Genomic DNA, 57,671 nt, shown 5'->3' with positions numbered 1-57,671 from the left:
TCCCGGGCGTTCAGAAAGATGCCCACACTGTAAACCTTGCCAAGATAGGAAGGTCAAGCACGCAGCCGCGCCAGCGCCGATCGGGGTTCTCCGGATCTCAACGAAGCTGCGGCCCGGGTGGCCCCTGCCTGCCCGGGCCGCAAGCCCTCGGCACGCTCAGTTTCGAATCGCCTCGAGCGAAACGGTGATCGTCACCTCGTCCCCTACGTTGGGTGCGTACTTGCCGGCGTTGAACTCGCTGCGCTTGATCACGGCGCTGGCGTTGGCGCCGATGGCGTCCTTCTTCAGCATCGGGTGCGGCATGGTGGCGAAGTGGTTCACGGTCAGTGTCACGGGCCGGGTCACCCCCTTGATGGTCAGTTCACCATCGATCGTGACTGGCTTGTCACCATCGAAAGTGACCTGGGTCGACTTGAAGGTGGCGGTCGGATGCTTGGCAGTATCGAGGAAGTCCTCGCCCTGGATGTGCTCGTTGAAGGTCGCGTAGCCCGTGTTCACCGAGGTCATGTCGATGGTGATGTCGACCGCGCCGGTCTTGGCCGCCTTGTCCAGGGTGACGGTGCCGGAGGTCTTGTCGAACTTCGACACCTGGGTGGACATACCGAAGTGGCTGTAGGAGAAACTCGGGAACGTGTGCGTGGAATCGATGGTGTAGGTTTCGGGCGCCGCCAGTACCGGCGAAGCGGCAGCGACGGAGACGATCAGGGCAGCGGAAAATCGGGCGAAACGGTTCATGGTTCTATCCTCTCTGGGTTGGTTTGGGGTTGGGGTTGGGGTTGGGGTTCGCGTTGCTCTGCGCACGCAATGGACACGCGGTTCACTGGGTCGCCGCAACGATGCGGAACCGGATCACGACCTCGTTGGCGACCACGTCGAAGGCCCTCCAGGCGCCCTCGCCGATCGAGAAGTCACCGCGCTGGATAGTGAGGCTGCCTTCGAACACGCCGGTCTCGCCCTGAGGCGTGAAGCGTGCGGGAACGACCACGTCCCGGGTCGTCCCCTTGATCGTCAGCTTGCCCGCAACCTCGTACTGGTCCGCGCCGAGCGCCCTGACTGCGGTGGATTCGAAACGGGCGGACGGAAAGTCCTGGGTGTTGAACCAGGTCTTGCGTGCGGCCTCCTCATCGCCTTCTTCGCTGCCGGTGTCGATGCTGGCGAGCGCGACTTCGATCAAGGCGCTCGATGCCTCCGGCGCCGCAGGATCGAAGCGCAACTGGCTCGAGAACTGTCTGAAAGCGCCCTCCATCGACACGCCCATCTGCTGGTAGCCAAAGCCGATCTGGCTCTTTTCGGCCTGCACCTGGTTGTACTCCACCGCATGAGCCCCCGAGGTAGCGATGGCGAGGGTCGAAAACAGGGCAAGTGCGATGCGTTTCATGATGTCAGTCCTTTGATGATCGTTTGGAGGGGACAGCCGTCCAGCTCAGTCCGCGCGCTGGCGCAACATTCGGGTCAGCACGTCGTCCTTGTCGATGAAGTGGTGCTTGAGCGAAGCACCGACATGCGCAAGCAGCGTCGCGATCAACAACAGGTTCAGGCTTGCATGCACCGACTGCAGCAGATCGCCGAGCGCCTTGTCCCTGGACAGCAGATCGGGCAGCGGCAGCACCCCGAACCAGACGGTCTGGAAGCCCTTGGCCGAGCTCATCAGCCAGCCGGTCAGCGGGATCGCGAACATCAACACGTACAACAGGAAGTGGCCCGCATGCGCAGCGAAGCGTTCGAGCGGCCCCATGTGCAAGGGAAGTGGCGGCGGGTGGTGGCTTACACGCCAGGCCACGCGCAACAAGACGAGCAGGAACACGCTGACACCCACCCACTTGTGCCACGAATACAACTGCAGCTTGGCCGGGGAGAGATCCAGCCCGGTCATGTAAAAGCCCAGCCCGAGCATGCCGAAGATCAGCACGGCCAGCAGCCAGTGCAGCGTCTTCGCGGTGGTGGTGTAGTGCGTGTTCATGAGCAGGGTTCCTCGATCGATCCGCGGGGTCTCATCCCCGCGCTATCCATGCATGAACTCTAGTCACTCATGGCGACGGGAAAAAGGCGGTTTTCGACAAAGGTTTATCCCGATCAATGCAACAATCAGTATTTTCTGATGCCATTGATCACATAAACTCGACCAAAACCTGCCCTGGCAGCGCCCTCGATCAACGATCCACGCGCGTGGCGCCTCCCCGCCCCAACCCCCACTGCTTCGCCAGCGCATACAGCACCGGGATCACCACCAGGGTCAGCACGGTGGAGGACACCATGCCACCGACCATCGGCGCCGCGATGCGGCTCATGACCTCGCTGCCCGTGCCGGTGCCGTAGAGCACCGGCAGCAGGCCGAGAATGACAGTGATCACGGTCATCATCTTGGGCCGCACACGCTCGACGGCGCCCTCCATCACCGCGGCGTAGAGGTCCGCCACGCCCGGCGTCTCGCCCTGCGCGGCACGCTCGGCGCGGATGCGCGCCCAGGCCTGGTCCAGGTAGATCAGCATGATCACGCCGGTCTCGGCAGCCACGCCGGCGAGCGCAATGAAGCCCACCGCCACCGCCACGCTCATCTGGTAGCCCATCCACCACATCAGCCACACCCCGCCGATGAGCGCGAAGGGCACCGACAGCATCACGATGAAGGTCTCGGTGAGGCGGCGGAAGTTGAGGTAGAGCAGCAAGAAGATCAGCGCCAGCGTCAGTGGCACGACGATGGCGAGCTTTTCCTTGGCGCGCTCCATGTACTCGAACTGCCCGCTCCACACCGCGTAGTAACCGGGCGGGAAGCGCACCTGCTCGGCCACCGCACGCTGGGCGCGCTCGACGAAGCGGCCGATGTCGGCTTCACGCGTATCCACATAGACGTAGGCGACGAGCGCGGCGTTCTCGGTGCGGATCGCCGGGGCGCCGCGGGTCAGCTTCACCTCGGCGAGCTGGCCAAGGGGCACCGGGCCGAGCCGGGTCGGCACCAGCACCTGGGCGGCGATGCGCTCGGGGTTCTCACGCAGCGCACGCGGGTAGCGCACGCTGACGTTGTAGCGCTCCAGGCCCTCGACGGTGGTGGTCACCGCCTCGCCGCCGAGCGCGGTGGCAACCGTCATCTGCAGGGCATCGATGGTGAGGCCGTGGCGCGCAAGCTGCTCGCGGCGCGGCTCGATATCGACGTAGTAGCCGCCGGCCACGCGCTCGGCGTAGGCGCTGGAGGCGCCCGGCACGTCGCGCACCGCGGCCTCGACCGCCTTCGCCAGTTGCTCCAGGGTGTCGAGGTCCTGGCCGAACACCTTCACCCCCACCGGCGTGCGGATGCCGGTGCTGAGCATGTCGATGCGCGCCTTGATCGGCATGGTCCACGAGTTGGCCAGACCGGGAAACTTCACCGCGGCGTCCATCTCGGTGATCAGCGCGTCCACCGTCATCCCGGGACGCCACTGGTCCTGGGGCTTGAGGTTGATGACGGTCTCGAACATTTCCAGCGGCGCGGGGTCGGTGGCGGTGTTGGCGCGGCCGGCCTTGCCATACACCGACTCCACCTCGGGGAAGGTCTTCAGGATGCGGTTGGTGGTGGCGAGCAGGCGCCCGGCCTCGGTCACCGACATGCCGGGCAGCCCCGCCGGCATGTAGAAGATCGCGCCCTCGTTGAGCGTGGGCATGAACTCGCTGCCGAGCTGGCGCGCCGGAATCAGCGTCACCCCCATCGCCACCAGCGCGAGCAGCACGGTGGTGAGCTTGAAGCGCATCACCAGCGCGATCACCGGGCGGTAGAGCCAGATCAGCACGCGGTTGAGCGGGTTGCGATGCTCGGGGACGATCCGGCCGCGCACGAAGAACAGCATCAGCACCGGCACCAGCGTCACCGAAAGGAAGGCGGCGCCCGCCATGGCGAGCGTCTTGGTCCACGCCAGCGGCGAGAACAGCCGGCCCTCCTGCCCTTCGAGCGTGAACACCGTCAGGAAGGACACAGTGATGATCAGCAGCGAGAAGAACAGCGCCGGCCCGACCTCGCGACAGGCGTGGATCAGCACTGCGGCGCGCTCGGCCGCGCTGGCGTCCGCGCGCAGGGTCTCGAGCCGCTTGTGGGCGTTCTCGATCATCACGATCGCGGCGTCCACCATCGCCCCGATCGCGATCGCGATGCCGCCCAGGCTCATGATGTTCGAGCCGATGCCCAGCGCCTGCATGCCGATGAAGGCCACCAGGATGCCCAGCGGCAGGGTCACGATCGCCACCAGCGCGCTGCGCACATGGAGCAGGAAGACGATGCACACCGCGGCGACGATCAGGCTTTCCTCGAAGAGCGTCCATTTGAGGTTCTCGATCGCGCGCTCGATCAGCGTCGAGCGGTCATAGACCGGCACGATCTCCGCGCCCTCCGGCAAGCCGGGGGCAATCTCGGCGATGCGCGCCTTGACGTTGGCGATCACCTCGAGCGCGTTCTCGCCGAAGCGCGCCATGACGATGCCCGAGGCCACCTCGCCCTCACCGTTGAGCTCGGCGATGCCGCGGCGTTCGGCCGGCACGAGCTCGACACGGCCGATGTCGGCCACCCGCACCGGGGTGCCGGTGCCGCTGGCATCCAGCTTGAGCACGATGTCCTCGATGTCGGCCACGCTGCGCAGGTAGCCGCGGCCGCGCACCATGTACTCGCGCTCGGCAAGCTCGATGACGCGGCCGCCGACGTCGCGGTTGGACTCGCGGATCGCCCGCCCGACCTCGTCGAGCGCGATGCCGTAGCCGGCCAGCCGGTAGGGGTCGACGGTGACCTGGTACTCGCGCACGAAGCCGCCCACGCTCGCCACTTCGGCCACGCCCTCGGCCTGGGTCAGCGGGTAGCGCAGGTACCAGTCCTGGATGCTGCGCGTGTCGGCGAGCGACAGGTCCTTGCCGGCGATGGCGTACTGGTACACCCAGCCCACGCCGGTAGCGTCGGGCCCGATCTGCGGCGCCACGCCGGCGGGCAGGCGCGCGGCGGCGGTGCTGAGGTATTCGAGCACGCGCGAGCGCGCCCAGTAGAGGTCGGTGCCGTCCTCGAAGATCACGTACACGTAGGACGCGCCGAACATCGAGAAGCCGCGCACCACCCGCGCCTTGGGCACCGCCAGCATCGCGGTCGTGAGCGGATAGGTGACCTGGTCCTCGACCACCTGCGGCGCCTGGCCGGGGTAGTCGGTGTAGACGATCACCTGCACGTCGGACAGGTCGGGCAGCGCGTCGAGCGGGGTGTGCTTGATCGCGTAGAGGCCGCCGCCGATCAGGAAGGCGGTGGCCAGCAGCACCAGGAAGGCGTTGCGCGCCGACCAGTCGATGAGGCGATCGAGCCAGCCGGCGTCGGGCGCAGCACCGCCCGCCTGCCCTGCCCGCGACCCGACCAGGGCGTCGTCTGCGCGCTCAGTGCCCGGCATGGTCGTGTCCGCCGGCGTTGGTGTCGGCGCCTGCGTTGGCGTTGGCGTTGGCGTTGGCGTTGGCCGGCGCTGCAGCGCCTGCGCCCGATCCGGGCGGGTGCGCAAGGCGCTCGATGCGCGTCACCACGTACTCACCCGGCCCGCGGTCCTCGAAGCGGAAGCGGATCGGTGCGCCCGCTTCCAGGCCCTCGACCAGCGCCGGGTCGGCGAGGCCGAAATCCATGGTCATTTCCGGCCAGCCGAGCGTGGGGATCGGCTCGTGCGACAGGCTGATCCCGTCCGCGAAGGCCTCCTCGAACACGCCTTCGACCTCGTATGCGGGGTAATCCTGCGGCGCATCACTCAACCCGGCGAGCGCGGCACGGAGCTGGCTCTCGGAGTCGATCAGGAAGTTGGCCGACACCACCACGCGGTCGCCCGCCGCCACGCCGTCGAGCACCTCGACGAACGTGCGTCCGCGCTCGCCCAGGCGCACCGCCACCGGCTCGAAGTGCCCTTCGCCGAGCGCGCGCAGCACGACGCGGCGCTCGCCATCGTCGATCACCGCCGATGCCGGCAGCAGCAGGCCCTCGCGGCTGGCGCCGGGGGCGAAATCGAGCTGGGCGAACATGCCCGGGCGCAGCAGGCCCTCCGGGTTGTCGAGCTCGACGCGTACCGGCGTGCTGCGCGTCCCGGCATTCAGGGTCGGATACACGTAACCCACCCGGCCGGCAAAGCTGCGCCCGGGGACGGCGTCCACCTTCACCTCTACCGCATCGCCCGGCTGCACACGGGCGAGGTCGCGCTCATACACCTCGGCGATCACCCACACCCGCGACAGATCGGCGATGCGGAACAGCGCCTCACCCGCCATGAAACGTGCGCCCTGGGTGGCCAGGCGTTCGAGCACGATGCCGTCGGCAGGCGCGTGCACGGTCTGGCGCGCACCGGTCTGGCCGGCGACCTGCAGGTTGGCGAGCCGTGCGCGGGCAGCGTCGGCCAGCCGCGACGCGGCGGCGCGGGCCTCGGTGTCAGCGGCGCTGTCCTGCAGCAGGCGTTCGGCGATGCGCACCTCCTCGCCGGCCGTCTGCAGCGCCGGGCTCCACGCGGTGGCCATCGGCTGACCGCGGCGCACGACGTCGCCCACGGCGTTGACATGCAGGCGCTCGATCCAGCCCTCGAAACGCGGCGCCACCACCACCTGCGCGCGCTCGTCGATCTCGATGCGGCCCGCGGCGCGCAGCACGCCGTCGAGCGCGCCGCGCATGACCTCGGCGGTGCGCACGCCCAGGGTCTGCATGCGCGCCGGGCTCACCCGCACCACGCCGGCGTCGTCCTGCGCTTCGTCGGCATAGACCGGGATGTAATCCATGCCCATCGAATCCTTCTTCGGCACCGGCGAGGTGTCGGGCAGGCCCATGGGGTTGCGGTAGTACAGGATCTGGCGCTCACCGGGCTGCCCGGCAACTGGCGCTGCAGCCGACTCCGAACCTGCCTGGACACCCACAGCGGACGCATCCGGTTCGAGCGCAGACGGCAGTACGCCGTCGGCCAGGCCGCTGCTCCCCGCCCAGTAGGCCAGCACAGCAACGCCCGACAGTGAAAGTAGCAGCGCCAGCATGGCGACGACGCTGAAACCGCCCGTCTGCCGACGGATGCCGCACGTTTCGCACATGTCGCACATGTCGCACATGTCACGACTCGCGGCGCCAGGGCACTTCGACGCGAATCGCATCTCACGGGCAAGGCCCGAGTCGGAACAGCGCTGCGGGCCGACTGCAGCGTCTGCGTCCACGGCCATATGGTCTGGAATCACTCGATTTCTCCGGAGAGTCGGCCGATCTCGACCACCGCCAGGCGCGCCTCGGCTTCGGCCTGCAGCAACGCGAACTCGGTGTCGAGCACCTGTCGCTCGGTCATCAGCACGGCTTCGAAAACATCGGTCGAAGACGGCGCACCGGCAGCGAGCGCCGCACGGGCAGCGTCACGCCCGGCGCGGGCCTGTGGCAGCAGGCTGGTGCGCACCAGGCGCAGACGGTCCGTGGCGGATTGCCAGGCAGACCACGCTGTGCCGAGTTCGCCCGCGAGGCGGGTTTCGGTCGCCAACCGGCGCGCGTCGGCGGCCAGACTCAGGGCCGCAGTCTCACGCTCACGCGCGTCGCGAACACCTTGCTGCAGCGGGATCATCACCTCGAACATCAGATCCCAGCTCTCCTGCCCTCCGCGCGGGCGGTTGTAGGTGAGGCCCACGGCGTAGTCGGGCTGGCGCTCGCGGCGGGTGCGTTCGCGCTCGATGCGCGCGGCTTCGACGCCCACGGCCTCGGCCCTTGCCTCGGGATGCGCCTGCCGCACGCGTTCGACGAGACTTGGAAAGTCGAGCTTCGCAGGCAGGGGCGGCGGGTCGTCCGGGAGGGCAAGCGGCGCATCCGGCGTCCGCCCGAGCAGGGCGTTGAGGGCTGCCGCTGCGCCCTCCCTGCGCTGCGCGATGGAGAGCGCGGCAAGGCGTTCGGCAGCGTGGGCACGCTGCGCCTGCAGCACCGCCTGCTGGCTGCCGATGCCATTGCGGTAGCGCGCCAGCGCGCTCTCTTCCACGCTTTTCAGCAGGCGCTGCTGAGCGCCGTTCAGCCTGGCCTCGCGATCAGCCTGCCAGTACCGCAGCCAGACGGCACGCACCTGCGCTTCGAGTGTGCGCCAGGCGGCATCCTGCCCCGCCTCCGCCCGTGCGGCCGCCGTCCGCGCAGCATCGCGCTCCAGGGCACGCTTGCCCCAGCCGGGCAAGGGCTGCACCACGCGATAGCGGGTCTCGCCGACCTCGCCGGGCAGCAGCGCGGTGTTGCCGCCGCGCATGGTATTGGTGACATCCATCAGTTCCACCTGGAAGCGCGGATCGGGCAGCGCACCGGCGGCGCCGACGCGCTCGCGCACGGCCTGGGTCTGGTGGCGCTCGGCCGCGAACGCCGGGTTCGCCGTGCGGGCGAGCGCAACCAGCCCTTCCGCGCTCGCACCGGGCGAATCCTGCGCAGCGGCGAGCGGGGACGCGCCCAGGGACACCCCCAGCGACAACAACGCCGCGACACAAACCCGGCGCCACGCGGCACGTGTTGGCCGCCGCGTGGCGCACGCGGTCATGCCTGAAACCGGCAGGATCCCCGCCCCGCATCGCCGCTCCGTCCAGGCCGCGAAAGAAGTGTCCATCCCGAGACCCCGTCAGTCCTGTACGCGGATCTCGCTCGCCGTATAACGGCGCCCGTCCTTGCCGGCGATGAAGCGGACACGATCACCGACCTTCAGGGCCTCGAGCTGGGCCGACTCATCCACCTCGAAGGCCATGGTCATCGGCGGCATGCCGAGGTTCTCCAGCGGGCCATGCGCGATGGTCACGCGCTTGCGCGCAACGTCGAGGCGCTTGACCTCCCCCTCGGAGGGCGCGAACTTCGCCCCGTCCTCGGCCTCCACGATCGCCGGGGTTCCGTGGCCGTGATGGGCATCGTGCCCCTGTGCCGCCCCGGCGCGCGTCGTGGCAAGCGATGCGGCGAGCGCAACCCCGCAGGTGAGCATCACCCACAGCGCAGCCACCGGTCGATGCGCGGCCGCATGCTGAACCGCTGCGTCACGGGAAGGTGCAGATCGCGCACCTGCGTTGAAAACCCGCGCATGGCGCGCTGCGCCGGCCGGAGGGATGTCGTGATGCATGTGCCTTCTCCTGTTCTCTTCGGTGGGGTTCGGACGGTGGATTCAGGGCCATCGATTCCGCCAATACGAACCGAGTATGGAGAGCGGCGGTCGACCGCCTGCTGACGCGCGCATTACATTCCTGTCAGTTTCGTCCGCCGCGGCCGCAGCGAGGCAGAATCACGGCCATGAAGATCCTGATCGTCGAAGATGAACCGAAGACCGGCGACTACCTGCGCCAGGGCCTGATCGAGGCCGGCTTCGTGGTCGACCTCGCGCGCGACGGCGCAGACGGCCTGCATCTGGCACTCACGGGCAGTTACGACCTCATCGTGCTCGACGTGATGCTGCCGACCCTGGACGGCTGGGGCGTGCTGCAGGTGCTGCGCCGCAGCGGCCAGGACGTGCCGGTGCTGTTCCTCACCGCGCGCGATCAGGTCGAGGACCGGGTACGCGGGCTGGAGCTCGGTGCCGACGACTACCTGGTCAAGCCCTTCGCATTCTCCGAACTGCTCGCCCGCGTGCGCACCCTGCTGCGCCGCTCGCGCACGAAGGAGCCCGAGCAGTTGCGCGCCGCCGACCTCGAGCTCGACCTGCTGCGCCGCCGCGTGAGCCGCGCCGGTCAGCGCATCGAGCTCACCGCCAAGGAATTCGCCCTGCTCGAGTTGCTGCTTCGCCGCCAGGGCGAAGTGTTGCCACGCGCATTGATCGCCTCGCAGGTGTGGGACATGAACTTCGACAGCGACACCAACGTGATCGAGGTTGCGGTGCGGCGGCTGCGCGCCAAGGTGGACGATGCCTTCGAGCCGAAGCTGATCCGCACCGTGCGCGGCATGGGATACGTGCTCGAGGCGCCGCCGGAGCATGCGCGCACGATGCGGCCGGAGGGCGCATGAGCTTGCCGCGCAGCCTGTCGCTGACCGCCCGCCTCGCGCTGCTGTTCGCGGCGATGACGGCGAGCCTGCTGATCGTGGTCGGGGTGGTGATCGGGCGCGCGGTGGAGCACCACTTCCACGAACTCGACGATCACGAGCTCGCCGGCAAGCTGACCCTGGTCGGCAACCTGCTGCAGGGCGCGGACCCGGCGCACCCGCTGGACGAACGCCTGCTGCAACTGGACGACGCCTTCGCCGGCCAGGACACGGTGGCGGTGCTGCTGCGCGATGGCGACAGCCGCGTGCTGCATGCGATCCAGCCCCACTTCTTCACCCGCGCCCAGCGCGAGGGCGGCGAGTTGCCTGCGGCGAGCACGCCCTGGTCGCAGGACGGCCATGAGGTCATCGGCCGGGCGGCGCGCATCACGCTGCCTGAAGGGGCGGCGGAAGGCGGCGCCGTGCTTGCCCTGGTTGCCCTCGACGTTTCTCACCACATCCACTTTCTCGACACCTTGCGCCGCGGCCTGTGGCTGGGCATCTCGGCCGCGGCGATCGCCGCCGCGCTGCTCGGCTGGCTCGCCGCACATCGCGGCCTGGCACCACTGCGCCGGGTCACCGCCACCGCCGGCCAGCTCTCGGCCGAGCGCCTGGGCGAGCGCCTCGCCGAGGACGACGCGCCGGCCGAGGTGCGCGAGCTGGTGGAAGCCTTCAACGGCATGCTGGCACGACTGGAGGGCTCGTTCCGCCGCCTGTCGGAGTTCTCGGCCGACATCGCGCACGAGTTGCGCACACCGATCTCCAACCTGATGACCCACACCCAGGTGGCGCTTGCGCAGACCCGCAGCAACGAGGAGTACCGCGACGTGCTGGCATCGAACATGGAAGAGTTCGAACGCATCGCGCGCATGGTGGGCGACATGCTGTTTCTAGCGCGCGCCGAGGACGGGCGCCTGCCGCGCGGCGACGAGGCCGTCGCGCTGGAGGCCGAAGCGCACGCCCTGGCCGAGTTCTACGATGCGCTGGCCGAGGCGCAGCAGGTCAGCCTCACCGTACGGGGCGCCGCCGAAGTGCGCGGCGACCGCCTGATGCTGCGCCGTGCACTGTCCAACCTGGTGTCGAACGCGCTGCGCCACACCCCCGCTGGCGGTAGCGTGCGGATTCGCCTGCGCACAACCAACCGCCGCGGCACGCAGGCCGCAGCCGGCACCGACAGCGCCGCTCAGGAACCCGGCTGCGCCGCGCCGGCGGTCGCCGAGATCGAAATCGAGAACGACGGCGAGCCGATCCCGCCCGAACAGCTCGAGCGCATCTTCGACCGTTTCCATCGCGCCAGCGCCAACCGCCGCAGCCATGGCGAAGGTGCGGGGCTCGGCCTGGCGATCACACGCTCGATCGTGCACGCCCACGGCGGACACATCCACGCGCAGTCCGCAGCCGGCACCACGACCTTCAGCATTTCTCTTCCTGCCGAGGCCTCATCCTCGGCGCAGTCCCCGAACCCACAACGAAGCACACAGGAGCCCACCTCATGAGCACCAGCCATTACGACAGGCGCCCCCTGCCGCGCACCCCACTGCGCAGCTTCTTCGCTGCCGCCGTCCTCGGCCTCGCCACCCTCTCTCCGGCCCTCGCCGCCGATGAGGAGGTCGTCATGTACAAGGACCCCAACTGCGGCTGCTGCGGCAAATGGGCCGAGCACATGCGTGCGCAAGGTTTCACGGTGAAGGAAGTCGCCAGCACGCAGATGAGCCTTGTCAAGGAGGAGGCCGGCGTGCCGCAGGCGCTGGGCTCCTGCCACACCGCCCGGGTCGGCGGCTATGTCGTCGAGGGCCACGTCCCCGCCGCCGACGTGCGCCGCATGCTCGACGAAAGGCTGGCCATCACCGGCCTATCGGCACCCGGCATGCCGCTCGGCTCCCCTGGAATGGAAGGCCCCTACCCGGCCGCCCGCTACGACGTGGTCAGCTTCGACGCGCAAGGCAGGACGGCGGTCTTTTCCAGCCACTGAGCGCCGGCTCCCCGGTACACGCGGCCCGAGGCCCTTCACGACGCGGCCCCGCCCGGCCGCCGCTGGACTGCGCAGAGGGCACGACGGGCGCAGCTACGAGGCGGCCCCGGAGGGCCGCACCGTCGGCGCGCGTCTTGCCTCGCGCTGGACAAAACCCAGCTTGATCGCGCGCGCGCGTAGCTGTCCGCAGCCCGCATCCACGTCCTGCCCGGCCGACTGGCGCAGCTTGGTGAGGATGCCGCGGCGATGCAGCGTGCGCGCGATCTCGGCCGCGCGATCGGCACTCGGTCGTCGGTAGGCCAGCCCATCCACGGCATTGAACGGGATCATGTTCATCACCGCGTACTTTCCGGCGAGCAGGCGCACGATGCCCTCGATCTCATCCGCGCCGTCATTGACGCCTTCGATCAGCGTCCATTGGTACTGGATCGGATAGCCGCTGGCGCGCGCCCAGGCCTCGCCGCACTCGACCAGCGTGGCGGGATCGATGCGCGGCGCACGGGGCAGCAGTTCGGCCCGCAAGTCCGCCTTCGTGGTGTGCAGCGACAGCGCGAGCGCGGGCTTCACGGCCATCTGCGGCAGGCGCTCGAACACGCGTAGATCGCCTACGGTGGACAGCACCAGGTTCTTGTGCGGCACCGCACCCTCGGTACCGAGCAGCTCGATCGCCTCGACCACTGCGTCAAGGTTGTGCGCCGGCTCGCCCATGCCCATGAACACCACCTTGTGCACCCGGCGGCGCCGGCGTGCCAGCGCCACCTGCGCGACGATTTCGGCGCTGCCGAGCTGGCGCAGCAGGCCGTCCTTGCCCGTCATGCAGAACACGCAGCCCACCGCGCAGCCGAGCTGGGTGGACACGCACAGCCCCTCACGCGGCAGCAACACGCTCTCCACGGTCTGGCCGTCGGCAAGCTCGACCAGCAAGCGCGTACCCTCCTCGCCCGGGTGCTCGGAGCGCACGCGGGCAAGCGCGAGCAGCCCCGCCTCGAGTTCGGGCAGCGCCATCTGCAGGGCCTTGGGCAGGCGATTGGATTCGGTGTGCGGACCGCCATCCAGCGCGCGACCCTGCAGCCAGGCGCGCAGCAGCCGGCCTTCGTGGCTGGGACGGGCGCCAAGCGCGCGCAGGCGCTGGCGAATCTGTTCGACGTTCATGGCGCGCGATGCTAGCACCTCGACCGGCCCCATGTGCGCACGATCGTGCCCGGGGGCGGGACCGCACGACCCGCCCCCCCGGAAACACGGCCCCTGGTGTCCGACCGGAGGCATCCGCCCTCTATAATCGACGCTAACCGTTTCGAGGAAACCTGCATGTCCGATCTGCGCTTCGAAGGCTCACAAGACTACGTCGCCACCCCCGACCTGATGCTCGCGGTCAACGCGGCAATCCGCCTGCAACGACCCCTGCTGATCAAGGGCGAGCCCGGCACCGGCAAGACCATGCTCGCGGAGCAGGTGGCCGCCGCCCTGGGCCTGCCACTGCTGCAGTGGCACATCAAGTCCACCACCAAGGCGCAGCAGGGTCTGTACGAATACGATGCAGTCTCGCGCCTGCGCGACTCGCAGCTCGGCGACGACCGCGTCAAGGACATTGGCAACTACATCGTCAAGGGCGTGCTGTGGCAGGCCTTCGAGGCCGAGCAGCCAACCGTGGTACTCATCGACGAGATCGACAAGGCCGACATCGAGTTCCCCAACGACCTGCTGCGCGAAATCGACCGCATGGAGTTTCATGTGTACGAGACGCGCCAGACCATCCAGGCGCGCCACCGACCCATCGTCTTCATCACCTCGAACAACGAGAAGGAACTGCCCGACGCCTTCCTGCGCCGCTGCTTCTTCCACTACATCCGCTTCCCCGACCGCGACACGATGCAGCGCATCGTGGACGTGCATTTCCCGGGCCTGAAGAAGGCGCTGCTCGCCGAGGCGCTGGAGGTTTTCTTCGGGCTGCGCGACGTCCCCGGACTGAAGAAGAAGCCCAGCACCTCGGAGCTCATCGACTGGCTCAAGCTGCTGGTGGCCGAGGACATCCCGCCCGAGGCGCTGCGCAGCAGCGACGGCCGGACAGCGATTCCGCCGCTGCATGGTGCGCTGCTCAAGAACGAACAGGACATGCACCTGTTCGAACGCCTGGTGTTCATGGCGCGCCACAATCGCTGAGCGGTCCCCCATCGGCGGACCAGCCGCTGCCGACCCGGTACCCGCGGAACGAACCACCATGCTGATCGACTTCTTCCTGCACTTGAAGACACGCAAGCTGCCAGTCTCGACGCGCGAGTTCCTCGCCATGCTCGAGGGCTTGCACGCGCGGGTCTGCGGCCCCTCGCTCGAGGACTTCTACTTCTACGCCCGCACCTGTCTGGTCAAGGACGAGTCCCTGTACGACCGCTTCGACCAGGCTTTCGGCGAGTACTTCAAGGGGGCCAGCCAGGCGCCGGGTCTGGAAGCGGAGCTGCCCGAGGAATGGCTGCGCGCCATGGCGAAGAAGCACCTCTCGCCCGAGGAACGCGAAAAGCTGGAAAAGCTCGGCTGGGACAAGCTGATGGAAACGTTCCGCAAGCGCCTCGAAGAGCAGAAGGGGCGCCACCAGGGCGGCAACAAGTGGATCGGCACCGGCGGCAGCTCGCCTTTCGGCAACTGCGGCACCCACCCCGAAGGCATTCGCGTCGGCGGCGAGTCTGCCGGCAACCGCACGGCGGTGAAGGTGTGGGACAAGCGCGAGTTCCGCAACCTCGACGATTCGGTGGAACTGGGTACGCGGAACATCAAGGTCGCACTGCGGCGACTACGCCGCTTCGCCCGCGAGGGTGCCACCGAGGAACTGGACCTGGACGGCACCATCGCCGCAACGGCGCGCAATGCCGGCTGGCTCGACCTGATGATGCGCCCAGAGCGTCACAATGCGGTGAAGGTGCTGCTGTTCCTGGATGTGGGCGGCTCGATGGACGACCACATCAAGGTGTGCGAAGAGCTGTTTTCCGCCTGCCGGCTGGAGTTCAAGCATCTCGAGTACTTCTATTTCCACAACTGCGTGTATGAGGGCGTGTGGCGCGACAACCATCGGCGCCATTCCGAACGCACCGCACTGCTCGACGTGATCCACAAGTACGGGTCGGACTACAAGCTGATCTTCGTTGGCGACGCGACCATGAGCCCGTATGAGATCCTGCATCCGCACGGCTCGGTCGAGCACATGAACAGCGAGGCCGGCGCCACCTGGCTGCGCCGCCTGCTCGACGCCTACCCGGCCGCGGCCTGGCTGAACCCCGAGCCCGAGCGTCTGTGGCCCTATCGCAAGTCCATCGAGCTCATCCAGCAGATCATGGGCGCGCGCATGTATCCGCTCACGCTGGATGGCATCGGGCGTGCGATGCAGAACCTGTCGAAGAAGCACTGACCACGCGCAATACAGGCAAAAAGAGAGCGACCCGTCGGGTCGCTCCAACTGCTGTCCGCATCAGTGCAAGAACACCAAGGGAACACGTTCGCCCGGCCCGCCCACGGGGCCGGCCGAGTGTCATTCGGTAAAGGGCAGCGGCTGCATGCCGAAGCCGTCGTCGAGGTTCTTGATCTGGCGGAGAAGCTTGTCCAGTTCGCTCTGCAGGCTGACCAGCCCTTCCTCGTCCATCAGGCGCAAGGCTTCGGGTAGTACGCCCCGTGCGGGAGAAGGCGCTCTGGTGAGCAAGGCGTTGCCTTCCTCGGTCAGATAGAGCCGCACCACGCGCTGATCCGCGCTCGTGCGCTGCTTGCGCAGCAGACCCGCGGTTTCCAGCCGATCGACCATGTTCGAGGTCGTCGATTGGTGCAGCGCCATACGATTCGCCAACTCACCCACCCGCAAGCCATCGGACTCGCGGAGTTCCTGCAAAGCCCAAAGCTGTGCACCTGTAACGCCACTCTGCCGCTCTATCCACTGCGAGTGCCGCTGCGCCGTGCGGATCAGGATCCTGAAACGTTGCAGCACGGACAACGGGGTTGCCGGCAGCGCCGGCTTCTTCACTTTCTGTTGCGATTCCGCCATTTGAATCTCGTGGAAACTATATTTGTTCAAAGCTTCATTGTCAAAAAAACATCACAGCGTGCAGCGGCAGCTATGGTAGCGGTATCGTTCACCTTGCGCATGTGCAACATTGCAAAAAAACAAACGTTTCCGCGCCCGGCACACCCCGAACCCCGAAAGCGCTGAACCGCCGCCAGGCACCCGATGACGATCGAACCCACACCCGAAACAAGCAGTCGTACAACCCCGCGCAAGCCTGGCCGCTGGGCGCCCGCCCGCCTGCTGCGCGGCGGAAGACGCTACTTCCTTCCCTGGCTCTCACTGCGGCGCTGGCGGGTCCGCCTGTTGCTCGTCGGCGCGGCACTGTTCGCCGGGCTGATCGCGATCGCGTTCGCGATCGGGGCCGAACTCGCAATCGCCACGCACGCATCGATCATCGGCGAGCACCCGTGGCTCACGCTGCTGATCGCCCCCGGCGGCTTCGCCGCGCTCGCCTGGATCTCCTTCCGCCTGTTCCCCGGGACCGAGGGCAGCGGCATCCCGCAGGCAATCGCCGCATCGGCATCCGACGACGGACGGGTGCGGCGCAAGCTGCTTTCGCTGCGCATCGCGATCGCCAAGGTCTTCCTGACCTTGGGCGGCCTGCTCAGCGGCGCATCCGTCGGCCGCGAGGGGCCTTCGGTGCAGATCGGCGCCTCGGTGATGCTTCTGCTGTCGAGCCGCAAGCGGCGGCGGCGCATCGCGTCGAGCCGCGACCTGATCGTCGCGGGCAGCGGCGCCGGCATCGCGGCTGCATTCAACACCCCGCTCGGCGGCATCATGTTCGCGATCGAGGAGATGTGCCGCTACCACGCTTTCCGCGCCAACAGCACCACTCTTACCGCAGTCATCTTCGCCGGTCTGATGTCGCTCGCAGTGCTCGGCAACTACACCTACTTCGGCCGCACACTGGCGGCCATCGGCTGGCCGGACGGCATCTGGCCCGTGCTGGCCTGCGGCGTTGCAGGCGGGCTGCTGGGCGGCATCTTCACGCGCGTGCTGATCGCAAGCGCGCGCGGGCTGCCCGGACGTCTGGGGCTCATCGCGCGCACCCGCCCGGTGGCCTTCGCCGGCATGTGCGGCCTGCTGACGGCGTTGATCGGCCTGGCAAGTGGCGGACTGACCTACGGTACCGGCTACGCCGAATCCAAGGCCGCCCTCGAAGGCAGCGCGGCCCTGCCGGTCGCCTTCACGCTGATGAAGATGGCGGTGATCTGGCTGGTCTTCGTTTCCCGCATTCCGGGCGGCATCTTCGCGCCTGCACTCGCAGTGGGCGCCGGCCTGGGGTCAGACGTCGCGCTGCTGCTGCCCGGCGAGCCCGACCCGGCGATCCTGGTGCTGGGTATGGTGGCCTTCCTCGCCGCGATGACGCAGGCCCCGATTACATCCTTCGTGATCGTCATGGAGATGACCGCGAACCACCAGATGCTGCTGCCGCTGATGGCGACCGCAGTGGTCGCACACAGCGTTTCACGTTCGGTCGCGCCCGTGCCGCTGTATCACGCGCTCTCGCACGCATGGCTGCGCAAGGCGCACCGGCAGGTGGAAGCCGCCGCTGCAGGACAAGCCGCGCAGAGCAGCGCCGCGGCAGCCACCGGGCAGGATGGCGCAGCCGCAGCGGCCAAGTCGACGCCGGAGCCGGTTTCCATCGAGTCAGGCACGGCGCCCGAGCCGAGCACTGTGACAGAAACTGCACTGCCTGCCGAGGAGACGCCTGTCCCCGACGCGCCGAGCGCGGTGGCAGCGACACCCGATGCCCCCCTTGCGCCCGATGCGCCAGCGCCCGGCGGCCGGCCCGACGCCACCACCTGAATGCACAAGGGCGGCCACCTTCGGGCGCGCCGCCCCTTTTTTTCCCCTCGCGCTGGAGAGGCCGACTCAGTTGCCGCTCATCGCCATCATCAGCTGGTTGATGCGCTTCACAAACGTCGCCGGGTCATCGAGCGTACCGCCCTCGGCCAGCAGCGCCTGATCGAACAGCACCGCCGCCCAGTCGTCGAAGTGCTTGTCCTCGTACTTCAGGCGCAGCACCGCCGGATGGCTGGGATTGACCTCGAGGATAGGCTTCGAATCCGGTGCGCTCTGGCCCGCGGCCTTGAGGATGCGCGCCAGATTCATGCCCAGGTCGTGCTCGTCGGCCACCAGGCAGGCAGGCGAATCGGTCAGGCGCAGGGTCACTTTCACATCCTTGACGCGTTCGCCCAGGCTCGCCTTCATCTTGTCGAGCAGTTCCTTGTACTCGTCGGCAGCCTTCTCGGCTTCCTTCTTCTCGGCCTCGTCCTCAAGCGCACCCAGGTCCAGGCCGCCCTTGGCGACAGAGACCAGCGGCTTGCCGTCGAACTCGGTGAGGTTGCCGGTCACCCACTCATCGACACGGTCGGACAGCAGCAGCACCTCGATGCCCTTCTTGCGGAAGACCTCGAGATGCGGGCTGTTCTTCGCTGCGTTGAAGGTCTCGGCGGTGACAAAGTAGATCTTGTCCTGGCCTTCCTTCATGCGGCCGATATAGTCGGCGAGTGAGACGACCTCATCCGGCGTGTCGAGTTGGGTCGAGGCGAAGCGCAGCAGGCCAGCGATCTTCTCCTTGTTGGCGAAGTCCTCGCCCACTCCTTCCTTGAGCACCTTGCCGAATGCCTTCCAGAACGCAGTGTACTTCTCCTTGTCCGCGGCCTCGTCGCTGTTGGCCAGGCTCTCGAGCAGGGTCAGCACCTTCTTCGTGCAGCCGGCGCGGATGGTGTCGATGTCCTTGGACTCCTGCAGGATCTCGCGCGACACGTTGAGCGGCAGGTCGGCCGAATCGACCACGCCGCGCACGAAGCGCAGGTAGGTCGGCATCAGCTTCTCGGCGTCGTCCATGATGAACACGCGCTTCACATACAGCTTGATGCCGTGCTTGGCGCTGCGGTCCCACAGGTCGAAGGGCGCGTTCTTCGGGATGTAGAGCAGGTTGGTGTATTCGTGGCGGCCTTCGACGCGCGAGTGGGTCCACGCCAGCGGGTCCTCGAAGTCGTGCGCAACGTGCTTGTAAAAGCCCGTGTACTCGTCGTCCTTGATGTCGTTCTTGGCGCGTGTCCACAGCGCGTTGGCCTGGTTGACCGTCTCGTCCTCGTCGGTCAACACCTGCGCCTTCTGCTCCTCGCTCCATTCCTCCTTCTTCATCACGATCGGCTGCACGATGTGATCGGAGTACTTGCGGATCAGGCTCTTGAGCTTCCACGATGACAGCAGGTCTTCCTGGCCTTCGCGCAGATGCAGGGTGATCTCGGTGCCGCGGCTGGCCTTGTCGACCTGCGCCACAGTGTAGGCGCCAGCTTCGTCGCCGGCCATCGAGCACTCCCACTTCACGCCCTCGCCGGCAGCCTGACCGGCGCGGCGGGTGAGCACGGTGACGCGATCGGCGACGAGGAAGGCGGAGTAGAAGCCGACGCCGAACTGGCCGATGAGGTTGGCATCCTTCTTCTGGTCGCCCGTGAGCTGGCCGAAGAACTCGCGCGTACCGGACTTGGCGATGGTGCCCAGGTGGGCGATGGCCTCGTCGCGGCTCATGCCGATGCCGTTGTCGGCGATGGTGATGGTCTTGGCGTCGGCGTCAAAGCCGATGCGGATCTTCAGCTCAGCGTCGTCTTCATAGAGCGCGCCGTTGTCGAGCGCCTCGAAGCGCAGCTTGTCGCAGGCGTCGGAGGCGTTGGACACGAGCTCGCGCAGGAAGATCTCGCGGTTGGAGTACAGCGAGTGAATCATCAGGTGAAGCAGTTGCTTCACCTCGGCCTGGAAGTTCAGGGTCTGGGACGATGCATTGTTCGGGTTCTGCACTTCGGACATGTGACTGCGGCTCCGTCTGTTTGATCAGGACGGAGCCGCAGATGGGGGCGTGTGCCCGCGCTTTCAAGTACCGGCCCGCGCATGCGAGCCAGTCCTCAACAGCGGAAGCGACCGACGAGCTGGTTGAGGTCGCCGGCAAGCTGCTCCATGCGTTCGGCGAGCTGCGCCATCTCGACCATCTCGGTGGAGGTGTTCTCCGCCATCGAGGTGATCTTCTCGACCTGCTGGGCGATCTCCGTCGCCGCGGAGCTCTGCTCCCGGGTGGCAAACGCCACGCCGCGGATCTTCTCCAGCGCCTCGCCGGCGCCCGAGCGGATCTGGTGCAGCGACTCGGTGGTCTCATCGACCAGCGCAACCCCGCCTTCCACCTGCGCCGAAACCTCGGCCATCGCTGCCACCGTGCCACGGGTCTCCGTCTGGATGCCTTCGATCACCTTCTCGATCTGCACCGTGGCAGAGGCCGTGCGCTCAGCCAGACCGCGCACCTCATCCGCGACCACCGCAAAGCCACGTCCCTGCTCACCGGCCCGTGCGGCCTCGATCGCAGCATTGAGCGCGAGCAGGTTGGTCTGCCCCGCGATCTCCTTGATCACGTTCGCGATCGAACCCACCTCATCGGCACGTGCAACCAGGTGCTGGATCTTTTCGGCCGCAGCGCCCACCTTGGCAGCGATCGAGCGCATCTCCGTCACGACGCGTTCCGCCCGCCCCGCGCCCTCCTGTGCAAGCTCGGACGTGGCCGCGGAGTTCTCCTCGGCATGGCGGGCACCATCGGAGATGTGCTCCACGCTCACCGTCATCTGCTCGACGGCCGCCGCGATGGAGGCGGTTGCATCGGTCTGCGCGGCCGATGCCCTGGAAACCACCCGTGAGGCCTGAGAGATATCCTGCGCAGTTCGGGTCAGCTGCCCTGAGCTCTGGCCGATCTCGCCGACCATGGAGCGCAGCTGACCGAGCATGTTCGATAGCGTGCCGAGCAGGCTTTCGCCCCCCGCCCGGTTCCGGACCTCGACATCCAGATGCCCATCCGCCGCGCGGCGCATGATCTCGTTCGCATAGACCGGCTCTCCACCGAGCGCGGAGACCACGCCGCGGACCACCCACCAGGAGATCAAGCCCAGAATCACGACCACGGCGAGCACGAATGCGCCGAGCCTCATCGCCGCATCGCGCATCGAGGCGTCGATGTCGTCCACATACACGCCGGTTCCCACGATCCAGTCCCACTCGGCGAACATCTTCACGTAGGACAACTTCGGCTGCGGCATGTCGGACCCCGGACGTGGCCACAGGTAATCGACGAAGCCCGCGCCATCGGCGTGTGCGACGCGCACGAACTCGCGGAACAGGTATTTGCCCTGTGGATCGCGATTCTCCGACAGATTCCTGCCCTCGAGCTCGGGGCGGATCGGGTGCATCACGATCACCGGCCCGCTGTCATTCACCCAGAAATACTCGTTACCCTGATAGCGCAACGCGCGCAGTGCGGCCTTGGCCGCTTCCTGTGCGCTCGCGCGGCTCATCGCCCCGTTGCGCTCCAGGGCGTGGAAGTGCGCGATCAGGCCATGCGCCACCTCCACCTGGTTCTTGATGTTGCGCTCGTAGCCCTCGGCCATCTGCCGGTACTCATCGCGCACGGCCACCGCGGTGAGCAGCGCCAGGCCGGCCATCGCGACCACGACCATGAGCGAAATACGCTGCACGATCGACATTGATTTAAGGCTCATGATTCTTGTCCCTGTCTTGTAACGACGCCGACCCAAACCCCAGAGCGCGGCGACCTCCCCTGTGCCCGGTATCGGTGAAAATCGTCCTGACTTGAGCCATTTACTTCACGGCCGTCGCGAAAACCTCCATAAAAGGCGCAGGTGGTCATCCCGCTCGCATTTCAGACGTAGGCGATGTCCACGATCTCGAGTTCACGCGGCCCGGCCGGACTCTGAAAGCGCACGACCTCCCCCGCCCTGGACTTCAGCACCGCACGCGCGAGCGGAGAGATCCAGCTGATACGCCCCTGCGAGGCGTCGGCCTCATCGACCCCCACGATCTGCAGGGTCTGTTCCTCTCCGGTTTCGAGGTCGCAGAAGCGCACCGTGGCACCGAAGAACACCTGCTCCAGGCCTTGCTGGCGCTCGGGATCGACCACCTCGGCGTTTTCGATGCGTTTGATCAGGAAGCGGATGCGGCGGTCGATCTCGCGCAGCCGCTTCTTGCCGTAGATGTAATCCCCGTTCTCCGAGCGGTCCCCGTTGCCCGCGGCCCAGGCCACGGTCTCGACCAGCTTGGGGCGCTCGAAACGCACGAGCTGATCGAGTTCGGCACGCAGCGCGTCATAGCCGCGGCGAGTCATGTAGTTCTTGCTGCCGGCGGGCAGGCGCAAGCCCGGTGCGAGCGCCTCTTCGTCCTCGTCCCCGTCGGGCTCCTTCACAAAGGCCTTGTTCATCTTCAGCCCGCTTCGATCACCAAAGTGCGGATGGTACGGACTGGATCGCACTAGCGCCAACCCACCTGCCGCCCGCCGCCCCGCAGCAACCATCCCCGACGCATTGTCAGCCCAGGCCGGGCCGCATACCATTGGGAAAAAATACGGTGCGGGTGCGCCCTTCAGCATGCCGCGCGAAACATCGGGGGAGCGCATTCATGACAAACCAGCAATTCGACGAGGTCACCAGCCTTCGCACGCGACTCGAGGAGCTTCGCCTCGAGCACCGCGACCTCGACGACGCAATCGCCCGCTTCGCGCAGCAGCCGCCCGAAGACGAGCTCATGCTGCGGCGCTTCAAGAAACGCAAGCTCGCACTGAAAGACCGCATCGCTGCGATCGAGCACATGCTCGACCCCGACGAATACGCTTGATGCATGCTTCCCCCTGCCGGGTTCCGATGGCACGATCGTCGCGCATTGAGACAGGCGCTTGGACGCCAGGGCAAGCCCCCATCAAACATCGTCCGTGACGATTCACACACAAACTCAGCGCTCAAAATGGGTACCATTCTCAACGCGTAAGCTGCTCCCGGGCTGTCGGTGCCGGCGAGCAGTTCCATGTCTCCGAGACCAGGACAATGGCCATTCCGCCCGCAGTCCAGCAAATCAGCACACCCGATCCGTACCGCGGGCAAGCAGGTTTCGTCCACACGGTGCTGCTGGTGCTCATCGCCTGTGTGGCCACCCTTACCGGCAGTGCGCACGCAAGCCAGACGGTGCGCGTGGGTCTCTACCAGAACAGTCCCAAGGTTGGCATCACCGCCGAGGGGCGCGGCGAAGGGATCTTCATCGACATCCTCGAGGCCATCGCCGCGCGTGAAGGCTGGCAGATCGAGTACCTACCCGGATCATGGGGAGAAGGCCTGGCCCGGCTCGAAGCGGGTGAGATCGACCTGATGCCGGACGTCGCGCGCGACGCCGAGCGCGAGATGCGATTCCTGTTTCATGATGAGCCGGTGCTGTCGAGCTGGAATCAGATCTATACCCTGCCGGGCGCAGGCGTACGCGCGCTGCCGGACCTTGCGCAGAAACGCATCGCCGTGCTGGAAGGGTCGGTGCAACAGGATCAACTGCAGCAGTTGCTGGCCACGTTCAGCCTGAGCGCAACGCTGCGTGCCTATCCCAGCTATGCAGAGGCCTTCGCCGCGGTCGCCGCGGGGGAATCGGATGCGGCGGTAACGAACCGCTTCTTCGGCATTCGTCATGCCGCGCAGTTCGGTCTGGTCGACACGGCAATCATCTTCAGTCCCTCCCGCCTGTTCTACGCGATGAAGAGGGGCGCTGACCCCTCCCTGCTGGCCACAATCGACCGTCATCTGCTTGCGATGAAAGCCGACCCCAACTCGGTATTCTTCCAGTCCCACGCCCGCTGGACCGTGCAGGCGGAGAGCCCGAAGACTGCCCTTCCGGCCTGGGTTGTCAAAGTAGCCATGCTGGTGATCGGGCTGCTCATCGCAAGCGCCCTGTGGGTGTGGATGCTGCGGCGGCAAGTCCGCGTGAAGACGCGCGAGATCACGCAACGCAACGAGGAGATCACGCGCCTTGCCCACGGGCTCGAGCAGCGCGTCGCCGAGCGCACCGCCGAGCTCGCCGACACCAACCGCGAACTGCTCACCGCCAAGCACGCCGCCGAGTCCGCCGACCGCCTGAAATCGGCCTTCCTCGCCACCATGAGCCACGAGCTGCGCACACCGCTCAACTCCATCATCGGCTTCACCGGCATCCTGCTGCAGGGGCTCGCCGGCCCCCTGAGCAACGAACAGGCCCACCAGCTCGGAATGGTCCGGGACAGCGCCCGCCACCTGCTGGCGCTGATCAACGACGTCCTCGACATCTCGAAGATCGAGGCGGGCGAATTGCGTATCGCCCACGCGCCCTTCGATCTTGCCGCTTCGGCCGAGAAGGTGGCCGGCATCGTTCGTCCTCTTGCGGAACGCAAGGGCCTCACGCTCGAACTCGACAAGCCGCCCGTCCCCTGCGTCATGACCGGAGACGCGCGACGCGTCGAACAGATCCTGCTCAATCTGCTGACCAACGCGATCAAGTTCACCGAGCACGGTCGCGCCACCCTCCAGCTCGAGTATCCGGCGCCTTCGGCCGGGGACGAGCACATCGTGGCCGGCGCTGGTCCCACCGTAGCGAAACTGACCGTACGCGACACGGGGATGGGAATCCGCGCCGAGGATATGCCACTGCTCTTCCAGCCCTTCCGTCAGATCGACAGCGCGCTCTCGCGCCAGCACGAGGGCACGGGCCTGGGGCTGGCAATCTGCAAGCGGCTGGCAACGCTCATGGGCGGAGACATCACCGTCGAAAGCGAATGGGGCCACGGCAGCCGATTCACCCTCACGTTACCGCTCGACACGGCCGCGGTATCACACGGGAGAGAGTCATGAACCGGAGCATCCTGCTGATCGAGGACAACCCTCACAACCGCTACCTCGCCTGCTTCCTCCTCCGCGCTCGCGGATGGGAGGTGATCGAGGCCGAGGACGGCCCCGACGGCCTGCGTGTCGCTGCCGACGTCGCGCCGGCCGTGATCCTGCTCGACATCCAGTTGCCCGGGATGGATGGCTACGAAGTCGCGCGCAGGCTGCGCGCAAACCCCAGCCTCGCAGAAGTTCCGATCATCGCGGTGACTTCCTACGCCATGCCCGGCGACCGCGAGCAATGCCTCGCCGCAGGCTGCACGGGCTACATCGAGAAACCCATCGACCCCGAACACTTCGCCGAAGAGGTGGAGCGTTACCACGTGGAGACCGACGCATGAGGAAGATCCTGATCGTCGACGACCGCACCGACAACCGGTACCTGTTGCGCGCACTGCTTCAGGGGCACGGCTTCACAGTGGAAGAGGCCGACAACGGCATTGCAGCGCTGGCCTCGGCCCGGACACACCGACCCGATCTGGTCATCAGTGATCTGCTGATGCCGGCCATGGACGGCTATACTCTGCTCCGCGAGTGGAAAGCGGACCCCAGCCTCGCACCAATCCCCTTCGTCGTCTACACCGCAACCTACACCGAACCGCGCGATGAGCGGCTCGCACTCGACCTGGGCGCCGACGCCTTCATCGTCAAGCCTGCAGAACCCGACGTCTTCATGCACGCGGTGGAGAACGTCCTCGCTGCCACGGCAGCCGACAAACAGCCTGCAGCCAAGCCGCGTACCGATGAAAGCGTCGTGCTCAAGGAATACAACCAGGTTCTGATCGGCAAGCTCGAACAGCGCAGCGCACAGCTCGAGGCCCGGGTGGCCGAGCTGCAGCAGGCCGAGTGCCGTCTCGAACGCCTGAACCGCCTGTATGCGGCGCTCAGCGCGACCAACCACACCATCGTCCACGCTGCCGATGCTGCCGACCTGCTGCAGGCGACCTGCCGGATCGCCGTCGAACGGGGCGGACTGGCGGCAGCATGGATCGGCCTCCTCTCCCCCGGCAGCGAAGAACTCCGCGTGGCCGCGAACCATGGCGCACCCCTGCCCTGGCTCGAGCACCTCGCGCCACTGACCACGCAGCCGCCCCCGCGCACTCCTGCGGAGATCGCAACCGCCTCCGGACGCACCTATCTCTGCAACCGCCTTCAGGCTGACGCTGCACTGGTGCACCTGCATGAAGCGTTTGCGCAGGCAGGGGTCGAGGCCGCGGTCGCCGTCCCGTTGCAGCTGGACGGGTCGGTGAACGGCTGCTTCACCCTGTTCGCCCGAGAAGCCGGGTTCTTCGACGACGCCATGACCGAACTCGTCACCGAGATGGCATCGGACATTGCCTTCGCGCTGGAGAACTTCGAACGCGATGCACGCAGCCAACGCGCAGAAGAAACCGCCCATCTGCTGGGCAGGGCAGTCGAGGCCTCGGCCAACGGCATCATGATCACTGACCCGCGCCAGCCGGACAACCCGCTCATTCATGTGAACCGCGCCTTCGAGCGCATCACCGGGTACAGTGCATCCGAAGCGCTCGGGCGTAACCCCCGCTTCCTCGCGGCCAGCGACACCGGACAACGCGGCCTTACAGAGCTCCGCATGGCGATCAAGTCGGGGCGCGAGGTCGAGGTCGTGCTGCGCAACTACCGCAAGGACGGCAGCCTGTTCTGGAACGAGCTCAGCGTTGCCCCGGTGTACGATGCGGCCGGCCGGGCGACGCACTGCGTTGGCGTCATCAACGACATCACCGAGCGCATTGCCTACGAGGAAGCGCTCGAGCGCCAGAACAACGAAGACCCCGTGACCGGCCTCGCCAGCCGCAACCTGCTGCGCGACCGCAGCAACCAGGCGATCGCCTTCGCGCGCCAGGACGGGCGGGCGCTGGCCCTGCTGCTGATCGACCTCGACAATTTCAAGCGCATCAACGACGGTCTCGGTCATGACGCAGGCGACCAGATGCTGAAGGAGATCGCCCGCCGCATCCGTGGCTGCGTGGACGCCCACGACACCGTCGCCCGCCTGGGCGGCGACGAATTCGTCGTCATGCTCGCCGACCTCGCCAGCCCCCAGACGGCAGCCCTGGTGGCAGCACGGATCCTGCGTGCGGTGCGCACGCCGATCGTCGCGCACGGCCGCGAGGTCGAGATCTCGGCCAGCATCGGTGCCAGCGTCTTCCCGCAGGATGATGACGACTTCGACGCGCTGCTTCGCGACGCCGATGCGGCGATGTATCGCGCCAAGGACGCCGGACGCAACACCTTCCGCTTCTACACCTCGGACATGAACGCGGAAGCGGTCACCAAACTCGAGATGGAGGCTCGACTCCGGCGCGCGATCGCGCAGAACGAGCTCGTGCTGCATTTCCAGCCGCTGTACGAGGCGCAATCGGGCCGCTTGTTCGCGGCCGAAGCGCTGGTTCGCATGCGTGCTGCGGACGGTGGGTTGATCCCCCCCGGAAACTTCATCCCGCTCGCGGAGGAGACCGGACTCATCCTCGCAGTCGGCCGCTGGGTCATGCTCGCCGCCTGCCGTGAGGCGCGCCGCTGGATCGACATGGGACGGGAGATGCAGGTCGCGGTCAACCTCTCTGCCCGCCAGTTCAACGACACCGGACTCACCGAGCACATCCACGACTGTCTCGCCGAAACAGGCCTCCCCGCACGCCTGCTGAAGCTGGAGATCACAGAGAGCATGGTCATGTGCAATGCCGCCCAAGCCGCACAGATCCTCTCGGGCCTCAAGGCGCTCGGGGTGGGCATCTCGGTGGACGACTTCGGCACCGGCCACTCCTCGCTGGCCTACCTGCGCCGCTTCCCGCTCGATCAGCTGAAGATCGACCGCAGCTTCGTGCACGACGCCGCGCAGGACGGGGACAGCGCCGCGATCGTCCGTGGCATCATCGCCCTGGCACGCAGCCTGCGGTTGCAGACCGTCGCGGAGGGCGTCGAAACGGCAGAACAGGCCCGATTCCTGAAGGACGCTGGATGCGACCTCCTGCAGGGCTATTACTTCAACCGCCCGCTCGAATCCGAAGCGCTGGCCCGCCTGCTCGCCACCTGAATTCCCCCGGAGACTCCAAGCATGCACACCCTCACCGTGCGCGACCACCCGGTCGCCTACGACGCGTTCGGGCCGAACGCAGCCCACCCGCTCCTCCTCCTCCACGGCGCGGGCCACGATCGCGGCATCTGGCAGGACGTCGCCGAGCGCCTGGCCCAGGCGGGCAGACGCGTGATCACCCCCGACCTGCCTGCCCACGGCGACTCCGGGGGCGATGCGTGCCCGAGCATCGACGCCATGGCAGACTGGGTGCTCGCCTTTGCCGATGCTCTCGGACTGAATGTTTTCGACCTGGGCGGGCACAGCATGGGCTCGCTGGTCGCACTCGCAGCGGCCGACGCCGCCCCGGACCGGGTCGGCCACCTGATTTTGATCGGTAGCCTGGCGCCAATGCCGGTCGCGCCCTTCGTGCTCGATGCGGCACGCAATGACCCGCCGCAAGCCCACGCGCTGATCAACAAGTTCTCCTTCGCCCCCGCCGAACGGATCGGCGACGCCCGGCGCCAAGCGCTGGAAACCGCAAACCTGGCGCGCCTGCAGCGCAACGGTGCGGCCGTGCTCGCCTCCGACCTCGGGGCGTGCGACGCCTGGCAGGACGGCCTTGCTGCGGCGCGACGGCGCGTCGGCCGCAGCCTGCTGGTGTGCGGAGAAGTCGATCGCATGACGCCGGTGAAGGCAGTCGCGCCCCTCCTCGAGGCCCTGCAAGCGACCGGCGACGCGCACCTGGTGGTGCTGCCGGGATGCGGGCACGGCATGCTCGAAGAGGATCCCGCCGCCGTGGTTCAGGCCCTGCTGGCGGGCTGATCGTCCAGCGTCAGCATCACCGGCTGGTGGTCCGAAGCCGCCGTCCCGGCCACCACCGCGAGCGCACGCACGCGAGCAGCGAGGTCCGTGGTGACGAAGAAGAAGTCGCAGCAGTAGGCGCGATCGGGCCATTCCGCGCCATGCAGGCCCACCGTGGGCGCATGGCGCGTCCGGCCATGGACGAGCGGCCAGGCATCCAGCCAGCTTGCACGCGTGCCGCCCCATTCCGGGCTCGCCAGCGGCGCCTGCAGTGCCCGATGCTCCACCGAACCCGGCTCGCAGTTGAAGTCCCCGCACAGCACGGCGGCCGCCGGCCGGGGCGGTGCCGCGAACGAGGGATTCGATTCCTTCACCGCGGGCGGGCGCGCGGCCAGGTCAGCGGCTTCGGCCTGCAGGGCGCGCAAGGCTTCGACCTGCGCACGCCGCTGCGTGGTCGAGTAATACTCGAGGTGCGTGGTCAGCACGCGTAGTGGCCCCCAGGGCGCCTGCACCACCGCCTCCACGCAAACCCGCTGCATGGCCGGGTACTCCGGATCAGCCGGTGAGGGCAGCAGATGCCGGAAGATCTGTCCCACGGGCAGGCGTGACAGCAGCAGATTGCCGAAGCGTGCACGCCCCCCCTCGCCATCCGGCAGATCGATCCCCGCCCCGTACACCGGCTCGTACTCGGGAAAGGCCGCGGCAAGCAGCGCCGGCGCATCCTCGCGCGCACCGCCCGCCAGCCCCGGAAAATTGCTCGCCACCTCCTGCAGGCAGATCACGTCGAAGGCGCCCGCCGCGCGGATCGCCGCTGCGGTGCGCGCGAGGTCCACCCGCCCATCGGCCCCCCTGCCCCACTGTATGTTCCAGCTCAACAGCCTCATCGCCACCGCTCACTCCCCCACGCTTTCATGCCGCGTTAAAGATACCCTTCCACAGGCCGATAAGAATATCGACGTACATTCATGCTCGCCCCCCCTCCCGACGCAGACCCTTCCACGGCACCCCGAATGTTCAACAGCAAACTGAAGAAGACCGTCGACGAGCAGGCTGCTCGGATCGTGCACCAGCAGGCGCTCATCGACGCAATCGACCGCTCGACTGCGCGCATCGAGTTCTCGCCCGATGGAATCGTGACCGCAGTCAACGACCCCTTCCTCGCCGCGATGAAGTATCGCCGCGAGCAGGTCATCGGCCAGCACCACCGCCTGTTCTGCAGCCAGGCCGTAGCGTCCGCACCGGAGTATGCCGAGCACTGGCGAAGGCTGCGCAACGGCGAGCCGGTGTACGGCCGCTTCCTGCGCCAGGACGCCGCAGGCAACCCGGTCTGGCTGGAAGCCACCTACAACCCTGTGCTCGGGCCGCAGCGCGAGGTCGTGAGCGTCGTCAAGCTCGCCACCGACGTCACCACCCGGGTGCAGGAAGGCGCCGAACGACGCGCCATCCTCGACGCCATCGAGCGCTCGATGGCCATGATCGAGTTCGACCTGGAAGGCAACATCCTCGGCGCCAACGAGAACTTCCTGCGCGTGATGGGCTACGCGCGCAAGGAGGTCGTCGGCCGCCATCACCGCATCTTCTGCACCGCCGAGCACGTGGACTCGCCCGACTACGCCCGCTTCTGGGAACGTTTGCGCCAGGGGCACTACGCCGCCGGCCGCTTCCAGCGCATCGCCCACGGCGGCCGGAACGTATGGCTCGAGGCGAACTACAACCCGGTGGTCGGCGCCGACGGCAAACCCTGCAAGGTCATCAAGCTCGCTTCCGACATCACCGCCCGCATCGAAGCGCTGGAGGAGGAAGTGAACAAGGCCACCGAGGCGCTGCGAATCGCTCGCGAGAGTGCCCACCTCGCCGACAGCGGCGCAAACGTCATCACCCGCGCCACCGCACAGATGAGCACCATCGCCACCAGCGCCGAGGGGGCAGCGCGGACCATCGGCGAGCTCGGAGAGGAGACCGCCCAGATCACCTCCATCGTCAACACCATCCGCGAGATCGCCGACCAGACCAACCTGCTCGCGCTGAACGCCGCAATCGAGGCTGCCCGCGCCGGCGAGCACGGGCGGGGCTTCGCCGTGGTCGCCGACGAAGTGCGCAAGCTCGCCGAGCGCACCTCGAGCGCGACCACCGAGATCACCGGCATGATCACCATGGTGCAGGATGGAACCCGGCAGGCGATCAGCCGTGTCAACGAGATGCACGCGAGCGCCACCTCGAGCGCCGGCCTGGCCGGCGAGGCCGGCGACGTCATCGCCGGCATCCGCAAGGGCGCGATGGAGGTGGTGAGCGCGGTCGAGGGGTTCTCCGAGCTGTTGCAGCGCTAAGCCCAGGCCCGGAGGCCCGCGCCCAAAACACCAAGACGGGCGCACACCTCCCGGCGCAGCAGCATCCGAGCCCTTGCGCCCGAGCTTGACGCGCACGCCATAAAGGGCGAATTTTGTGCGGATGCCGCCACTGATCCGTTTCTTCCTCGCCGCGCTGGCGCTTGCTGCAAGCGCACTTTCCAGCGCCACCTCCCCGGGCAAACCGGTGCGCGTCGGCGTCCTGGCCTTCCTGGGGGCGGACGCGGCAGTGGAAGAATGGACGCCGGTCCTGCGCCGGCTGCAAGCGACCTTGCCGGGCTTCACGCCCGAGTTGCACCAGCTCGACCACGCGGGACTGCGCGAAGCCGCGCAGCGGGGCGAGCTCGACTTCGTCATCACGAACCCGGGCCACTACGTCGAACTAGAGGCCTCGCTCGGGGCAAGCCGCATCCTCACCCTGGACGTCGGCGGCGAGCGCCCGCCGCAGCGCGCGCTCGGCTCGGCGGTGATCGTGCCCCAAGCCAGCACGCTGCAAGGCCTGGAGGATCTGCGCGGGCGCCGGCTCGCAATCGTCGGACGCGGCGGCTTCGGTGGATATCAGCTGGTATGGGGCGAGCTCGATGCGCTCGGCATCGAACCCGAAGTGGATCTGGCCGCACTGCATGAAGTCGGCTTCCCGATGGGCGGCGTGGTCGACGCGATCGACGCCGGCCTGGCGGATGCAGGCGTACTGCGAAGCTGCCTGCTGGAGCAGCACCCCGACTGGGCAGCGCGCTTCCGCGTGCTCTCACCGCGCGACGAAGCGGGCTTCCCGTGTGCGACCTCGACGCCGCTCTACCCAGACTGGCCGCTCGCCGCGCTGCGCCATACCCCGCCCGAGCTGTCGCGCACGGTCGCCATTGCGCTGCTGGGCATGCGCGCCGAGCGAGACGGCCTCGCCTGGTCGGTACCGGCCGATTACCAGTCGGTACACGCGCTCTTTCGCCGCCTCGAGATCGGCCCCTACGCCTACCTTCGCGCGCCCACGCTGATGGTGCTGGCCGAACGCTACTGGCCCTGGGTGGGCGGTTTCGCGCTGCTGATCCTGGGCTGGATTCTGTACACGGTGCGGGTCGAATATCTCGTCCAGACACGTACCGCCGCACTGCGCGATGCACTCGCTGCACGCGAGGCGATGGAAGCGCGCATGCGCGGCGCACAGGAGCAGGCCGAACACCTGTCGCGCCTCTCGGTGTTGGGCGAGCTCTCGGGCACGCTCGCGCACGAACTCAACCAGCCGCTGGCCGCGATCGCCAACTACGCCAACAGCCTGGTGCGCCGCGCCGACAACCAGCGCCTGACCGAAGCCGCGGTGCGCGAGGCCGCGGGCGAGATCGCCGGCCAGGCCGAGCGCGCCGCCGGCATCCTCGGCCGCATCCGCACCTTCGCACGCAAGCGCACCGCAAGCCGCGAGGAGGTGGCCCCGCGCGAGCTGGTCGACGAGGCCGTCACCCTTTTCCGTGGCATGCTCGCGCACGCGCCGCCGGTCGCGGTCGACGACGCCCTGCCACCCGGCCTGCACATCGAGGTGGATCGCCTGCAGATCCAGCAGGTGCTGCTCAACCTGCTCAAGAACGCCTGGGACGCCAGCCGCGGGCTGCCGGCCGAGCGCCAGCGCATCGACATCCGGCTCGAGACGGCTGCGGGCAGCCTGCACATCCGGGTGCGCGACTACGGCAGCGGGCTGGACGAGACTGCGCGCGCGCAGCTGTTCGAATCCTTCTTCACCACCAAGGCCGACGGTCTGGGACTGGGCCTGTCGATCTGCCGCAGCATCGCCGAGGCGCACGGCGGGCGGCTCGCGGTGGCGACCAGCGACACCGCGACAGACACCGCGCCCGACGCCCCCCCGCACGACCCTGCCAACGCATCCGCGGACACGGCCCTGGGCGCCGTCGGCGCGACCTTCATCCTCAGCCTTCCGCTCTCCCCGTCCGCGCATGGAGCGGCGTCCATCGAGGCCCCCAGCGCATAAGATCCGACCATGACCGTACCCGAAGACCTCCTGATCCACGTCATCGACGACGACGCCGCTTTTCGCCGCTCGCTGGTGTTCCTGCTCGAGTCCATGGGCTGGACCGTAGCCAGCCATGCGTCGGCAGAGGACTTTCTCGCCGCCACGCCCGAGCCCGGCGCCACCGCCTGCCTGGTGCTCGACATCCGCATGCCGATGATGAGCGGGCTGGAACTGCAGCAGCAGCTGCGCCAGCGCGGCTGGCAGGCACCGATCGTGTTCATCACCGGCCATGGCGACGTCGAGCTGGCGGTGCAGGCGATGAAGAACGGCGCCTGCGACTTCCTGGAGAAACCGTTCAAGGATCAGGCGCTGATCGACGCCGTCGGGCGCGCGGTCAAGCTCGGCTGCGAGGCGCGCGAGCAGATGGCACGCGCAGAGGAGGCGAAGTCCCTGCTCGAACGCCTTTCACCACGTGAAATGGAAGTGGCGCGATTGGTCGCGCTGGGCTTGCCCAACAAGCTGGTCGGACGTGAACTCGACATCAGCGAAAAGACAGTGCATGTGCACCGTCATCACGTCATGGAGAAGACCGGGGTCGGCAGCGCCGCCGAGCTCGCGCGCCTGATGCTGCGCGCGAACCCGGCGGCGCTGGACTGAAGGCGCTCACACCCGCTCGAGCCGCGCCGGCAGGCCCTGGCGCACTGCGGTCCCGGACACCGAATCGACCCAGATGACCTTGTCGCCACGGGTCGGGTCGGTGAGGCCGAGGTCGTTGAGGTTGATGCCGGCGCGCAGGTCGGGGCGATCGGGCTGCATCTGATCGCCGAGGCGGTGCGCACGCGCGCCCAGCTCGCGGTGGCCGTAGCCGTGCTCGATCGCCATCACGCCCTGCATCACGCCCTCATGCACGATCACGGTGCACTCGGCCGCGCCGCCCGGGGTGCGGATGCGCGCGCTGTCGCCGGTGGCAAGACCGAGCTTTCCGGCGTCGGCCGGATGCACGATCACCGGGTTGTCCGGATGCAGGCCGGTGATGCGGGTGGCGATGCTGTAGGAGTTCTGCAGCGCAGACTTGTAGCTCACCACCTGCAGCGGCCAATCGGCTTCGGTGTGGATCTCGCGCATCGGCGTGCCGTCGAAGAAGGATGGCGGCATCCAGGTCGCGCAGCCGCTGCTGCGCTGGCCGGTCATGGTGTTGCGCGCGGTGCCGATGAGCTCGTTCCACACCCACAGCGGCTTGTTGAAGCGGTTGGTCTGCCACTCGGGGTGCTCGGCATCCTGCGCCTCGCCAGCGCCCTGGTAGCGCCCGCCGCGGGTGAAGATCATCGCCGCCTTGCGCCACTCCTCGGGCTTCAGCGTAGCCTCCATCAGCGGACGGATGCGCTCGACCCCGGTGAGTGCCATATCCTCGTCGGTGGCGTCACCCACCGGCGCCTTGCCAGCGAAGGCGATGTTGGCCGCGCCGCGCAGATACCAGTCTTCGGCGCGATCGAGCGGGTAGCGCTTGCCGTCCATGTCGGCGATCGCGTCGGCGCCGAAGCCGGGCAGGCCCATGGCCTTGGCGAGCGCGATGTAGAAGGTCTCCATGCCGATGCGCTGGCCATCGGCGGTGGTCGCGGCCTTGGGCTCGACCACCGGCCAGCGCGCGGTCGTGGCCTTGGTCGGGATGCCCGCCCACGGCGCCGGGAAGCCCCAGCTCTCGTACATGATCGAGTCGGGCACGATGTAGTCGGCGAAGGCGTTGCTCTCGTTGATCAGCGGGTCGACCGCGATGATGAGCGGCAGCTTCTTCGGATCCTTGAGGCCGTCCTCGATCAGCGGGCGGATGCCGGGGATGCCGTAGAGCGGGTTGCAGCTCCACAGCACCAGCGCCTTGAGCGTGTAGGGGTAGCCGCGCAGCGCGCCGGTGAACCACTCGGTGCCGAGGCCCGGCGCGTTGGGGAACCAGGCGTCGGTGGCCGGATAGGGCTTGCCCTCGGCCTGGCGGCGCTTGAACTCGCTCGAGCGCTCGTAGGGCACGTTGCGCCCGATCGGCGTGCCAGCGGGCTTGACCTGGCCGGGGAAGCCGGCGAGGTCGTAGCGCGGGCCGGCGCCGTTGTCCTTGAAACCACCGCCATTGACGATGAAGCCCCCCTTCCAGTTGAGGTTGCCGATCAGCGCGTTGAGCGTGACCACCGCATAGGCGTTATTGAAGCCGTTGCCGGCCATCATGCCGCCATGCGCCACCGCGCTCGCCTTGCGGCCGTGGCGCGTGAGCTCCTCGGCCAGCCCGGCGATGACTGCTTCCGCAATACCGCAGGCAGCGGAATACTCCGCCAGCGCGAAGCGGCGCGCAGATTCGCGCAGCAGCTCGAAGGGCGTCTTCACCGTCACCGGCTTGCCGCCGAGCTCGATCACCCGCGTGGCTTCGAGCACGGCCGGCACCATTGCGGTCTCAGCCGCGACCAGTTCGCCGCTGGCGGTGGCGATCACATACGGGTCGGTGTCCTTGTACCTGTCCTCGGCGGCGACTTCCATGCCGATGTCCGAGCCGCGCACGAAGCGGCCCTGGCGCGGATGCCCTTCCTCGGCGATCACCAGCCAGCCGGCGTTGGTGAAGGACGGCTCGCCGGCGGTTTGCGCGGCCTTGAGGTTGGGCCACGCGAGGTAGGCGGCATTGACCTTATCGTTGTCGAACATCCAGCGCATCATGCCCATCACCAGCGCGCCGTCGGAACCCGGGCGGATCGGCACCCAGCGCCCATGATCAGCGGCGGCAAGGTTGTTCGAATTGTTCAGCACCGGATCGACCACCACGTAGTCCAGCCGCCCCGCGGCGCGGCCCTTGGCGAGCTTGGAACCGAAGATCTTGAACGGGTTGCCGGCGTTGCCCGGCGCGGTACCGATGAAAAGCACGAACTCGGCGTTCGACAGATCGGGCTTGGCGTGCGGCATCTTCTTGAGATCGCCGAACAGCGCGCCCGAGCCGGAGCGGTAGGCGCCGCCACAGTACGAGCCGTGGCCGACGTGATTGAGCGTGCCGAAGGACTGGTTCCAGAAGCGGCGGCTGAAGTTTTCGCGGCCGTCATTGACGCTGGTGAGCACGCCCACCTGATTCACCCGCTTGCCGAGCTCGGGCGCCTCGGGGTCGATCGGGGTCTCGAGGTCGCGCAGCGCGGCCAGGCCCTCGACGTGGCCCTCGCCGAACAGGTCGCCGCCCTCGACCACCTCCTTCACCAATTGCTCGAAGGAGATCGGCTGCCACTGGCCTGCGTTGCGCGGACCGACGCGCTTCAGCGGCGTCAGCACACGGAAGGGCGAGTTCATCTGGTCCATCGCCGCATTGCCGCGCCCGCAGGCGGTCGAGCGCCCGGCCAGGCCCTGGTCCTGGAAGCGCGACAGGGCGATCAGGCTCTCCTTCACCGACACCTTCATCGGCAGGTGGGGCTCGGTCGACAGCGGGCTGTAGGGGTTGCCGACCACGCGGATGACCTGGCCGCTGGTCTTGTCCACCCGCACGCGCACGCCACACTGCGTGGTGCAGCCGAGGCAGGCGGTGTAGCTGACCTGCTGATTGGGGTTGGGGGTGAATTCGCCGGTCACCGGATCGACGCTGTATTCCGGTTCGGCCGAGCGGCCGTGGATGTGGCGGCCTTCGGCGATCTTCTTGTCCTCAGGACCGGTGAAGTTGGACACCATGCGGCCCAGGGTCTGCGAGAAGCCGGCGGCAAAGGCGGCCAGGCCACCGGCGGCGACGATTTCACGACGTTCGATTTTCATGATGTTTCTCCTTGGTCGCCCGCGCTCAGGCGGCAGCCTTGTCGGTGTTGCCGGCCGCGAGGCGGTCGAGCGGCAGCAAGGTGGTGATGAGGATGAAGAGGAAGACCCACAGCCCGGCGGTGCCGACGATGCCCATCAGGCCCTCGGGGCCGAGCGGGAGCGAATAGCTGTAGTAGCCGGCGCCGGTCTTGGGCACTTCCTGGCCGCCGATGAAGATGGACCAGCGCATCATCCACGCCGAGTGCAGCGCCAGCAGGCCGATCAGCAGGCCGGAGCCGGGCCACTTCCACGCCAGCACCAGGGTGAGCACGGTGGCGGCCACCGCCCACAGCGCGGAGACCTGCCAGTTGGCCGAGGGGCCGACTTCGGCCAGGGCCTGGGCATGGACCGGCGAGATCCCGCTCAGGCCCAGCGCCAGCCACAGCGCCCCCACCGCCAGCGCCGCCACCTGGCTCGCGGCCAGCACGCCGGCCATGCGGTGGTTCGCGGCCGCGTCACGCGGGCCGAAACGGTTGAACAGCAGGGCCAGGCCCACGGCGCCGGCAAAGGCGGTGACGGCGAACTGCAGCGGCAGCAGCGGCGTGTTCCACAGTGGACGCGCCTGCACCACAGCAACCTCGGCGCCGGTGTAGAGCGCGACCAGCGCGGCGCCGACGAAGGCCAGCAGCGCCGCCGCCTTCAGCGCGCCGCGGCTCTCATGGCCGCCGTAGGCGAGCACGCCCGCCAGCCCGGCGAGCTTGCCGCCGCTCGCGGCATGGCGCGCCAGCTCCGGCCGCAGGGCCAGCCAGGCGTACACCAGCAGCCCGCCCAGATACACCGGGATGAAGAACGCCCCCCACGACATCCACGAGCTCGGCGTGAAGTACGCGTAGAAGTGCCAGAAGCGACCCGGCTGATGCAGGTCGGCGAGCAGCGCCACCGGCGCGGCCAGGCCGCACACCAGCGCGCCGAGCAGCGCCAGGCGCGAGATGCCGGCCCAGCCCGGGCGGCGGAAGACGATGCCGGGCAGCGACAGCAGAAAAGCGCCATAGGACAGGCCGATGAGGAAGAAGTACTGCACCGCCCACGGCAGCCACGCGACTTCGCGCGCGACGTTGATGGTTTCGACGATGTTCGGGTTCATGATGGATCTCCTCGCGTGCGGTTCAGGCGTGCGGCAGGTTGCGGGGCTTCCACAGCGTGCCCTGGCCCTCGACCTTGCCGGTGAAGCGCTCGTCCAGGCCGATGTAGAACACCCGCGGCGCGGTCTCGAGCTCGGGCTTGAGGACCTTGAGCTGCGGCTGCGCTTCCTTGAGCCGGCGGGCGAGCTCGCCCTCGGCGTCGTTGACGTCGCCGAAGATGCGCGCGCCGCCGACGCAGGTTTCGACACAGGCGGGCAGCAGGCCGGCATCCACGCGGTGGGCGCAGAAGGTGCACTTGTCGGCCTTGTTGGTCTCGTGGTTGATGAAGCGCGCGTCGTAGGGGCAGGCCTGCACGCAGTAGGCGCAGCCCACGCAGCGGTCGCCATCGACCGCGACGATGCCGTCCTCGCGCTTGTAGGTGGCGCTCACCGGGCACACCGGGATGCACGGCGGGTTGTCGCAGTGGTTGCACAGGCGCGGCAGCACGTAGGTGCCGGCGGGCTGGGCGCTGTCGGTGAGCTTGACGCTGTAGGTCGACACCACGGTGCGGAAGCTGCCCTCGGGCACCGCGTTTTCCTGGATGCAGGACACCGTGCAGGCCTGGCAGCCGATGCACTTGCGCACGTCGATCAACATCGCCCACTGCTGCTTGCCGGTGGCGGCGATCGCTGGCGCCGGCGCCATCGCCGCGGCGGCCGTGACGACGGGCACGCCGCGCAGGAAGTTGCGGCGCGAGACCGAGACCGGTGCCGGGCCGGCACAGGCAGCGGGATTGGGGGACGGGAAAGCCTTGTTCATTGCAGTACTCCACGAGCCATTGGCGTGGGTGCCACTCTAGGCTTTCGATACCCCTACAGAAATTGGGGAGATGAGGCAGGGGGCTAGATGGTTTTACCTATTGTGCCGACCGCCGCCCGCAATGCCGGCGTAGCCGCGGGAGGGGCATAATCGGCCAGGTTTTCCCTCGAGAGCGCGCAACGATGCCTACCCACCCCGGGCACGGTCCCGACCAAGAGCCCGAAGAGCACCCCGCCCACCATCAGCATGGCGGCGTTCATGACGGTCACAGCCATGGACCGCAAGGCCACCACCACCACGACCACTCGGCAAGCCGCTTCCTGCCACTGGCACTCGCACTCACGCTGGGCTTTGCAGCGGTCGAGGCCGTCGCGGGATGGTGGTCGGGCTCGCTCGCGCTGTTGGGCGACGCGGGGCACATGCTCACCGATGCGATGTCGCTCGGCCTGGCCGCGATCGCGGCCCGGGTGGCGCAGCGCGCGCCGAGCGTGCGCCATTCCTACGGCCTGCGCCGGGTGGAGGCGCTCGCTGCGCTGGTCAACGCGCTCTTCATGCTCGCTGTGGTTGGCGGCCTGGTATGGCATGCGGTCGAGCGCCTGCTGACGCCGCGCGCGGTGGCGGGCGAGGCAGTGATCCTGGTCGCGATCGGCGGCCTGGCCCTGAACCTCGCCGTGGCCTGGCTGCTCACCCGCGGCGAAGGCGATCTGAACACCCGCGGCGCGCTGCTCCATGTGGTGGGCGATCTGCTCGGCTCCGTCGCCGCGCTCGCCTCGGGCATCGTGATCCTCTACACCGGCTGGACCCCGATCGACCCGCTGCTGACCATGCTGATCTGCGGCCTGATCCTCTTTTCCACGCTATCCCTGCTGCGCCAGGTGCTCAACACGCTGCTCGAAGGCGTCCCCGAGCAGTTGTCCCTGCCCGAGGTCGGACAGGCGATGGCAGCCGTGCCGCGGGTGCGCTCGGTGCACGACCTGCACATCTGGAGCCTGGACTCGCACCGCACCGCGCTCTCCGCGCACGTCGTGCTCGACGCCGCTGTACATTGGCCCGAGGCACTCGCGGCCCTGCAGACCTTGCTGCGCGAGCGCTTCGGCATCGAACACGTCACGCTCCAGCCCGAACTACCCCCTGCGCACCCCTTGCTTTTCGTCCCGCGCGCCGCCTCCGAAACCCGCATGAATACTGGGTTTTCGAGCAAATAACCCCTCTTCAAGAGCTACTAGATCTAGTGCGTGCAAAACATTGAAAACACAAGCAAAACGTATAACTAACTGTTTATAAACGATTTTATTTTTTTGCACTGCGCACGCTTACGCGCTATTCTTTCGTCCGTTCCCACGCCTACCAAGGACGAAGAAGAAGACCATGAGCGAGACCACCAGCACCTCCACACCGCAAGGCGCCAAGCCCACCGCAGCCAACCTGCCGATGCAGGAGATCTCGGGCGAGGTCCTCGTCGAGAAATACGCCAAGGGTGACGAGCAGACCGTCGCCGAAGTGCGTCGCCGCGTCGCGCGCGCGCTCGCCACGATCGAGTCCGAGGACAAGCGCGCCCACTGGGAGGCAAAGTTCCTCGAGGCGCAGGAAAAGGGTTTCGTACCTGCCGGCCGCATCAACAGCGCCGCGGGCACCACGCTGGCCGCCACGCTGATCAACTGCTTCGTGCAGCCCGTGGGCGACTCGGTGACCGAGGCGGTCGACGGCCGCCCCGGCATCTACACCGCGCTCGCCCAGGCCGCCGAGACCATGCGCCGCGGCGGCGGCGTCGGCTACGACTTCTCGTCGATCCGCCCGAAGGGCGCGCTGGTGAAGGGCACGGCCTCGAACGCCTCCGGCCCGGTGTCCTACATGCGCGTGTTCGACCGCTCGTGCGAGACGGTCGAGTCGGCGGGTGCGCGCCGCGGCGCGCAGATGGGCGTGCTGCGCTGCGACCATCCGGACATCGAGGAATTCATCCACGCCAAGGACGAAGGCGACCTCACCAACTTCAACATCTCGGTTGGCGTCACCGACCCCTTCATGCAGGCCGTCGAGGCCGATGGCTTCGTCGAGCTCGCGCACAAGGCCGAGCCCACCGAAGAACTGAAGCAGGCCGGCGCCTACCAGCGCGACGACGGCATGTGGGTGTACCGCAAGGTGCGCGCGCGCGATCTGTGGGACCAGATCATGCGCTCGACCTACGACCACGCCGAGCCGGGCATCCTGTTCCTCGACCGCATGAACGCGGACAACAACCTGTACTACTGCGAGACCATCGAGGCCACCAACCCCTGCGCCGAACAGCCGCTACCGCCCTACGGTTGCTGCTGCCTGGGCTCGATCAACCTGACGCCCTTCGTCAAGAACCCGTTCAGCGACAAGGCCGAGTTCGACTACGCCGGCTTCGGCAAGGTGGTCGACGTCTCCATCCGCATGCTCGACAACGTGCTCGAAGCCACCCACTGGCCGCTCGAGCAGCAGCATGCCGAAGCGCAGTCCAAGCGCCGCGTGGGTCTGGGTTTCACCGGCCTGGGTGACGCGCTGATCATGCTCGGCCAGCGCTACGACACGCCCGAGGCCCGCGAGGAAGCGCGCAAGATCTCCGAGTTCATGCGCAACCGGGCCTACCTCGCCTCTTCCGACCTGGCCAAGGAGCGCGGCGCCTTCCCGCTGTTCAACGCCGACCTGTACCTGTCGGGTGGCAACTTCGCCTCGCGCCTGCCCGCCGACGTGAAGGACAGGATCCGCAAGCACGGCATCCGCAACTCGCACCTGCTGTCGATCGCGCCCACCGGCACCATCAGCCTAGCCTTCGCCGACAACGCCTCGAACGGCATCGAGCCACCCTTCTCCTACACCTACACCCGCCGCAAGCGCATGGCCGACGGCACCTTCAAGGAGTATGCGGTCGAGGACTACGCGTGGCGCCTGTACCGCCACCTCGGCGGCAACGTCGACAAGCTGCCGGAATCCTTCGTCACCGCACTGGAGATCTCCGCGCAGGCGCACAAGGACATGGTCGCCGCGGTCGCGCCCTACATCGATACGTCGATCTCCAAGACGGTGAACGTGCCCGAGGACTACCCCTACGCGGAATTCGAGGACCTCTACCTCACCGCGTGGAAGGCCGGCCTGAAGGGTCTTGCGACCTACCGCCCGAACAACGTGCTCGGTTCGGTGCTGTCGGTCACACCGACCGCCGAACAGAAGCAGCCGCACGACGTCGAGATCGCCGACGCCAACAAGCGCCTGTCGATCAAGAACCTGCCGGCACCGGTACTCTCCAGCCTGCGCTGGCCCGGCCGCCCGGACCTGCCCGATGGCAACCTGGCCTGGACCTACATGCTCAACACCCCGTCCGGCGGCTTTGCGCTGTTCGTCGGCCAGGTGGGCAACAACGGCGGCAGCTTCCCGTTCGAGGTGTGGGTGAACGGCGCCGACCAGCCGCGCGGCCTCGGCGCAGTCGCAAAGACCCTGTCGATGGACATGCGCGCCAACGACCGGGGCTGGCTCAAGCTCAAGCTCGACACGCTGGCCCGCACCGTCGGCGAGCGTTCGTTCGAGATGCCCTTCCCGCCGCACGGCGAGAAGAAGCTGGTGCCCGGCGTGGTGTCGGCCTTCGCCCAGGCGGTGAACTACCGCTGCGAGAAGCTCGGCGTATTCGACAAGGAAGACGAGAGCAACGGCGTGCTCGACACCCTGTTCAGCCTCGAGGAGCCCAAGACCGGCACCGACGGCACGCTGTCGTGGACGGTGGACATCTACAACCCGGCCACCGGTGAAGACTTCGTCCTCGGCCTGAAGGAGATCACCCTGCCGGACGGCGTCACCCGCCCGTACTCGGTGTGGCTGTCGGGCAACTACCCGCGCGCCCTGGACGGCCTGACCCGCATCCTGTCGCTCGACATGCGTGTCATGGACCCGGCCTGGATCGGCATGAAGCTGCGCAAGCTGCTCGACTACCCCGAGCCGCTGGGCGACTTCATGGCCTTCGTGCCTGGCACCCGCCGCCAGCAGAACTGGCCCAGCACGGTCGCCTACCTGGCACAGCTCATCATCCACCGCTACGCCATGCTCGGCGTGCTCGACGAGCGCGGCTACCCGACGCGCGAGATGGGCATCCTCGAGTCGCCGCGCGACGAAAGCGAGCCCAAGCTGATGCAGGGCGCGCTGTGCAGCGAGTGCGGCAACCACACGGTGATCCGCAAGGACGGGTGCGACTTCTGCACCGCCTGCGGCGCGGTCGGCACCTGCGGTTGAGCACGCGTGCGGCAGAAGCGGACACCGGGGCTTCATAGCCTATAATCGCGGCTGTCCGAACGAGATCGTGCAGGTGCGGGCCGCACAAGCGGCCCGCACCTGTCTGAGCCCCCATGCCCACCTGCCCACGCTGCGACGGCACCGACTGTCGCGAATCTCCCTGGCAATCCGAAGACGAGAAGCGCGCCCACAAGGGCGAGCGCGCCTGGCGCTGCATGTCCTGCGTGCACCGCTTCCACGCGCCGGCACGCCGCAGCCTGCTGGTGGAGAATGCGCTCGTCGCCACCATTGGCGGCTCGACGCTGCTGCTCGTGATCGCGGTCGTGGTGATCATGATCGTCTGGAAGAGCTGACCGGACCGCCGGCATGAGCACCTCCGTCTGCTGCCCGTCCTGCACCGCGGCTGCGTGCCGCAAATCCCGCTGGCGCTCGCACGAGGAGCGCGCCGCCCATCCGGGCATGCACCCATTCCGCTGCCCGGCCTGCGGTGACCGCTTCCTCGCGCCCGTGCACCCGCAGGGGAGCGGACGACGCTGGCCGATGTGGGCTGCTGTGGGCGCTGCCGCCGCGGTCGCAGCCATCCTCGCGGCCACCGTGATCATCGCATTCGACGAGGACGCCCCGCCCGCGGCCGACACTGCAACGACCTCGACCTCCACCCGCGCCGCGGCCGAGGACGGCGACGTCGAGGCGCAGTTCCGCCTCGGCCGCGCCCTGCTCGCCGAGGCCGGCAGTGACGCCAGAAAGGGCGAGGAAGCCGGCAACTGGCTCAAGCGTGCAGCAGGCGCCGGTCACACTGGCGCGATGGTGCTGCTCGGCAAGCGCTACCGCAGCGGCATCGGCACACCGCAGAATTTCGAGCTCGCCACGCGCTGGCTCGGCGAGGCGGCACGCGCAGGCGACCCCGAGGGCATGGTCGAGTTCGGCCGCCTGTACCGCAGCGGCATCGGTGTGGAACCCGATGCGGTCGAAGCCTATGTCTGGTTCAATCGTGCCGCTGCCGCCATGAACATGGAGGGCGTGCACGAACGCGACAGCGTCGCCCTGAAGCTGAATCCGGAAGACCTGCGCCGCGCCCAGGCGCTGTCGATCGATGAAGCCGAACTCGCCCCCGCCATGGCCGAGCCCGGCACTGCAGCGCCCGCAGAACCCGTCGCACCGGCGGCAGGCGACTGAGCGCGCTCACAACATCCCCCCGCCACCAACCCGTGCCCAACCAGCCCACCCCGTCTTCCCTGCCGCACCTCCCTTCCGATGCACCGCGACTGCAGTTGCGCGGCATCGGCAAGGTCTATCCGGGGGTGGTGGCCAACGAGGGGGTCGACCTCGCGGTGCAACCGGGCGAGATCCGCGCGGTGCTGGGTGAGAACGGCGCGGGCAAGTCGACGCTGATGAAGATCATCTACGGCGTCACCCGCCCGAGCGCAGGCCACCTGTTCTGGGAGGGGACGGAGGTGCATGTCGAGAACCCGGCGCATGCGCGCAGTCTCGGCATCGGCATGGTGTTCCAGCATTTCTCGCTGTTCGAGACGCTTTCCGTGGTGGAGAACGTCGCCCTCGCCCTGCCCGGAGCACCCGCGCTGGACGCGCTGGCGCAGCGCATCACGGAGGTCTCCGAGCGCTACGGCCTGCCGGTGGATCCGCGCCGTCGTGTGCACGCGCTCTCGGTGGGCGAGCGCCAGCGCGTCGAAATCATCCGCTGCCTGTTGCTGAACCCGCGCCTGCTGATCATGGACGAGCCTACCTCGGTGCTCACCCCGCAGGCAGTACGCAAGCTGTTCGCAACCCTGCGCCAGCTCTCGGCGGAAGGCTGTTCCATCCTCTACATCAGCCACAAGCTCGACGAGATTCAGGAGCTCTGCCACACCGCCACCGTGCTGCGCGGCGGCAAGGTCACAGGCGAGTGCATCCCGGCGCAGGAAACGCCGCAGTCGATGGCGCGCATGATGATCGGCAAGGACCTCCCGCACTGCGTGCATGGCGCGGCACACACCGACGGTGAGTTGCGCCTGCGCCTGGCCGGCCTGTCGCACGCCAGCGAGGACCCGTTCGGCACCGACCTCGAGGACATCCACCTCGACGTGCGCGCCGGCGAGATCGTCGGCATCGCCGGCGTGTCGGGCAACGGCCAGCAGGAGCTGCTGCGCGCGATCTCGGGCGAGGAGGTGCTGGCGGAGAAGTTTCCCGTGCAGATCTGCGGCGTCGAAGCCGGCCGTCTGAAGCCCGCCGAGCGGCGCAGGCTGGGCCTGTGCTTCGTGCCGGAGGAGCGCCTGGGCCGCGGCGCCGTGCCCGGAATGTCGCTCGCCGACAATGCACTGCTCACCGCCGCACGAGGGCAAGGCATGCTGGCCGGCGGCTTCGTGCGCTTCGCGCGCGCGCGCGACTTCGCCCGGCAATGCATCGCGGCCTTCAACGTGAAGTGCGGCGGCCCCGACGCGGCGGCCAAGTCACTGTCGGGCGGCAACCTGCAGAAGTTCATCGTCGGGCGCGAGATCCTGCAGGCGCCCAGGTTGCTCGTGTGCGCCCAGCCTACCTGGGGCGTGGACGTGGGAGCCGCCACCTTCATCCGCCAGTCGCTGATCGACCTGCGCGACCGCGGCTGTGCGGTGCTGGTCATCTCCGAGGAGCTCGACGAGCTGTTCGAGATCTGCGACCGCATCGCCGTCATCGCCCAGGGCCGGCTGTCACCCACCCGCCCCGCAGCCACCACCACGCTCGAAGACATCGGCGTGTGGATGAGCGGCATGTGGCCCGCAGCCGACCTCGAACACCAACCCCCCGCCGGCATGCCGACGGAGCCCGCCGATGCTTGAACTCGAAGCCCGCGCCGAACCTTCACGCCTGATGTCCTGGGCCTCACCGCTGCTCGCAGTGGCACTGACCCTCGCCGGCGGCATGGTGATCTTCACCGCGCTCGGCAAGGACCCGGCCGAAGGCTTCCGCATCTTTTTCCTCAATCCCGTGAAGGATCTGTACGGCGTCTCCGAGCTGCTGCTCAAGGCCACGCCGCTGATGCTGTGCGCGATCGGCCTGGCGATCGGCTTTCGCGCCAATGTCTGGAACATCGGTGCCGAAGGCCAGTTCATGCTCGGCGCGGTGGCCGCAACCGGGGTGGCACTGTCTTTCGATGGCACCGAAAGCGCCCTGCTGCTGCCGGCAATGGTACTGGCGGGCGCGCTCGGCGGCGCGGCCTGGGCCGCGATTCCGGCGCTGCTGCGCACACGCTTCAACGCCAACGAGATCCTGGTGTCGCTGATGCTGGTGTATGTGGCACAACTCTTCGTATCCTGGCTCGTGTTCGGGCCGTGGAAGGACCCCGACGGTTTCAACTTCCCGCAGACCCGCATGTTCAGCGACGCGGCGCTGATGCCGATGATGCTCGAGGGCACCCGCCTGCACTTCGGCTTCGTGCTCGCGCTGGCGGTACTGGTGGCCGGCTACGCCTTCATGAACCGCAGCTTCGCCGGTTTTCGCATGCGCGTGGCCGGCGAGGCGCCCGATGCAGCGCGCTACGCGGGCTTCTCGGCGCAGCGTATGGTGTGGGTCGGCCTGCTGCTGGGCGGGGCGGCAGCGGGGCTCGCGGGCATGGGCGAGGTTGCCGGGCCGATGGGCCAGCTTACCGACAAGGTGGGCAGCGGCTACGGCTTCGCAGCGATCATCGTCGCCTTCGTCGGCCGGCTCAACGCCTTCGGCATCCTGCTCGCCAGCCTGCTGATGGCCCTGCTCTACATCGGCGGCGAACAGGCGCAGCAGTACCTCAACCTGCCGAGCTCGATCTCGATGGTGTTCCAGGGCATGCTGCTGTTCTTCCTGCTGGGCTCGGACGTGTTCATCCACTACCGCCTGCGGCTACGCCGCCGCGCGCCCCAGAGCGACTGAGGAGGCAACGGAAATGGATGCGAGCCTGTTCACATCGATCCTGTTCGCCACCGTGGTGGCGGGAACCCCGCTGATCATCGTCGCGCTGGGCCTGCTCGTGAATGAGAAGGCCGGTGTGCTGAACCTGGGCGCCGAGGGCATGATGGCCATGGGCGCGGTCGCCGCCTTCGCCGTCACCCACCACAGCGCCAGCCCCTGGCTAGGCGTGCTGGCCGGCATGGGCGCAGGCATTGCGATGGCGCTGCTGTTCGGCGTGCTGACGCTGACCTTGATGGCCAACCAGGTCGCCTCGGGCCTCGCGCTGGCAATCTTCGGCGTGGGCCTCGCGGCTTTCGTCGGCAAGCCCTATGAAGCGGTCGCGCTGCAGGCGGTGCCGCCGATCCGCATTCCCTTCATCGCCGACATCCCGCTCATCGGCGAGGCGCTCTACAACCAGCAGGCGCTGGTGTATTTCTCCTGGGCCCTGTTCTGGACGCTGCTGTGGTTCCTGCACCGCAGCCGCGCCGGGCTGGTGCTGCGCGCGGTGGGCGAATCACCCGCCTCGGCGCACGCGATCGGCTATCCGGTGATCCGCATCCGCTATCTGGCGGTACTGTTCGGCGGCGCCATGGCCGGCATTGGCGGCGCCTTCCTGTCGGTGTTCTACACGCCGATGTGGGCCGAGGGCATGGTCGCCGGGCGCGGCTGGATCGCGCTCGCGTTGGTGGTGTTCGCCACCTGGCGGCCGCTACGGGTGATGATCGGTGCCTACCTGTTCGGCGGCGTCATGATCACGCAGCTCTTCATCCAGGGCTCCGGGCTGCAGATCGACTTCCCCTCGCAGCTGCTGTCCTCCCTGCCCTACTGGGCGACCATCATCGTGCTGGTAGCGATCTCGCGCAACGCCGGCACGATCCGGCTCAACTCTCCGGTGTCGCTGGGCAAGCCCTACCGGCCGGAAAGCTGACGCTGCCGAAAGCGTGAAATTTTCGGGTTGCCCCCTTCTCCGGGTGGCGTAGCATCGCGCCCGAACCTGACCGAAGAGGCTCGGCGCCTCCCCCATAATGCTCCTCGACCTGATCCGGACCACTGCCCTCCTACTCGCCCTGTGCATGCTGCTCGGCGTCAACCAGCGTTTCTGGGCGTCGGGCAGTCTCCAGGCCCGGCTCGGCGCGGGGCTGATCTTCGGGCTGATCTGTGTGGCCGGCATGATGATGCCGGTGACCCTCGCACCGGGCGTGATCGTCGACCCGCGCTCGGTGGTGCTCAGCCTCGCCAGCCTGTTCGGCGGACCGTTGACCGGCGCGCTCGCAGGCCTCATCGCCGCGGGTTATCGCATCGCGCTCGGCGGGGGCGGCGCGGCGATCGGTGTTACGGTGATCGTGATCGCCGTGGCCAGCGGGCTGTTCTACCGCGGTACGCTGCGCAGCCTGGGGGCCAGCAAGGCGCCGCTTGGCCTGTTCGCGTTCGGGGTCGTCCTGCACTTCATCACCCTGCTGATGATCTCCCAGGTTCCCGGACAGAGCATGGCGAGCGTGTTCGAAGCGCTGGGCCTGCCCTATCTGCTCGTGATGGGCGCCGGCACCGCCCTGGTGGGCATGCTGCTGCTCGACATCGAACGGCGCCGCGCCACGCAGCTCGCACTGCAGAAGAGCGAGGCCCGCCTGCGCGCAATCACTGCGGCGCTGCCCGATCTGCTGTTCCTGATCGACGAGGACGGGCGCTTTCTCGAGGTCATCACGAGCAGGCACGAACTGCTCCACACGCCGGCGGCGAGCGTGATCGGAAGACGCTTCGATGAGGTGCTGCCCGAGGCGGAAGGCGCTGCGGGTCTCGCGGCGATCACACGCGCACTGGATACCGGAGAGCGCCAGACCCTGGAGTACACCCTGTCCACCGCAGCCGGCGCACGCGATTTTCGCGCCTCCATCCAGGCGCTCGACCACGCCCTGGACGGACAGCGTGCGGTGGTCGCGCTGGTGCAGGACGTCACCCAGGCGCGCGCCAGCGAAGCGGAGATTCGCAATCTCGCCTTCTACGATCCCCTCACCAGCCTGCCCAACCGCCGGCTGCTGACGGAAAGGCTGGAGCACGCGCTCGGCGATGGCAGTCGCGGCGGCGCACATGGCGCGCTGATGTTCATCGACCTGGACGACTTCAAGAACATCAACGACGTTTACGGCCACCAGGCAGGGGATCTGCTCCTGCGCGAAACCGCTACGCGGCTGCGTGCCATCGTGCGCGAAACGGATACCGTGGCGCGCTTCGGCGGCGACGAGTTCGTGATCCTGCTCGAGCACCTTCCACAAGGCAAAAGGGAGGCCGTCGCCGCAGCGGATCAGGTCGCTGCGAAGATCCTCACCCGGCTCGGCGCCCCATACCGCATCGGCGGCCGACAGCAGACCACCACCGCGAGCATCGGCCTGGTGATGTTCGGCGACCGCCCCTACACGGCGGAAGAGCTGATGCAGCGCGCCGACCTGTCGATGTACGAATCCAAGCGCAGCGGCAAGAACACCGTGCGCAGCTTCGATCCAGCCATGCAGAGCAGCCTCAGCGAGCGCATGCGCGCTCAGGCTGCTCTGCGTGCCTCCCTGGAGAACCGCGAGTTCTTCCTGCACTACCAGCCTCAGTTCGACCGCGAAGGCCGCATCACCGGCGCGGAGGCCCTGTTGCGCTGGACGCATCCGCGAGAGGGTGCCGTGCCGCCGTTCCAGTTCATCAAGCTTGCCGAGCAGATGGGGATGATGCCCGAGCTCGGCCGGCAGGCCATGGAGATGGCCTGCCGCACCCTCGCAGGATGGGCTGCGGACCCCCGGCTCCAGTCCTGCTCACTGGCGGTCAACGTCAGCCCCGCCCAGCTCTATCAGTCCGGCTTCGTGGACGAGGTAAGCGCCCTGCTTGTCCAGACCGGCGCCCCGGCCGAACGGCTCAAGCTCGAGATCACCGAATCGCTGCTGCTTAGCGACATCGAGCAGGCAATCACCGCCATGAAGCAGTTGCGCGCAATGGGCATCCGCTTCTCCATCGACGACTTCGGCACGGGGTATTCGTCGCTGAGCTACCTGCAGCAGCTGCCGCTCGACGAGTTGAAGATCGACCGCGTATTCGTGCGCGACCTGCCGGACAATGCAAGCAGCCTGGCGATCGTGCGCACCATCATGGCGCTTGCGGACGCGCTGAGCCTGCGCGTGATCGCAGAGGGCGTCGAGACCCATGCGCAACACACCTGCCTGCTGGACAACGGTTGCGATGGATTCCAGGGCTATCTGTTTGCCCGCCCCGAAGAAGGCCACGCCTTCACCGCACGACTCGGGAAATTTGCCTGATCCACTGCCAATCGGCGTGGTTTGGCACTAGCCTTGCGATGCCATGGATAGGAACCGGGGAACGCGGTGCCCGACCGCCCCGTAAGAGGACTTGAATGGAAGCACGTTCACACCAGGCGGCCACACGCCCGAACAGCCCCGATACGCTGCCGGCGACGCCCCCGACGCGTTATCGCAGCATCTTCGCGAATAGCCACGCGGTGATGCTGATCCTCGACCCGGGCAGCGGACGCATCATTGACGCGAACCCCGCCGCGGAGGCCTTTTATGGCTGGCCGCACGACGTGCTCACCCGCATGCACATCACCGACATCAACACCCTCTCTCCCGCCGAAGTGGCCCGTGAGCTCAAGGCGGCACAGGCCTTGCAGCGCAATCATTTCGAGTTCCGCCACAGGAGAGCCGACGGCTCCATCCGTGACGTCGAGGTGCACAGTGGTCCCGCCGAGGACGGGGACCGCGCCCTGATCTTCTCGATCGTGCATGACATCACCGAACGCAAGCAGGCCGAAGCCGCGTCTCGTCGCTGGGAGCGTTTTTTCCGCATGTCGAACCTCGGCATCGCAATGCATGGTGTTGCCGACAACACCATCATCGACGCCAACGAGACCTACGCGAGGCAGCACGGTTACACCGTCGACGAAGTGCGCGGCATGGAGATCACCCGACTCTATGCGCCCGAGGCGCATCAGCAGCTTGCTGAATGCCTGGCCGAGGCGGACCGCACGGGAAGCATCAGCTTCGAAGCAGAGCATTTGCGCAAGGACGGCAGCCGGATGCCGATGGTGATCGGCGTCACGACAGCATATGAAGACGAGGGTGGCCCTGTGGCACGCTTCGCGTTTGCGCTCGACATCAGCGCGCGCAAGGCGGCCGAGGAGAAATTGCGCAAGCTGTCTCGTGCAGTGGAGGAGAGCCCGGAGAGCATCGTCATCACCAACACCGCCGCCGAGATCGAATACGTCAATGAGGCGTTCGTCCGCAACACTGGCTACTCGCGTACGGAGGCGATCGGGCAGAACCCCCGTGTGCTGCAGTCCGGACGCACGACCCCCGAGACCTACCGCCAGCTCTGGGACACCCTCACCGAGGGCAAGCCCTGGCGAGGCGAGCTCTTCAACCGTCGCAAGGACGGCAGCGAGTACCTCGAACTCGTCACGATCACCCCGATCCACGACGAGAGCGGGGCGACGACGCACTACGTGGCGGTCAAACAGGACATCACCGAGCAGCGGCGCATGGAGCTTGAGCTGCAGCGCTATCATGAACGCCTCGAAGGCCTGGTGGCGACCCGCACCATCGAACTTCAGCAAGCACTCGATGCGGCCAACGTTGCCAGCCGCGCCAAGAGCGAGTTCCTCACCACGATGAGCCACGAGATCCGCACGCCGATGAACGGCGTGATCGGCCTCCTCGACGTGCTCGAACGCTCGCCGCTCACGACCGAGCAGACACATCTGGTCAGGATCATGCGCGAGTCGGCCTCGACCCTGCTGCAGTTGATCGACGACATCCTCGACTTTTCCAAGATCGAATCAGGCAACCTCGAGCTCGACATCGGTCCAGTCTCACTGCAAGAACTCCTCGATCGCGTCGTCGACATCATGCAGCCGGTCGCCGAGCGCAAGCGCGTCAGGCTCACCGCGCACATCGGCGACGACACGCCCGCGATCGTGCATTCCGACGGACTCCGTCTGCGGCAAATCCTGCTCAATCTGCTCAGCAATGCGGTGAAGTTCTCCGCGGGACGGGCACAGCCCGGCGAGGTTGCGCTGGACATCGATCAGACCACCGACGGCATGCTCCGCTTTTCGGTCAAGGACAACGGCATCGGCATTTCTCCCCAGGCCCTCGAGAAGATCTTCCAGCCTTTCTCGCAGGCGGAATCCTCCACCACACGCCGCTTCGGCGGCACGGGGCTTGGGCTATCGATTTCGACCCGGCTGATCGAGCTGCTCGAGGGCCGCATCGAAGTACAGAGCCTTCCAGGCCAGGGGGCCACCTTCATCGTCACGCTTCCGGTGAACGCGATCAACGGAAAGACCGCGCACACGGTAGCGGTCACGCCGCCCGCCAGCGCCCCCCTTCATTGTCCGCCCCACCCAGCCACGCGCGCCCGCGCGTCGCACGTGGAAGAATCCTCGTCGCGGAGGACAACGACATCAACCGCCGCGTCATCGAGCGCCAGCTCGCCCTGCTCGGCCTGCAATGCGATCTGGCCGAGGACGGCTACCAGGCCCTGGCGCGCTGGCGCAGTGGAGCCTACGCCATGCTGCTGAGCGATCTGCACATGCCGGGGATGGACGGCTACGAGCTGACGGCACGCATCCGTGGCGAGGAAAGCACCGCACCGCGCATGCCGATCATCGCCATCACCGCCAACGCGCGCCGGGGCGAGGCGCAGCGCTGCATCGACGCGGGCATGGACGACTTCATCGTCAAACCGGTCGAAGTCGCGGTGCTGCGGCAGGTGCTCGGGCGCTGGATGCAGCTGGAAGACCACGCCACAGCGGGCGCGCAATCGGTGGCCAATGCGACGCCCGCATCCCCCCCCGTCTTCGACCCCCAGGTGCTTCCCGGCCTGATCGGCGACGACCCGGCGCTGGTCGCAGAGTTTCTCGGCGACTACCGTCGATCGCTGCACGAAACCCTGGTTCAGATCCGGGCGGCATGCAAGGACGGCCAGTGGCGCAGAGCGGGTGAGCTCGCGCACCGGCTGAAGTCCTCGTCGCGGTCGGTAGGCGCCATGCAACTCGGCGAACACTGCGCCGCCCTGGAGCTGGCCGGCCGAAACGAGGACGGCCCTGGCATCCCTGCGCTCGTCCAGGACGTCGAGGCGTCGGGAGACGCCGTCCTCGCCGCACTGGCCTCGTTGGATGACACACGCGCCCCCGCAGAGACTGCCGGTGCCGGCGCCCGCCGGCACCCCTGAAACGTCGGACCTCCATCGACAGAGAATGCTTCGATGCCCGCAGAAACGCTCAAGATACTGATCGTCACCGACATCACCGCCGACGCGATGCAACTCGTACGCCTGCTCGAGGATCATTTCGAGCATCTCGAGACGTCCTCGATCGAAAGTCGCTTCATCACCGACTTCGAGCGTGTCCGGCCCGACGTGCTGGTGCTTGCATTCCCCAGCCTGGAGCGGGCCGAACGCTACTCGCTGGGGCTCTACCGCCACTGCGAGATCGCGCACACCCTGCCCCACCGCAGCATCGTGCTGTGCGACAAGGATCATGTGCATCGCGCTTTCGAGTTGTGCAGGAAAGAATACTTCGACGACTACGTCATGTACTGGCCGATGGTGTACGACACGCCACGCCTTGCCATGTCGATCCTGATCGCCGGGCGCTCGCTCAGTGTCCAGCGCGCAGCGCCCGCGGCACGCGAGGTCGCTGCGCATGCGCGTTCGGTCGGGCAACTCGAGGCCGTGCTCGACGACAGCCTCGCCGTCGGACGCCAGCACGCCGAGGCGCTGGGCGATGCATTGAGATACGCAGACGCTGGCACCCAGACCCTGCTCACACCGAATGCACACATGCCGGCAACATCGGCCAAGCCCCCACACGCTCCGAACACCCCTGCATCGGGTACGCCCTTACCCGCATCGGGTTCACCCTTGCCCGCCGCGACCTTGACGGCCCCCCCCCCAGCCCCTTGCCGGCCTCGACCTTCGACCTTCCCCTCGGCGAGCCCGAGTTGCTGGACCTCGACCTCGACGGCGTCCCCAGCGGCCTGAGTCAGCCCCCCCCAGGCAGCACGCGAAAGCGGGACGACGTGATTCGGGAAGTTCAGGTGCGCATCGATGACGCCCAGAAGAAGGTCGTTCCGCTGACGGAATGGATCGGCAGCCTGAAGAAGGATGTCCAGCCTCAGCTCGACGCGGCGCGACAGCTCGGCGAACTGGCCAAACAGACGCCGCCGCTGGTCCTGGTCGTGGACGACGATCAGTTCCAGTGCAAGTTGCTGGAGCGCATGCTCGGCAACGCCGACTATGGCGCAGTGGTCGCGCACTCAGGCGCCGAAGCGCTCGCACTGCTCAGGCGCCAGCAGCCCGACATGATCCTGATGGATGTCGCCCTCCCCGACCTCAACGGCGTCGAGATCACCCGCCGCCTGAAATCCTCTCCAAGGACTAGAGATCTTCCCGTGGGACGCCAACTTCGAAACCGGCATCGAGCGCATCGACACGCAGCATCAGCAGCTTGTCGGACTGCTGAACCGTCTCGTAAGTCACCTGGCGTTTCAGTCCGACGCCCCCACGCTCGACACTGTCTTCGGACAGTTGCGCGACTACGTCGAACTGCACTTCACCACCGAGGAGGCCATCTGGCAAAACCACCTCGGTGAAGACCGCAGCGTGGCCGAGCATCACCGCGCGCACGGGAATTTCGTGGACGAGGTTTTGCGCCTCAAGGCCGAAGAAAGCAGCAAACCCCTCGAGACGGTCATCGAGAACATCGTCAACTTCCTCACCCGCTGGCTCGCACTGCACATCCTCGAATCCGACCGCCGCATGGCGCTCGTGGTGCAGGGCGTGGAACGCGGCCTGCCGATCGACGCAGCCCGACATGACTTCGTCGGCTGCCAGTCGGGCTGCGTCGATCGGCAGGAGCCGCTACCCGCCCCGCAGGCACAGCGTCTCACGCACATCGAAGACGCGAGCAACCATCTGCTGTCCGTGATCAACGGCATTCTCGACCTGTCGCGGATCGAGGCCGGCAAGTTCATGCTTGACGAAGGCCCCGTCAGCCCGAAGGAGGTCGTGCGCCGCGCAGTCGGCATGCTTGCGCAACAAGCCGAGAACCGGGGCCTGTATCTGCGCACCGCAGATGCGTTGCCCGACATGCCACTCCTGGGTGACGCCACCCGGCTACGCCAGGCCCTGATCAACTATCTGATGAACGCGGTGAAATTCACCGCCCAGGGCGGCATCACGGTGCGCTGCACGCTCGCGGAGGACAGCGGCGACACGGCGCTCATACGCTTCGAAGTGGAAGACACGGGCCCGGGCATTCCTGCGGACCAGCTCGCACGCCTGTTCGAACCTTACGAACAGGGCGGCATCCTGGGGGCATGCCGCGAAGGGGGGACCGGCTTGGGGCTTACGATCACCTCGCGCCTCGCGGAGATGATGGGGGGCGAGGCCGGCGCACGGAGCGAGCTTGGCCATGGCAGTTGCTTCTGGTTCACCGCAAGGCTGCGCAAGTCCACAGCGGCAAGCACCGCACTGCCGGCGATCGACGCCGAAACGGCGCGTCGAACCCTCGCAGACGAACATCACGGCGCGCGCGTGCTGCTTGCCGCAGACGACGAGATCAACCGCGCGATCATCCGCGTCCTCGTATCGCGCGCCCAACTGGACGTGACCTGCGTAGCCAACGGGGACGAGGCCCGGAGCATGGCCGAGCACATCAAACCAGACGTGATCCTGATGGACATGCAGATGCCCGGAATCGACGGCATCGAGGCTACCCGCTTGATCCGTGCGCAGGACTGGGGCCTGGAAGTGCCGATCATCGCCCTGACCGCCAACGCTTTCTCGGAAGACCGCGCACGCTGCCTGGAGGCAGGCATGGACGATTTCGTCACGAAGCCGGTCTCGCCTGCGCACTTGTACGAGACACTACGCCACTGGCTTGGCAAGGGGCGAACGCGCACTAGGCAGGGCTGATCCGCCCAACCGTCACCCAGCCGCCGCGCAGCCAGCTGCGTCCACGGTGACGCACGCAGCCGACCCCCGCTCAAGTTTCATGAAGCATGGCCGATATTCGATGACCAAGCCCACAAGGGCAAGCACCGATTCTCGCCGCCGGAGCGCAGCCATGCTCGACACACTCAAGCTCAAGACCAAGATCTCCCTCCTCATCGCCGCAACCTTCGTCGGCCTGGCCATCGGCATCGTCGTCGACGCGATGAACCTGAAGGACGAATTGCTTGAGGCGCGCAAATTGCAGGTGCGTTCCATCGTCGAGAGCGCCGTGCAGAGCGCAGTCGCGCAGCACGCCCGCATCGGCGAGCTCGGCGAGGCACAGGCCAAGGAACGCGCCTTGCAGGCGATCCACGGCATGCGCTACGGCGGCAGCGACGGCAAGTCGGAATACCTCTACATCTACGACAAGGCGGGCACAACGGTCATGCACCCCTTCCGCCCCGAGTGGATCGGCCGCAATGTGGTCGAGGAAGTGCGGGACGGCAAGGGCCGCTACACGCTCAAGGACATCCTCGCGATCGCTGGCAGCACCGGGGCAGGCTTCGTAGACACCTCCTTCCCTCGCCCGGGGACGAGCGAGGCGGTGGACAAGCTGCAGTACGTCGCCACCTTCGCACCGTGGAACTGGGTCATCGGCACCGGGGTGTACGTGGACGACGTCGAGAGGCAGTTCAGGGAGAGCCTGGTGAAAAACCTCTCCCTCAACCTCGCGGTCATGCTCGTGGTGGTGGTGCTCGGCATCCAGATCGGCCGCTCCGTGCTGCGCCAGATCGGCGGCGAACCCGCCGAGGCCATGCGTCTGATGGACCTTGCCGCCTCGGGCGATCTCACGGTCGCGATCCCGAACGCCCGCGCCGGCAGCCTGCTCGGCAACCTCTCTCGCATGCTCACTGCCATCCGCCAGATGGTGGGCGAGATCTCGACCAAGTCCGGCATCGTTCGCCAGACCGCGGAGGGCATCTCCACCTCCTCCAGCCAGGTCGCCGAAGCCTCGCATCGTCAAGCCGACTCCACCTCGTCGATGGCCGCTGCGATCGAGGAGCTGACCGTCTCCATCAACCACATCTCCGAGCTGGCACGCGACACCGAGCAATACTCCTCCTCCGCCGCGCAGCTGGCACAGGGCGGCGAGGCCCGGGTCGCCGAGGCTGCACGCGAGATGGCGCTGATCTCCGAGCAGACCTCAGCCGCCGCCGGCATGATCCGTTCGCTCGAATCACGGGCGAACGAAATCTCCAAGATCACCGAGGTGATCAAGGAAATCGCAGCGCAGACCAACCTGCTTGCGCTGAACGCCTCGATCGAGGCCGCCCGTGCCGGAGAGCAGGGGCGCGGATTTGCGGTAGTTGCGGACGAGGTCCGCAAGCTTGCCGAACGGACGGCAAAGGCGACGATGGACATCAGCGCGATGATCGACACCATGCTGTCGAGCTCAGAGACGGCCATGCGCACGACCGAGACAGCTATGACGCAGGTCGAGGACGGGGTCAAGCTTGCCCGGGCTGCGGGCGACGCCATGCGCGCAATCAGCGACGGGACCCAACAGGCTGTGCGCTCGGTCAACGGCATCTACACCGCGCTCAGCGAGCAAAGCCAGGCAAGCGCCGAGATCGCCACCAACGTCGAGCAGATCGCGCAGATGTCGGAGGAGAACAGCGCTGCAACCCAGCAGGCCTACGAAACCGCGCGGCAGCTCCGCGAGCTTGCGGCTGAAACGCGCACTGCAGTCAGAGTGTTCAGCCTGTGAAGACGGGCGCGTACTCAACCCGCAGGGCGGCGTAGGAAGACGTGAGACAGATCACGAAGGAACATGATTGCTGGCGCGGCGGGGGTGGCGCGGCGGGGGTTGTAAGCGACTCCCACCTTGCTAGAATCCAGACTCGTTCAAACCTAGTCAGGATGACGATGCTCTACCCCGGAACCATGCATCCGGACATCCGGTAAAGCCGACAAGCCGAATCGGATCTGCAGCCTTCAGGGCTGTCACCGCACGGGCCCCAACCCTGCCCGAATTCT

At 67.4% G+C, this 57,671-nt stretch carries 43 protein-coding genes and 1 pseudogene; 28 read left to right on the top strand and 16 right to left on the bottom strand.

Annotation, left to right across the window (positions count from 1 at the left end; translation table 11 throughout):
• Positions 1-156: 156 nt before the first annotated feature.
• From ACUH78_RS08710 to ACUH78_RS08680, 7 genes are all read right to left on the bottom strand, one after another.
• On the bottom strand, positions 157-735 hold the full coding sequence (locus ACUH78_RS08710; RefSeq protein ID WP_445333260.1) for a YceI family protein: 579 nt from the start codon (positions 733-735) through the stop codon (positions 157-159).
• A gap of 82 nt (positions 736-817) precedes the next feature.
• Positions 818-1,378, bottom strand: coding sequence for a YceI family protein (locus tag ACUH78_RS08705; protein ID WP_445333259.1), 561 nt, complete (start codon positions 1,376-1,378; stop codon positions 818-820).
• A gap of 45 nt (positions 1,379-1,423) precedes the next feature.
• Positions 1,424-1,960, bottom strand: coding sequence for a cytochrome b (locus ACUH78_RS08700; protein WP_445333258.1), 537 nt, complete (start codon positions 1,958-1,960; stop codon positions 1,424-1,426).
• Positions 1,961-2,150: 190 nt separating this feature from the next.
• On the bottom strand, positions 2,151-5,384 hold the full coding sequence (locus ACUH78_RS08695; RefSeq protein WP_445333257.1) for an efflux RND transporter permease subunit: 3,234 nt from the start codon (positions 5,382-5,384) through the stop codon (positions 2,151-2,153).
• A complete protein-coding gene (locus ACUH78_RS08690) occupies positions 5,371-6,984 on the bottom strand; it encodes an efflux RND transporter periplasmic adaptor subunit (RefSeq protein WP_418363771.1) in 1,614 nt (537 codons plus the stop codon). Before ACUH78_RS08690 ends, ACUH78_RS08695 begins: the two co-directional genes overlap by 14 nt.
• 191 nt (positions 6,985-7,175) lie before the next feature.
• Positions 7,176-8,558, bottom strand: a complete 1,383-nt coding sequence (locus ACUH78_RS08685) for a TolC family protein (protein WP_445333256.1) — start codon at positions 8,556-8,558, stop codon at positions 7,176-7,178.
• 12 nt (positions 8,559-8,570) lie between these two features.
• Positions 8,571-9,056, bottom strand: coding sequence for a copper-binding protein (locus ACUH78_RS08680; protein ID WP_445333255.1), 486 nt, complete (start codon positions 9,054-9,056; stop codon positions 8,571-8,573).
• A 167-nt stretch (positions 9,057-9,223) separates the two neighbouring features.
• Between ACUH78_RS08680 and ACUH78_RS08675 the strand changes: the two genes are divergently transcribed.
• The 3 genes from ACUH78_RS08675 to ACUH78_RS08665 are packed head-to-tail and all read left to right on the top strand — an operon-like array spanning position 9,224 to position 11,918.
• On the top strand, positions 9,224-9,931 hold the full coding sequence (locus ACUH78_RS08675) for a heavy metal response regulator transcription factor (protein WP_418363405.1): 708 nt from the start codon (positions 9,224-9,226) through the stop codon (positions 9,929-9,931).
• Positions 9,928-11,442, top strand: coding sequence for a heavy metal sensor histidine kinase (locus ACUH78_RS08670; RefSeq protein ID WP_445333254.1), 1,515 nt, complete (start codon positions 9,928-9,930; stop codon positions 11,440-11,442). The genes ACUH78_RS08675 and ACUH78_RS08670 overlap by 4 nt, the downstream gene beginning before the upstream one ends.
• Positions 11,439-11,918 (top strand): DUF411 domain-containing protein, encoded by a 480-nt coding sequence (locus tag ACUH78_RS08665; RefSeq protein WP_445333253.1) that lies wholly within the window; start codon positions 11,439-11,441, stop codon positions 11,916-11,918. Before ACUH78_RS08670 ends, ACUH78_RS08665 begins: the two co-directional genes overlap by 4 nt.
• A 93-nt stretch (positions 11,919-12,011) precedes the next feature.
• Here ACUH78_RS08665 and ACUH78_RS08660 read toward each other — a convergent pair whose 3' ends face one another.
• A complete protein-coding gene (locus ACUH78_RS08660; protein WP_445333252.1) occupies positions 12,012-13,070 on the bottom strand; it encodes an RNA methyltransferase in 1,059 nt (352 codons plus the stop codon).
• 156 nt (positions 13,071-13,226) lie between these two features.
• On the opposite strand from ACUH78_RS08660, the gene ACUH78_RS08655 reads away from it, so the two are divergent.
• Positions 13,227-14,078 carry an AAA family ATPase gene (locus ACUH78_RS08655; RefSeq protein ID WP_418363409.1) on the top strand — a complete coding sequence of 284 codons (852 nt, stop codon included), beginning with the start codon at positions 13,227-13,229 and terminating at the stop codon, positions 14,076-14,078.
• A 58-nt stretch (positions 14,079-14,136) separates the two neighbouring features.
• Complete coding sequence (locus ACUH78_RS08650) at positions 14,137-15,315, top strand: vWA domain-containing protein (RefSeq protein ID WP_445333251.1); 1,179 nt, start codon at positions 14,137-14,139, stop codon at positions 15,313-15,315.
• A gap of 120 nt (positions 15,316-15,435) precedes the next feature.
• Here ACUH78_RS08650 and ACUH78_RS08645 read toward each other — a convergent pair whose 3' ends face one another.
• The gene (locus tag ACUH78_RS08645) at positions 15,436-15,939 is read right to left on the bottom strand and encodes a MarR family winged helix-turn-helix transcriptional regulator (RefSeq protein ID WP_418363411.1); all 504 of its coding nucleotides are present in this window, start codon (positions 15,937-15,939) and stop codon (positions 15,436-15,438) included.
• A gap of 183 nt (positions 15,940-16,122) precedes the next feature.
• Between ACUH78_RS08645 and ACUH78_RS08640 the strand changes: the two genes are divergently transcribed.
• On the top strand, positions 16,123-17,769 hold the full coding sequence (locus ACUH78_RS08640; RefSeq protein WP_445333250.1) for a chloride channel protein: 1,647 nt from the start codon (positions 16,123-16,125) through the stop codon (positions 17,767-17,769).
• A gap of 66 nt (positions 17,770-17,835) precedes the next feature.
• On the opposite strand, the gene htpG is transcribed toward ACUH78_RS08640, so the two are convergent.
• From htpG to greB, 3 genes are all read right to left on the bottom strand, one after another.
• Positions 17,836-19,779, bottom strand: coding sequence for a molecular chaperone HtpG (gene htpG, locus ACUH78_RS08635; RefSeq protein ID WP_445333249.1), 1,944 nt, complete (start codon positions 19,777-19,779; stop codon positions 17,836-17,838).
• Between the two features lie 95 nt (positions 19,780-19,874).
• A complete protein-coding gene (locus ACUH78_RS08630; protein WP_418363414.1) occupies positions 19,875-21,506 on the bottom strand; it encodes a methyl-accepting chemotaxis protein in 1,632 nt (543 codons plus the stop codon).
• Between the two features lie 161 nt (positions 21,507-21,667).
• Positions 21,668-22,222 carry a transcription elongation factor GreB gene (greB, locus tag ACUH78_RS08625; protein WP_418363415.1) on the bottom strand — a complete coding sequence of 185 codons (555 nt, stop codon included), beginning with the start codon at positions 22,220-22,222 and terminating at the stop codon, positions 21,668-21,670.
• A 197-nt stretch (positions 22,223-22,419) separates the two neighbouring features.
• Between greB and ACUH78_RS08620 the strand changes: the two genes are divergently transcribed.
• The 5 genes from ACUH78_RS08620 (at position 22,420) to ACUH78_RS08600 (ending at position 28,551) form a co-directional block, all read left to right on the top strand.
• Entirely contained in the window at positions 22,420-22,635 is a 216-nt protein-coding gene (locus ACUH78_RS08620; protein ID WP_418363416.1) for a YdcH family protein, read from the top strand.
• 206 nt (positions 22,636-22,841) lie between these two features.
• Entirely contained in the window at positions 22,842-24,659 is a 1,818-nt protein-coding gene (locus ACUH78_RS08615; protein ID WP_445333248.1) for an ATP-binding protein, read from the top strand.
• Positions 24,656-25,033, top strand: a complete 378-nt coding sequence (locus ACUH78_RS08610) for a response regulator (RefSeq protein ID WP_418363418.1) — start codon at positions 24,656-24,658, stop codon at positions 25,031-25,033. Before ACUH78_RS08615 ends, ACUH78_RS08610 begins: the two co-directional genes overlap by 4 nt.
• On the top strand, positions 25,030-27,747 hold the full coding sequence (locus tag ACUH78_RS08605; RefSeq protein ID WP_445333247.1) for a two-component system response regulator: 2,718 nt from the start codon (positions 25,030-25,032) through the stop codon (positions 27,745-27,747). The genes ACUH78_RS08610 and ACUH78_RS08605 overlap by 4 nt, the downstream gene beginning before the upstream one ends.
• A gap of 21 nt (positions 27,748-27,768) precedes the next feature.
• On the top strand, positions 27,769-28,551 hold the full coding sequence (locus tag ACUH78_RS08600) for an alpha/beta fold hydrolase (RefSeq protein WP_445333246.1): 783 nt from the start codon (positions 27,769-27,771) through the stop codon (positions 28,549-28,551).
• On the opposite strand, the gene ACUH78_RS08595 is transcribed toward ACUH78_RS08600, so the two are convergent.
• Positions 28,530-29,414, bottom strand: a complete 885-nt coding sequence (locus ACUH78_RS08595; RefSeq protein ID WP_445333245.1) for an endonuclease/exonuclease/phosphatase family protein — start codon at positions 29,412-29,414, stop codon at positions 28,530-28,532. The two genes, ACUH78_RS08600 and ACUH78_RS08595, sit on opposite strands and share 22 nt — an antisense overlap.
• A 126-nt stretch (positions 29,415-29,540) precedes the next feature.
• Between ACUH78_RS08595 and ACUH78_RS08590 the strand changes: the two genes are divergently transcribed.
• The 3 genes from ACUH78_RS08590 (at position 29,541) to ACUH78_RS08580 (ending at position 33,489) form a co-directional block, all read left to right on the top strand.
• Positions 29,541-30,857: a methyl-accepting chemotaxis protein gene (locus ACUH78_RS08590; RefSeq protein WP_445333244.1), complete on the top strand. Its 1,317-nt coding sequence runs from the start codon at positions 29,541-29,543 to the stop codon at positions 30,855-30,857.
• A 121-nt stretch (positions 30,858-30,978) separates the two neighbouring features.
• Complete coding sequence (locus ACUH78_RS08585; protein WP_418363423.1) at positions 30,979-32,850, top strand: sensor histidine kinase; 1,872 nt, start codon at positions 30,979-30,981, stop codon at positions 32,848-32,850.
• A gap of 9 nt (positions 32,851-32,859) precedes the next feature.
• The gene (locus ACUH78_RS08580) at positions 32,860-33,489 is read left to right on the top strand and encodes a response regulator transcription factor (RefSeq protein WP_435749495.1); all 630 of its coding nucleotides are present in this window, start codon (positions 32,860-32,862) and stop codon (positions 33,487-33,489) included.
• Between the two features lie 6 nt (positions 33,490-33,495).
• Here the strand turns inward: ACUH78_RS08580 and ACUH78_RS08575 are convergent, their stop codons facing one another.
• Genes ACUH78_RS08575 through dsrO form a run of 3 tightly spaced genes read right to left on the bottom strand, consistent with a single transcriptional unit; the run spans position 33,496 to position 38,510 of the window.
• Positions 33,496-36,591, bottom strand: coding sequence for a molybdopterin dinucleotide binding domain-containing protein (locus ACUH78_RS08575; RefSeq protein ID WP_445333243.1), 3,096 nt, complete (start codon positions 36,589-36,591; stop codon positions 33,496-33,498).
• 25 nt (positions 36,592-36,616) lie between these two features.
• Positions 36,617-37,714 (bottom strand): NrfD/PsrC family molybdoenzyme membrane anchor subunit, encoded by a 1,098-nt coding sequence (gene nrfD, locus ACUH78_RS08570; RefSeq protein ID WP_445333242.1) that lies wholly within the window; start codon positions 37,712-37,714, stop codon positions 36,617-36,619.
• Between the two features lie 22 nt (positions 37,715-37,736).
• On the bottom strand, positions 37,737-38,510 hold the full coding sequence (gene dsrO / locus ACUH78_RS08565) for a sulfate reduction electron transfer complex DsrMKJOP subunit DsrO (RefSeq protein WP_445333241.1): 774 nt from the start codon (positions 38,508-38,510) through the stop codon (positions 37,737-37,739).
• 182 nt (positions 38,511-38,692) lie between these two features.
• Here dsrO and ACUH78_RS08560 point away from each other — a divergent pair, with 182 nt between their 5' ends.
• From ACUH78_RS08560 to ACUH78_RS08495, 14 genes and pseudogenes are all read left to right on the top strand, one after another.
• On the top strand, positions 38,693-39,715 hold the full coding sequence (locus ACUH78_RS08560) for a cation diffusion facilitator family transporter (RefSeq protein ID WP_445333240.1): 1,023 nt from the start codon (positions 38,693-38,695) through the stop codon (positions 39,713-39,715).
• Between the two features lie 163 nt (positions 39,716-39,878).
• A complete protein-coding gene (locus tag ACUH78_RS08555; protein ID WP_320368278.1) occupies positions 39,879-42,752 on the top strand; it encodes an adenosylcobalamin-dependent ribonucleoside-diphosphate reductase in 2,874 nt (957 codons plus the stop codon).
• Between the two features lie 113 nt (positions 42,753-42,865).
• Positions 42,866-43,105 (top strand): hypothetical protein, encoded by a 240-nt coding sequence (locus ACUH78_RS08550; protein WP_320368277.1) that lies wholly within the window; start codon positions 42,866-42,868, stop codon positions 43,103-43,105.
• A 13-nt stretch (positions 43,106-43,118) separates the two neighbouring features.
• On the top strand, positions 43,119-43,928 hold the full coding sequence (locus ACUH78_RS08545; RefSeq protein ID WP_445333239.1) for a tetratricopeptide repeat protein: 810 nt from the start codon (positions 43,119-43,121) through the stop codon (positions 43,926-43,928).
• 32 nt (positions 43,929-43,960) lie between these two features.
• Positions 43,961-45,565, top strand: a complete 1,605-nt coding sequence (locus ACUH78_RS08540) for an ABC transporter ATP-binding protein (RefSeq protein ID WP_445333238.1) — start codon at positions 43,961-43,963, stop codon at positions 45,563-45,565.
• The gene (locus tag ACUH78_RS08535; protein WP_435749505.1) at positions 45,558-46,631 is read left to right on the top strand and encodes an ABC transporter permease; all 1,074 of its coding nucleotides are present in this window, start codon (positions 45,558-45,560) and stop codon (positions 46,629-46,631) included. The genes ACUH78_RS08540 and ACUH78_RS08535 overlap by 8 nt, the downstream gene beginning before the upstream one ends.
• Positions 46,632-46,644: 13 nt before the next feature.
• Positions 46,645-47,577: an ABC transporter permease gene (locus ACUH78_RS08530; protein ID WP_445333237.1), complete on the top strand. Its 933-nt coding sequence runs from the start codon at positions 46,645-46,647 to the stop codon at positions 47,575-47,577.
• 97 nt (positions 47,578-47,674) lie between these two features.
• Entirely contained in the window at positions 47,675-49,939 is a 2,265-nt protein-coding gene (locus tag ACUH78_RS08525; RefSeq protein ID WP_445333236.1) for a putative bifunctional diguanylate cyclase/phosphodiesterase, read from the top strand.
• 95 nt (positions 49,940-50,034) lie between these two features.
• Complete coding sequence (locus ACUH78_RS08520; RefSeq protein ID WP_445333235.1) at positions 50,035-52,218, top strand: PAS domain-containing sensor histidine kinase; 2,184 nt, start codon at positions 50,035-50,037, stop codon at positions 52,216-52,218.
• Entirely contained in the window at positions 52,101-52,871 is a 771-nt protein-coding gene (locus ACUH78_RS08515) for a response regulator (protein WP_445333270.1), read from the top strand. The genes ACUH78_RS08520 and ACUH78_RS08515 overlap by 118 nt, the downstream gene beginning before the upstream one ends.
• 33 nt (positions 52,872-52,904) lie before the next feature.
• Positions 52,905-53,681 (top strand): hypothetical protein, encoded by a 777-nt coding sequence (locus ACUH78_RS08510; RefSeq protein ID WP_418363435.1) that lies wholly within the window; start codon positions 52,905-52,907, stop codon positions 53,679-53,681.
• Positions 53,682-53,917: 236 nt separating this feature from the next.
• Positions 53,918-54,013, top strand: a pseudogene (locus ACUH78_RS08505) (hypothetical protein); the annotation flags it as partial.
• Positions 54,014-54,083: 70 nt separating this feature from the next.
• A complete protein-coding gene (locus ACUH78_RS08500; RefSeq protein ID WP_445333269.1) occupies positions 54,084-55,616 on the top strand; it encodes a bacteriohemerythrin in 1,533 nt (510 codons plus the stop codon).
• Positions 55,617-55,767: 151 nt separating this feature from the next.
• Positions 55,768-57,402, top strand: coding sequence for a methyl-accepting chemotaxis protein (locus tag ACUH78_RS08495; RefSeq protein WP_445333234.1), 1,635 nt, complete (start codon positions 55,768-55,770; stop codon positions 57,400-57,402).
• The last annotated feature ends 269 nt before the right edge of the window (positions 57,403-57,671 follow it).

Source organism: Thauera sp. ZXT1-4 (assembly GCF_052598215.2).
Note: the sequence above shows the minus strand (reverse complement) of the source record. Positions and strands in the feature narration are given on the sequence as shown.

Bases quoted from the DNA above. Each gene is read 5' to 3' on its own strand.
- htpG (WP_445333249.1), bottom strand. From the start codon at position 19,779: ATGTCCGAAGTGCAGAACCCGAACAATGCATCGTCCCAGACCCTGAAC.
- ACUH78_RS08550 (WP_320368277.1), top strand. From the start codon at position 42,866: ATGCCCACCTGCCCACGCTGCGACGGCACCGACTGTCGCGAATCTCCC.
- ACUH78_RS08615 (WP_445333248.1), top strand. From the start codon at position 22,842: ATGGCCATTCCGCCCGCAGTCCAGCAAATCAGCACACCCGATCCGTAC.
- ACUH78_RS08595 (WP_445333245.1), bottom strand. From the start codon at position 29,414: ATGAGGCTGTTGAGCTGGAACATACAGTGGGGCAGGGGGGCCGATGGG.
- ACUH78_RS08650 (WP_445333251.1), top strand. From the start codon at position 14,137: ATGCTGATCGACTTCTTCCTGCACTTGAAGACACGCAAGCTGCCAGTC.
- ACUH78_RS08600 (WP_445333246.1), top strand. From the start codon at position 27,769: ATGCACACCCTCACCGTGCGCGACCACCCGGTCGCCTACGACGCGTTC.
- ACUH78_RS08670 (WP_445333254.1), top strand. From the start codon at position 9,928: ATGAGCTTGCCGCGCAGCCTGTCGCTGACCGCCCGCCTCGCGCTGCTG.
- ACUH78_RS08520 (WP_445333235.1), top strand. From the start codon at position 50,035: ATGGAAGCACGTTCACACCAGGCGGCCACACGCCCGAACAGCCCCGAT.
- ACUH78_RS08525 (WP_445333236.1), top strand. From the start codon at position 47,675: ATGCTCCTCGACCTGATCCGGACCACTGCCCTCCTACTCGCCCTGTGC.
- ACUH78_RS08645 (WP_418363411.1), bottom strand. From the start codon at position 15,939: ATGGCGGAATCGCAACAGAAAGTGAAGAAGCCGGCGCTGCCGGCAACC.
- ACUH78_RS08590 (WP_445333244.1), top strand. From the start codon at position 29,541: ATGTTCAACAGCAAACTGAAGAAGACCGTCGACGAGCAGGCTGCTCGG.
- ACUH78_RS08665 (WP_445333253.1), top strand. From the start codon at position 11,439: ATGAGCACCAGCCATTACGACAGGCGCCCCCTGCCGCGCACCCCACTG.
- ACUH78_RS08700 (WP_445333258.1), bottom strand. From the start codon at position 1,960: ATGAACACGCACTACACCACCACCGCGAAGACGCTGCACTGGCTGCTG.
- ACUH78_RS08620 (WP_418363416.1), top strand. From the start codon at position 22,420: ATGACAAACCAGCAATTCGACGAGGTCACCAGCCTTCGCACGCGACTC.
- nrfD (WP_445333242.1), bottom strand. From the start codon at position 37,714: ATGAACCCGAACATCGTCGAAACCATCAACGTCGCGCGCGAAGTCGCG.
- ACUH78_RS08655 (WP_418363409.1), top strand. From the start codon at position 13,227: ATGTCCGATCTGCGCTTCGAAGGCTCACAAGACTACGTCGCCACCCCC.
- ACUH78_RS08575 (WP_445333243.1), bottom strand. From the start codon at position 36,591: ATGAAAATCGAACGTCGTGAAATCGTCGCCGCCGGTGGCCTGGCCGCC.
- dsrO (WP_445333241.1), bottom strand. From the start codon at position 38,510: ATGAACAAGGCTTTCCCGTCCCCCAATCCCGCTGCCTGTGCCGGCCCG.
- ACUH78_RS08690 (WP_418363771.1), bottom strand. From the start codon at position 6,984: ATGCTGGCGCTGCTACTTTCACTGTCGGGCGTTGCTGTGCTGGCCTAC.
- ACUH78_RS08680 (WP_445333255.1), bottom strand. From the start codon at position 9,056: ATGCATCACGACATCCCTCCGGCCGGCGCAGCGCGCCATGCGCGGGTT.
- ACUH78_RS08585 (WP_418363423.1), top strand. From the start codon at position 30,979: ATGCCGCCACTGATCCGTTTCTTCCTCGCCGCGCTGGCGCTTGCTGCA.
- ACUH78_RS08640 (WP_445333250.1), top strand. From the start codon at position 16,123: ATGACGATCGAACCCACACCCGAAACAAGCAGTCGTACAACCCCGCGC.
- ACUH78_RS08555 (WP_320368278.1), top strand. From the start codon at position 39,879: ATGAGCGAGACCACCAGCACCTCCACACCGCAAGGCGCCAAGCCCACC.
- ACUH78_RS08705 (WP_445333259.1), bottom strand. From the start codon at position 1,378: ATGAAACGCATCGCACTTGCCCTGTTTTCGACCCTCGCCATCGCTACC.
- ACUH78_RS08495 (WP_445333234.1), top strand. From the start codon at position 55,768: ATGCTCGACACACTCAAGCTCAAGACCAAGATCTCCCTCCTCATCGCC.
- ACUH78_RS08675 (WP_418363405.1), top strand. From the start codon at position 9,224: ATGAAGATCCTGATCGTCGAAGATGAACCGAAGACCGGCGACTACCTG.
- ACUH78_RS08545 (WP_445333239.1), top strand. From the start codon at position 43,119: ATGAGCACCTCCGTCTGCTGCCCGTCCTGCACCGCGGCTGCGTGCCGC.
- ACUH78_RS08630 (WP_418363414.1), bottom strand. From the start codon at position 21,506: ATGAGCCTTAAATCAATGTCGATCGTGCAGCGTATTTCGCTCATGGTC.
- greB (WP_418363415.1), bottom strand. From the start codon at position 22,222: ATGAACAAGGCCTTTGTGAAGGAGCCCGACGGGGACGAGGACGAAGAG.
- ACUH78_RS08695 (WP_445333257.1), bottom strand. From the start codon at position 5,384: ATGCCGGGCACTGAGCGCGCAGACGACGCCCTGGTCGGGTCGCGGGCA.
- ACUH78_RS08580 (WP_435749495.1), top strand. From the start codon at position 32,860: ATGACCGTACCCGAAGACCTCCTGATCCACGTCATCGACGACGACGCC.
- ACUH78_RS08530 (WP_445333237.1), top strand. From the start codon at position 46,645: ATGGATGCGAGCCTGTTCACATCGATCCTGTTCGCCACCGTGGTGGCG.
- ACUH78_RS08610 (WP_418363418.1), top strand. From the start codon at position 24,656: ATGAACCGGAGCATCCTGCTGATCGAGGACAACCCTCACAACCGCTAC.
- ACUH78_RS08685 (WP_445333256.1), bottom strand. From the start codon at position 8,558: ATGGACACTTCTTTCGCGGCCTGGACGGAGCGGCGATGCGGGGCGGGG.
- ACUH78_RS08560 (WP_445333240.1), top strand. From the start codon at position 38,693: ATGCCTACCCACCCCGGGCACGGTCCCGACCAAGAGCCCGAAGAGCAC.
- ACUH78_RS08605 (WP_445333247.1), top strand. From the start codon at position 25,030: ATGAGGAAGATCCTGATCGTCGACGACCGCACCGACAACCGGTACCTG.
- ACUH78_RS08535 (WP_435749505.1), top strand. From the start codon at position 45,558: ATGCTTGAACTCGAAGCCCGCGCCGAACCTTCACGCCTGATGTCCTGG.
- ACUH78_RS08710 (WP_445333260.1), bottom strand. From the start codon at position 735: ATGAACCGTTTCGCCCGATTTTCCGCTGCCCTGATCGTCTCCGTCGCT.
- ACUH78_RS08510 (WP_418363435.1), top strand. From the start codon at position 52,905: ATGCCCGCAGAAACGCTCAAGATACTGATCGTCACCGACATCACCGCC.
- ACUH78_RS08660 (WP_445333252.1), bottom strand. From the start codon at position 13,070: ATGAACGTCGAACAGATTCGCCAGCGCCTGCGCGCGCTTGGCGCCCGT.